Origin of the sequence: Amycolatopsis sp. GA6-003, from assembly GCF_046267895.1 — a bacterium.
Taxonomy (GTDB): domain Bacteria; phylum Actinomycetota; class Actinomycetes; order Mycobacteriales; family Pseudonocardiaceae; genus Amycolatopsis.
The window spans coordinates 7732476-7790146 of record NZ_CP176499.1 but is presented as its reverse complement, the minus strand read 5'-3'; the positions used below and the strand labels follow the sequence as shown (position 1 = coordinate 7790146).

Annotated in this window: 48 protein-coding genes, 2 tRNA genes, 1 pseudogene and 1 riboswitch (2 of these 52 cut by a window edge); of the genes and pseudogenes, 27 read left to right on the top strand and 24 right to left on the bottom strand. The window is 70.6% G+C overall.

Translation table 11 applies throughout. The features are described 5' to 3' along the window. Together F9C12_RS35145 and F9C12_RS35140 are read left to right on the top strand one after the other, a co-directional pair. Positions 1-119: the 3' portion of a hypothetical protein gene (locus F9C12_RS35145; RefSeq protein WP_409186054.1), read on the top strand. 49 nt of this gene lie to the left of the window's left edge; only the last 119 of its 168 coding nucleotides appear in the window; its start codon lies beyond the left edge, outside the window; its stop codon occupies positions 117-119. Positions 120-377: 258 nt separating this feature from the next. After that, a complete protein-coding gene (locus F9C12_RS35140; protein ID WP_409463305.1) occupies positions 378-1538 on the top strand; it encodes a hypothetical protein in 1161 nt (386 codons plus the stop codon). On the opposite strand, the gene F9C12_RS35135 is transcribed toward F9C12_RS35140, so the two are convergent. Next, the gene (locus tag F9C12_RS35135; protein WP_409463304.1) at positions 1522-1986 is read right to left on the bottom strand and encodes a phage tail protein; all 465 of its coding nucleotides are present in this window, start codon (positions 1984-1986) and stop codon (positions 1522-1524) included. The genes F9C12_RS35140 and F9C12_RS35135 overlap by 17 nt on opposite strands. Positions 1987-2064: 78 nt before the next feature. On the opposite strand from F9C12_RS35135, the gene F9C12_RS35130 reads away from it, so the two are divergent. Genes F9C12_RS35130 through F9C12_RS35120 form a run of 3 tightly spaced genes read left to right on the top strand, consistent with a single transcriptional unit; the run spans position 2065 to position 4422 of the window. Further along, the gene (locus F9C12_RS35130; RefSeq protein WP_409463303.1) at positions 2065-2637 is read left to right on the top strand and encodes an alpha/beta hydrolase; all 573 of its coding nucleotides are present in this window, start codon (positions 2065-2067) and stop codon (positions 2635-2637) included. A gap of 55 nt (positions 2638-2692) precedes the next feature. Beyond that, on the top strand, positions 2693-3787 hold the full coding sequence (locus tag F9C12_RS35125) for a sensor histidine kinase (RefSeq protein WP_409463302.1): 1095 nt from the start codon (positions 2693-2695) through the stop codon (positions 3785-3787). Further along, a complete protein-coding gene (locus tag F9C12_RS35120; RefSeq protein ID WP_409463301.1) occupies positions 3781-4422 on the top strand; it encodes a response regulator in 642 nt (213 codons plus the stop codon). The genes F9C12_RS35125 and F9C12_RS35120 overlap by 7 nt, the downstream gene beginning before the upstream one ends. Before the next feature lie 3 nt (positions 4423-4425). On the opposite strand, the gene F9C12_RS35115 is transcribed toward F9C12_RS35120, so the two are convergent. Both F9C12_RS35115 and F9C12_RS35110 read right to left on the bottom strand, forming a co-directional pair. Further along, complete coding sequence (locus tag F9C12_RS35115) at positions 4426-5904, bottom strand: cobyric acid synthase (protein WP_409463300.1); 1479 nt, start codon at positions 5902-5904, stop codon at positions 4426-4428. Further along, entirely contained in the window at positions 5901-6869 is a 969-nt protein-coding gene (locus tag F9C12_RS35110) for a cobalamin biosynthesis protein (RefSeq protein WP_409463299.1), read from the bottom strand. The genes F9C12_RS35115 and F9C12_RS35110 overlap by 4 nt, the downstream gene beginning before the upstream one ends. A gap of 36 nt (positions 6870-6905) precedes the next feature. Here F9C12_RS35110 and F9C12_RS35105 point away from each other — a divergent pair, with 36 nt between their 5' ends. From F9C12_RS35105 to F9C12_RS35095, 3 genes are all read left to right on the top strand, one after another. Continuing rightward, positions 6906-7511 (top strand): bifunctional adenosylcobinamide kinase/adenosylcobinamide-phosphate guanylyltransferase, encoded by a 606-nt coding sequence (locus F9C12_RS35105; protein ID WP_409186046.1) that lies wholly within the window; start codon positions 6906-6908, stop codon positions 7509-7511. Between the two features lie 10 nt (positions 7512-7521). After that, positions 7522-8535 carry a nicotinate-nucleotide--dimethylbenzimidazole phosphoribosyltransferase gene (cobT, locus tag F9C12_RS35100; RefSeq protein ID WP_409463298.1) on the top strand — a complete coding sequence of 338 codons (1014 nt, stop codon included), beginning with the start codon at positions 7522-7524 and terminating at the stop codon, positions 8533-8535. A gap of 874 nt (positions 8536-9409) precedes the next feature. Further along, positions 9410-10165: an adenosylcobinamide-GDP ribazoletransferase gene (locus F9C12_RS35095; protein WP_409463297.1), complete on the top strand. Its 756-nt coding sequence runs from the start codon at positions 9410-9412 to the stop codon at positions 10163-10165. Between the two features lie 22 nt (positions 10166-10187). Here F9C12_RS35095 and F9C12_RS35090 read toward each other — a convergent pair whose 3' ends face one another. From F9C12_RS35090 to F9C12_RS35070, 5 genes are read right to left on the bottom strand one after another with little or no spacing between them, the layout of a single operon-like run. After that, entirely contained in the window at positions 10188-10616 is a 429-nt protein-coding gene (locus F9C12_RS35090) for a hypothetical protein (RefSeq protein ID WP_409463296.1), read from the bottom strand. A 50-nt stretch (positions 10617-10666) separates the two neighbouring features. After that, positions 10667-11689, bottom strand: a complete 1023-nt coding sequence (gene cobC / locus F9C12_RS35085) for an Rv2231c family pyridoxal phosphate-dependent protein CobC (RefSeq protein WP_409463295.1) — start codon at positions 11687-11689, stop codon at positions 10667-10669. Further along, positions 11682-13034: a cobyrinate a,c-diamide synthase gene (locus tag F9C12_RS35080; protein ID WP_409463294.1), complete on the bottom strand. Its 1353-nt coding sequence runs from the start codon at positions 13032-13034 to the stop codon at positions 11682-11684. The genes cobC and F9C12_RS35080 overlap by 8 nt, the downstream gene beginning before the upstream one ends. After that, a complete protein-coding gene (gene cobO / locus F9C12_RS35075) occupies positions 13028-13642 on the bottom strand; it encodes a cob(I)yrinic acid a,c-diamide adenosyltransferase (RefSeq protein WP_409463293.1) in 615 nt (204 codons plus the stop codon). Before cobO ends, F9C12_RS35080 begins: the two co-directional genes overlap by 7 nt. Next, positions 13642-15624: a putative cobaltochelatase gene (locus F9C12_RS35070; RefSeq protein WP_409463292.1), complete on the bottom strand. Its 1983-nt coding sequence runs from the start codon at positions 15622-15624 to the stop codon at positions 13642-13644. Before F9C12_RS35070 ends, cobO begins: the two co-directional genes overlap by 1 nt. A gap of 70 nt (positions 15625-15694) precedes the next feature. On the opposite strand from F9C12_RS35070, the gene cbiE reads away from it, so the two are divergent. The 6 genes from cbiE to F9C12_RS35040 are packed head-to-tail and all read left to right on the top strand — an operon-like array spanning position 15695 to position 23103. Further along, complete coding sequence (gene cbiE / locus F9C12_RS35065; protein WP_409463291.1) at positions 15695-16843, top strand: precorrin-6y C5,15-methyltransferase (decarboxylating) subunit CbiE; 1149 nt, start codon at positions 15695-15697, stop codon at positions 16841-16843. Continuing rightward, positions 16840-17601 carry a precorrin-4 C(11)-methyltransferase gene (cobM, locus tag F9C12_RS35060; protein ID WP_409186037.1) on the top strand — a complete coding sequence of 254 codons (762 nt, stop codon included), beginning with the start codon at positions 16840-16842 and terminating at the stop codon, positions 17599-17601. The genes cbiE and cobM overlap by 4 nt, the downstream gene beginning before the upstream one ends. Continuing rightward, complete coding sequence (locus F9C12_RS35055; RefSeq protein WP_409463290.1) at positions 17598-18608, top strand: Gfo/Idh/MocA family protein; 1011 nt, start codon at positions 17598-17600, stop codon at positions 18606-18608. Before cobM ends, F9C12_RS35055 begins: the two co-directional genes overlap by 4 nt. Further along, a complete protein-coding gene (locus F9C12_RS35050; RefSeq protein ID WP_409463289.1) occupies positions 18605-19333 on the top strand; it encodes a cobalt-precorrin-6A reductase in 729 nt (242 codons plus the stop codon). Before F9C12_RS35055 ends, F9C12_RS35050 begins: the two co-directional genes overlap by 4 nt. Beyond that, positions 19330-19989 (top strand): 5,6-dimethylbenzimidazole synthase, encoded by a 660-nt coding sequence (gene bluB, locus F9C12_RS35045; protein ID WP_409463288.1) that lies wholly within the window; start codon positions 19330-19332, stop codon positions 19987-19989. The genes F9C12_RS35050 and bluB overlap by 4 nt, the downstream gene beginning before the upstream one ends. 18 nt (positions 19990-20007) lie before the next feature. Further along, the gene (locus tag F9C12_RS35040; RefSeq protein WP_409463287.1) at positions 20008-23103 is read left to right on the top strand and encodes an arabinosyltransferase domain-containing protein; all 3096 of its coding nucleotides are present in this window, start codon (positions 20008-20010) and stop codon (positions 23101-23103) included. 63 nt (positions 23104-23166) lie between these two features. Here F9C12_RS35040 and F9C12_RS35035 read toward each other — a convergent pair whose 3' ends face one another. The 3 genes from F9C12_RS35035 to F9C12_RS35025 are packed head-to-tail and all read right to left on the bottom strand — an operon-like array spanning position 23167 to position 26425. After that, positions 23167-24690: a precorrin-2 C(20)-methyltransferase gene (locus tag F9C12_RS35035; protein ID WP_409463286.1), complete on the bottom strand. Its 1524-nt coding sequence runs from the start codon at positions 24688-24690 to the stop codon at positions 23167-23169. Beyond that, positions 24687-25310, bottom strand: a complete 624-nt coding sequence (locus F9C12_RS35030) for a precorrin-8X methylmutase (RefSeq protein WP_409463285.1) — start codon at positions 25308-25310, stop codon at positions 24687-24689. The genes F9C12_RS35035 and F9C12_RS35030 overlap by 4 nt, the downstream gene beginning before the upstream one ends. Further along, positions 25307-26425, bottom strand: coding sequence for a precorrin-3B synthase (locus tag F9C12_RS35025; protein WP_409463284.1), 1119 nt, complete (start codon positions 26423-26425; stop codon positions 25307-25309). Before F9C12_RS35025 ends, F9C12_RS35030 begins: the two co-directional genes overlap by 4 nt. Positions 26426-26521: 96 nt before the next feature. Here F9C12_RS35025 and F9C12_RS35020 point away from each other — a divergent pair, with 96 nt between their 5' ends. From F9C12_RS35020 to F9C12_RS35000, 5 genes are all read left to right on the top strand, one after another. After that, the gene (locus F9C12_RS35020) at positions 26522-27427 is read left to right on the top strand and encodes an ABC transporter ATP-binding protein (protein WP_409463283.1); all 906 of its coding nucleotides are present in this window, start codon (positions 26522-26524) and stop codon (positions 27425-27427) included. After that, entirely contained in the window at positions 27424-28278 is an 855-nt protein-coding gene (locus tag F9C12_RS35015) for an ABC transporter permease (protein WP_409463282.1), read from the top strand. The genes F9C12_RS35020 and F9C12_RS35015 overlap by 4 nt, the downstream gene beginning before the upstream one ends. 6 nt (positions 28279-28284) lie before the next feature. Beyond that, positions 28285-28530 carry a helix-turn-helix transcriptional regulator gene (locus F9C12_RS35010; protein ID WP_409186027.1) on the top strand — a complete coding sequence of 82 codons (246 nt, stop codon included), beginning with the start codon at positions 28285-28287 and terminating at the stop codon, positions 28528-28530. A 105-nt stretch (positions 28531-28635) separates the two neighbouring features. Continuing rightward, positions 28636-28711, top strand: a riboswitch (cobalamin riboswitch). A 52-nt stretch (positions 28712-28763) separates the two neighbouring features. Then, positions 28764-32369, top strand: a complete 3606-nt coding sequence (cobN, locus tag F9C12_RS35005) for a cobaltochelatase subunit CobN (protein WP_409467127.1) — start codon at positions 28764-28766, stop codon at positions 32367-32369. Between the two features lie 1243 nt (positions 32370-33612). Then, a complete protein-coding gene (locus tag F9C12_RS35000; RefSeq protein ID WP_409463281.1) occupies positions 33613-34833 on the top strand; it encodes a chitinase in 1221 nt (406 codons plus the stop codon). 66 nt (positions 34834-34899) lie between these two features. Here F9C12_RS35000 and F9C12_RS34995 read toward each other — a convergent pair whose 3' ends face one another. The 4 genes from F9C12_RS34995 to F9C12_RS34980 form a co-directional block, all read right to left on the bottom strand. Further along, complete coding sequence (locus tag F9C12_RS34995) at positions 34900-36006, bottom strand: dihydrofolate reductase family protein (RefSeq protein WP_409467126.1); 1107 nt, start codon at positions 36004-36006, stop codon at positions 34900-34902. A gap of 32 nt (positions 36007-36038) precedes the next feature. Beyond that, the gene (locus F9C12_RS34990) at positions 36039-37271 is read right to left on the bottom strand and encodes an aldehyde dehydrogenase family protein (protein ID WP_409186025.1); all 1233 of its coding nucleotides are present in this window, start codon (positions 37269-37271) and stop codon (positions 36039-36041) included. 670 nt (positions 37272-37941) lie between these two features. Then, positions 37942-38658: a M50 family metallopeptidase gene (locus tag F9C12_RS34985; RefSeq protein ID WP_409467125.1), complete on the bottom strand. Its 717-nt coding sequence runs from the start codon at positions 38656-38658 to the stop codon at positions 37942-37944. Positions 38659-38866: 208 nt separating this feature from the next. After that, on the bottom strand, positions 38867-39793 hold the full coding sequence (locus F9C12_RS34980; RefSeq protein ID WP_409186024.1) for a DNA-3-methyladenine glycosylase family protein: 927 nt from the start codon (positions 39791-39793) through the stop codon (positions 38867-38869). A gap of 166 nt (positions 39794-39959) precedes the next feature. Here F9C12_RS34980 and F9C12_RS34975 point away from each other — a divergent pair, with 166 nt between their 5' ends. The 4 genes from F9C12_RS34975 (at position 39960) to F9C12_RS34960 (ending at position 44578) form a co-directional block, all read left to right on the top strand. Next, entirely contained in the window at positions 39960-40721 is a 762-nt protein-coding gene (locus F9C12_RS34975) for a class I SAM-dependent methyltransferase (protein WP_409463280.1), read from the top strand. Positions 40722-40758: 37 nt separating this feature from the next. Next, on the top strand, positions 40759-42081 hold the full coding sequence (locus F9C12_RS34970; protein ID WP_409463279.1) for a M20 family metallopeptidase: 1323 nt from the start codon (positions 40759-40761) through the stop codon (positions 42079-42081). 116 nt (positions 42082-42197) lie between these two features. Then, positions 42198-42761, top strand: coding sequence for a histone H1-like repetitive region-containing protein (locus F9C12_RS34965; protein ID WP_409463278.1), 564 nt, complete (start codon positions 42198-42200; stop codon positions 42759-42761). A 947-nt stretch (positions 42762-43708) separates the two neighbouring features. Then, positions 43709-44578: a S1C family serine protease gene (locus F9C12_RS34960; protein WP_409463277.1), complete on the top strand. Its 870-nt coding sequence runs from the start codon at positions 43709-43711 to the stop codon at positions 44576-44578. 118 nt (positions 44579-44696) lie between these two features. On the opposite strand, the gene F9C12_RS34955 is transcribed toward F9C12_RS34960, so the two are convergent. Both F9C12_RS34955 and F9C12_RS34950 read right to left on the bottom strand, forming a co-directional pair. Next, complete coding sequence (locus F9C12_RS34955; protein WP_409186020.1) at positions 44697-45083, bottom strand: DUF3224 domain-containing protein; 387 nt, start codon at positions 45081-45083, stop codon at positions 44697-44699. A 73-nt stretch (positions 45084-45156) separates the two neighbouring features. Continuing rightward, positions 45157-46698 (bottom strand): helicase HerA-like domain-containing protein, encoded by a 1542-nt coding sequence (locus F9C12_RS34950; protein ID WP_409186019.1) that lies wholly within the window; start codon positions 46696-46698, stop codon positions 45157-45159. A 118-nt stretch (positions 46699-46816) separates the two neighbouring features. Here F9C12_RS34950 and orn point away from each other — a divergent pair, with 118 nt between their 5' ends. From orn to F9C12_RS34935, 3 genes are all read left to right on the top strand, one after another. After that, the gene (gene orn, locus F9C12_RS34945) at positions 46817-47425 is read left to right on the top strand and encodes an oligoribonuclease (RefSeq protein ID WP_409186018.1); all 609 of its coding nucleotides are present in this window, start codon (positions 46817-46819) and stop codon (positions 47423-47425) included. Positions 47426-47499: 74 nt separating this feature from the next. Further along, positions 47500-47572, top strand: a tRNA-His gene (locus F9C12_RS34940). 273 nt (positions 47573-47845) lie between these two features. After that, a tRNA-Lys gene (locus F9C12_RS34935) sits at positions 47846-47918 on the top strand. 242 nt (positions 47919-48160) lie between these two features. Here F9C12_RS34935 and F9C12_RS34930 read toward each other — a convergent pair. The 4 genes and pseudogenes from F9C12_RS34930 to F9C12_RS34915 form a co-directional block, all read right to left on the bottom strand. After that, positions 48161-48658: pseudogene (locus tag F9C12_RS34930) on the bottom strand (tyrosine-type recombinase/integrase); the annotation flags it as partial. Positions 48659-49623: 965 nt separating this feature from the next. Continuing rightward, entirely contained in the window at positions 49624-49851 is a 228-nt protein-coding gene (locus F9C12_RS34925) for a DNA-binding protein (protein WP_409463276.1), read from the bottom strand. After that, complete coding sequence (locus F9C12_RS34920) at positions 49848-50675, bottom strand: DNA-methyltransferase (RefSeq protein WP_409463275.1); 828 nt, start codon at positions 50673-50675, stop codon at positions 49848-49850. Before F9C12_RS34920 ends, F9C12_RS34925 begins: the two co-directional genes overlap by 4 nt. Then, positions 50672-51232 carry a DNA-methyltransferase gene (locus F9C12_RS34915; protein WP_409463274.1) on the bottom strand — a complete coding sequence of 187 codons (561 nt, stop codon included), beginning with the start codon at positions 51230-51232 and terminating at the stop codon, positions 50672-50674. Before F9C12_RS34915 ends, F9C12_RS34920 begins: the two co-directional genes overlap by 4 nt. Before the next feature lie 731 nt (positions 51233-51963). On the opposite strand from F9C12_RS34915, the gene F9C12_RS34910 reads away from it, so the two are divergent. Next, entirely contained in the window at positions 51964-52302 is a 339-nt protein-coding gene (locus F9C12_RS34910) for a hypothetical protein (RefSeq protein ID WP_409463273.1), read from the top strand. A gap of 262 nt (positions 52303-52564) precedes the next feature. Here the strand turns inward: F9C12_RS34910 and F9C12_RS34905 are convergent, their stop codons facing one another. The 3 genes from F9C12_RS34905 to F9C12_RS34895 form a co-directional block, all read right to left on the bottom strand. Next, positions 52565-53164 carry an SMI1/KNR4 family protein gene (locus F9C12_RS34905; RefSeq protein ID WP_409186006.1) on the bottom strand — a complete coding sequence of 200 codons (600 nt, stop codon included), beginning with the start codon at positions 53162-53164 and terminating at the stop codon, positions 52565-52567. Between the two features lie 46 nt (positions 53165-53210). Beyond that, entirely contained in the window at positions 53211-57446 is a 4236-nt protein-coding gene (locus F9C12_RS34900) for a DNA/RNA non-specific endonuclease (RefSeq protein ID WP_409463272.1), read from the bottom strand. 153 nt (positions 57447-57599) lie between these two features. Further along, a protein-coding gene (locus F9C12_RS34895) for a hypothetical protein (protein WP_409463271.1) crosses the window boundary here: on the bottom strand, positions 57600-57671 show its 3' portion. It continues 813 nt past the right edge of the window; only the last 72 of its 885 coding nucleotides appear in the window; its start codon lies off the right edge, out of view; its stop codon occupies positions 57600-57602.

The window sequence follows — 57671 nt, the reverse complement described above, 5'->3', positions numbered from 1 at the left end:
CCGACGGACGGCTGACCGTGCCGCTGTACGCGGGCTGGCGGCGGGACCACTACGCCCGGCCGTCGATTCTGGCGTTGATCGAGGGATTGCGGGAGTTTCGCGGCGCGTTGGCCGAATGAGGGGTACTCAGGGAGAAGTTTTCGTTGCGGCGCAACGGGTTTACCCGGATATGCGCTGCCGGTGCGACAACGCAGGCATCACTGATGCTTTACCGCCAGATCGTCGCGCAGCCACCGCCCGATCCCGATCCGGCAAACCCGGTGCCCCGGCACCCCGATCCGTGCTAAAACAGTGCGGCGACGGGAAAACTGACCCGCCGGGCCCGGGCCACGGCCGACTATCTCTTCTTCGTCGGCGCCGGGGAATGGCCGGTCGCCGTGTCCGCGCTCGGGGTGGTGCTCGGCGCCGTCACGATCCTGCCGAGCGCGTTCGGCGTCGTCGTGTCGATCGTCGCGCTGCTGCTGGGCCTGGTCACCCTCGGGCGAGACATCCGGTTGCTGCGGAAACGCTGGTCCGGTTACGAATTCACCGCGATCGCCGCGCCGTTCCCGATCGCCGACACTCCCCCGCCGCACGCCTATCCCGACGCGCAGTACCTGGCGATTCCCGCTCGCGGCACGGCATTGGTCAGCGACGCCATCGACGCGACGCTCGCCGAAACCACCTTCAGCATCACCGTCGCCGAGGATCCCTACCGGCTGCCGGCGAAGCTCAAGGCCACCGCGCCGCACGTGCTGCCGTTGCGGGCTCGTGGGAGGTTGCTGTTCAACGGGCCGATCGTCGGCATGCGCGGCGAACCGCTGCCCGCTGCCGGAGCCCGTCCGGCGCCGATCGTGTTCCATCGCGCCCGGTTCTTCGACGCGGTCTGCAGCAACGAACTCGCGTCGCTGCGCATCACGAACGCCTCCGACGGCCAGGAGTACGACCTGCGCCGCGAGGAGCTGACCGACTCGTCCGGAGCGCTGCGCACCCTCGCCGCGAGCACACTCGCCGATCTCGTCGGCGTGTCCACGATCGCGTTCACCTCGGACGGGCTGCTCGTCGTCGTCCGCCAATCGGCCCGGAACTCGGCCAGCGGCCTGCTGCTCGCCCCGTCCGGAAGCGGCAGCCTGGAACCCCGGGATCTCCTTACGCCGCAAGGCGGAACCCGCCGGAACCTGCACACCGCGGTGTGCGCCGGAATGGAACGGGAACTGTGCGAGGAGGCAGCCGTCCGGCCCGGCGAGATCGCCGAGACGCGGTTGACCGGCTTCGCGCGCTGGCTCGAACGCGGCGCGAAACCGGAGTTCTTCGGCATCACGCGGCTGTCCGTCGACAGCACCGAACTCACCAGCCGCCGGGCGAAGGGCGCGGAACGGCTCTACAGCGCCGGAGTCACCGTCCTGGAACTCGATCTGGCCGCGCTAGGCCGAGAACTGGCCGACGGAGTGCCGCTGATCGAAGCGAACGCATTGCCGCCCCGGCTGCGCGACGACAGTTCCCTCCCGCTGCTGCTGTGCTTGCGCGCCGCCGCGCTGCGGGTCAGTACTCGTTCTTGATGACGAAATAGGAACCGCGGATCGTCCCGGCGAGCTTCGACTTCTGGCGGGCGAACTTGAACTTGTCGGCCAGTTCCTCGGGGACGTCCATCCCGTCGGAGAGCTTGAACCCGACGGCCCGCTTGCCGCCGTCCTCGAGGGTGTACATGACGTTGACCGACAGCCCGCTCTCGTAGAAGACGTAAGCCATCCGGATGCCGTCGACCTCGAATTCGGTCGCTTCCAGCGGCCGCGAGGAAATGACGAGATCGCGTTCTTCCCGGAGGATCCGGTGCACCCAGTCGACAACCTCCGGGACCTCGGCCGCGGGTTCGACGGTGAACACGTGGTCGTACTTGTTCTTGAAGTAGCGCGCCTCGTTCGCCCGGAGCCCGGCGAGCGCGTCCGCGACCGGAGAAGACTCCAGGCCGATGGTCGACACGGTGGTGAAATCGACGGCGTAGGACATAGTCGGCGCTCCTGGGCTGGGCTTTCGCAACGTCCGGCAGAATACCCCGGGCAGGCCCTACGGCAACTGGAGCGCGTTATGCCGAGCACGCTTCTCCTGGTTCACGGCGGACTGGGGGACGACATGAACGCCGACCGGTTCTGGACGCGCCCGGGCGTCACCGGCGGTCTCCGCCGGGACGGCCGCACCGTGCTGGTCCCCGACCGTCTCCGCCGGGCGCCGGACTGGCCCGCCGAAGCCGCGCATCTCGCCGCTTTCCTGCCCGAGCGGCCGGTCGTGGTCGTCGCCGGTTCCAACGGGTGCTCCGCGGCCGTCCGGCTCGCGCTGGACTTCCCGCGGCGGGTCGACCGGCTGCTGCTGGCTTGGCCCGCCACCGCCGGCGCCGGGGTGGCGGGGGTCCCGCGCGCACTGCTTCAGGGCGAGACCCTGCGCGGCGTCGCCGACGCCGAACTGGCCGCGCTCGCCGTGACGGTCGGCGTGCTCCCGTCCGTCCCGGACAATCCGGTCCACCAGCGCCGCACCGTCGACGCCCTGCTGCGGCTCGTGCCCGGCAGCACCGAACTCCCCGGGTGCCCGGAGCCGCCCCAGCCCGGGTTCGAGTCCCATGTGGACGGTCTGCTCGCGTCGATCGCCGCGTTCGCCGACCGCTGATTTTCCCTCCCGGACGCCCATCGGGGGAATTTCGGGCAGGGCTTACGGTGGCCGGGTGCGCAACCACCTGATCGACCTGGCCGCCGCACTCGCCGTGCTCGGCCTGACGCTGGCCGGCGAGCCGCCGGACGCGGGCCGCGCGTGGTTCTGGCCGATCGCGGTCGCGGTGATGGTGCTGGCGGTGCTGCTGCGCCGCCGGTTCCCGTTGTCCGCGATGCTGGTCTCGGTCGGCGTCGCGCTGGTCACGCCGCCGCTGTGGGGCACCTCGGTCACCCTCTACACGGTCGCTTCGCTGCGCGGGCTCCGCTGGCCGACCGCGGTCGCCGTGCTGGCGGAAACCGGGCTGGTGGTGTCGTTCATCCGGCCGTCGAGCCCGCCGGACTGGAAGACGTTCGGGCTCGCCCTCGTGCTCGAGGTCGTGGTCCCGGTGCTGGCCGGGCTGTGGATGCACCAGCGCGCGGACTTGCTCGCGGCCCTGCGCGACCGTGCTGAGCAGGCCGAACGCGAACGCGACCTGCTCGGCGAGCGAGCCGTGGCGGCCGAGCGGCGGCGGATCGCGCGCGAGATGCACGACGTCGTCGCGCACCGGGTCAGCATCGTCGCGCTGCAGGCGGGCGCGCTTTCCGTGCGGGCCAAGGACGACGAGACCGCGCGGCTCGCCGAGGTGATCCGCGAATCGAGTTCCGCCGCGCTCAACGAATTGCGCGACATCCTGCGGGTGCTCCGCGACGACGGCCCGGAGCCCGGCTCGCTGCCGGACCCGACGCTCGGCGGCGTCCGCCGGCTCGCCGACGACCTCGCCGCCGCCGGCGCGCAGGTGCGAGCCAGCCTGCCGGACCCGATGCCGGACGTGCCCGACCCGGTCGGGCGTGCGGCGTACCGGATCGTGCAGGAGGCTCTCACCAACGCCGCGAAACACGCGCCGGGAACGCCCATCGACGTGCGACTGTCCACTTCGGACGACAAGCTCGTCGTCGAAGTGGCCAACCCGCTCGCCGGTTCGGCCGGGCTCCCCGGCGCGGGCTACGGGGTGCTCGGCATGCGCGAACGGGCCACGCTGACCGGCGGAACCCTCAGCGCCGGTCCGGACGGCGCGGGCAGCTACCGGGTGCGGGCCGCCTTCCCCCTGCGAACGGAGGAACCATGCTGAAAATCCTGCTCCTCGACGACGAAGTGCTGGTGCGCAGCGGCATCCGGATGATCCTGGAGTCCGATCCGGGAATCGAGGTGGTCGCGGAGGCCGGGGACGGTCGCGGAGTGCTCGCGCTCGTCCGCGAGCACCGGCCCGACCTCGTGCTCACCGACGTGCAGATGCCCGAGGTCGACGGCCTCGAGGTGACCCGGCTGGTGACCGCCGAACCGGACCCGCCCGCGGTGGTCGTGCTGACGACGTTCGACCTGGACGAGTACGTGCACGAAGCGCTTCGCCGCGGTGCCACGGGGTTCCTGCTGAAGGACACGCCGCCGCGCGAGCTGGTCAAGGCGATGCACGTGGTGGGCCGCGGCGAGGCGATGCTGTCGCCGTCGATCACGCGGCGGCTGCTGGCGCATTTCGCCACCGCCGCCACCCCGACGCCCGCCCGCGCCCGGCTCGAACCGCTGACGCCGCGCGAACGCGAGGTCGCGGTGGCCGTCGGACAGGGGTCGAGCAACGCCGAGATCGCCCGCGAACTCGGGCTCAGCGAGGCGACCGTGAAGGTCCACTTGGGACGGATCATGGCCAAGACCGAAGCGGCGAACCGGACCCAGGTCGCGATCCTGGTGCACGACGCCGGGCTCGCCTGAACCTCAGGGCGCTCCCGGCGGAACAACCGGCAACCCGCCCGGCGCTCCCGCCTCCGCCAGCGCCACCAGCATCCCAGTGTCCACTTCGGACTGAATCGCGTCGGCCAGCCGGTCCAGCATGTCCTCGCGCAATTCCGCGAAGCCCGGCGCACCCTCGGCCGCCCGCCATTCGACCCCGGCCTGCGCCGCCGCTTCGGCGAGCCACGCACGGCGGAACCCGTCGTTCTCCAGCGCGCCATGCCAGGTCGTGCCCCAGACCGAACCGACGCGGTAACCGTCCAAAAACGACTCCGCGTCCGCCGGGGCGGCGCTGCCGTGGTGGATTTCGTACGCCTCCACCCGATGCCCGCGCCATTCGCCGACCGGACGGCCCAGCACCTTCTCCTCGGAGAACTTCACGCGGGTCGGCAAGAGCCCCAAGCCCTCGACGAACCCGGCGCCGGATTCGACCTCGTCTTCAATGGACTCCGCGAGCATCTGGTACCCGCCGCAGATCCCCAGCACCGGACGCCCGGCGGCAGCCCGTGCGGTCACCGCGTCCGCCAACCCCCTGGCACGCAACCACTTCAGATCGTCCACAGTGGCCCGAGAACCCGGCAGCACGACGAGGTCCGCCGCCGCGACGGCATCCGGATCGGCGGTCAGGCTCACCGTCACGCCAGGCTCCGCCGCGAGCGCGTCCACGTCGGTAGCGTTGGAGGCGCGCGGGAACCGGACGACCGCGACCCGCAACCCGCGTTGGGCGGCTTCGTGCCGCCAGCCGGCCGCGGCGAGGGCGTCTTCGGAGTCGATCCACACGCGGTCCAGCCACGGCAGCACGCCGAGCACCGGCCGTCCGGTGACCTTCTCCAGGCTGTTCAGCCCCGGCCGCAGCAACCCGACGTCACCGCGGAATTTGTTCACCAGCCACCCCGCGACCAGCGCCTGGTCCTCGGCCGACAGCAGCGCGAGCGTGCCGAACATCGCCGCCAGCACGCCGCCGCGGTCGATGTCGCCGACGACCAGCACCGGCAGCGAAAACCGCCGGGCCAGGCCCATGTTCACGTAGTCGCCGGAACGCAGGTTGATCTCCGCCGGGCTGCCCGCGCCCTCGCAGACGACGAGGTCGAACCGTTGCCGCAACTCGGCAAACGCGCCGAAAGCGATCTCGGCGAGCCCGGCCCGGCCGGTGGCGTACTCCCCGGCTTCGAGCGTGCCGTACGGCTTGCCGAGCGCGATCACGTGACTGCGCCGGTCGCTGCCCGGCTTGAGCAGCACGGGATTCATCGCCGCTTCCGGTTCGACCCGCGCGGCCCGCGCCTGCAGCCACTGCGCGCGACCGATCTCGGCGCCGTCCGCGCAGACCATGGAGTTGTTCGACATGTTCTGCGCCTTGAACGGGGCGACCCGCACTCCGCGCCGCGCGAACCACCGGCAGATTCCTGCGGTGACCAGGCTTTTCCCCGCGTCCGACGTGGTTCCGGCGATCAACAGCCCGCTCATCGCGCCACCGTAGCCCTTCCCGCGACCGCTCCGGCCGCCGCGATCCCTGCCGCGACCGCCAACGCCGCCGCCCCGACCAGCCGCGACAACCGCACCGCCCGGCGCAGATCGCTCGCCCGCGGCGGCCGTCCGTCGCCCAGCGTGCTCCGGCGCTCGACCTCGCCGTGATAGGTATTCGTGCCGCCGAGCCGAATGTTCAAAGCCCCGGCGAACGCGGCCTCGACCTGGCCTGCGTTCGGACTCGGATGCGCGCTGCCGTCGCGTCGCCAAGCCCGCCAAGCCGACCGCGCGTGCCCTCCGGCGAGCGGTGCGGTCACCGCGGTCAGCACTGCTCCGATGCGCGCCGGCACCAGATTGGCCCAGTCGTCGGTGCGCGCGGCGAACCAGCCGAAGTTGCGGTGCCTTGGCGAGCGGTAGCCGACCATCGCGTCGAGCGTGTTCACCGCGCGGTAGCCGAGCAGCCCCGGCACGCCCGCGACCGCGCCCCACAGCAGCGGTGCGACGACGGCGTCGGAGGTGTTCTCCGCGATCGATTCGGTGGCCGCGCGGGTCAGCTCGGCCGCGTCGAGACCGGTCGCGTCGCGCGCGCAGAGGTGGCTGAGCCGCTGCCGAGCGGCGGGCAATTCACCCGATTCGAGCAATCGCGCCATTTCGCGCCCCTCCGCGGCGAGCCCGCGACCGCCGAGGACGGCCCACGTCGCCGTCGCGATCAGGACAAATCGGGCGACCGGCCGGTTCCCGGCCGCCTTCTCCGCGAGGATCCCGAGCCCGGCGGCAGACCCCGCGCAGACCGCCGCGTAGGCCGCCCCGCGCGGCTTGGAATCGGCCCACCACCAGCGTTCCAGCTGGCCAGCGGCGGTGCCGAAGACCGCGACCGGATGTCCCCGGCGAGGGTCGCCGAACCACGCGTCGGCGGCGTATCCGGCGATCAGCCCGGCCGCGGCGGCGGATTGTCGGAGTGGCACGTGGCGAACCGTAGCGCGCGGGAGAGAATGCCGGGTATGACCAAGCTGACGCACCGGCTCGCCGGGTCTCTCGAAACCCTGGCGCAGGCCCTCCGCCGGTACGGACGCGACGACGGCAAGGTGCTCGTTCTCGGCGGGGTTCGCTCGGGCAAGTCGAGGCACGCGGAGCGGCTCGTCGCGCACCACCCCCACCTCGTCTACGTCGCTCCCGGGCTGCCCCCGTCGGCGGAAGACCCGGAATGGGCCGCCCGCGTCGAGGCGCACCGGGCCCGCCGCCCGCGGCACTGGACGACGGTCGAGACCACCGACCTGGCGACCGTGCTGCGCAACGCGACGAGCCCGCTCCTGATCGACTGTCTCGGCACCTGGCTGTCGCGGGTGCTCGACGAGGTCGGCGCGTGGTCGGGCAGAACGGGCTGGGAGCGCAGGCTGGACGACCGGCTCGAGGATTTCCTCGCCGCGTGGAGCGAGGCGCGGGTGCCGATCGTCGCGGTCAGCAACGAGGTCGGCAGCGGTGTGGTGCCCGCAACGGTGTCCGGGCGGCTGTTCCGTGATGTGCTGGGCGCACTCAACAACCGGGTGTCCGCCGACAGCGACCGGGTGTCGCTCATCGTCGCCGGGCGGGCGCTCGACCTTCCGTGAGGAGCCAGCCGTGCCGAGTTTCGCCATCCCCGCCCCGGACGCCGCCGCCCGCGCCGCCGCCTTGGCGCGCCTGGACGGCCTGGTCAAACCGGTCGGCTCGCTCGGAAGGCTGGAGGAACTGGCGGCCTGGCTGAGCGCGGCGCACGGGACGGTCCCGCCGCGCCCGCTGGACGACGTCCGCGTGGTCGTCTTCGCCGGCGACCACGGGGTGTCGGCGCAGTCGGCCTACCCGCGCGAAGTCACCGCGGCGATGGTGCGCGTGTTCCTGGCCGGACGCAGCGGGGTGACGGTGCTCGCCGCGCAGGTCGGGGCTTCGGTGCGGGTAGCCGACATCGCGGTGGATTGGGACGCCGCGGACGTTCCCGCGGAAGTCACCGCCCACAAAATCCGCCGCGGCTCGGGCGCGATCGATGTCGAGGACGCTTTGGCCCCCGGCGAAGCACGCGCGGCTTTCGAGGCGGGCCGCGCCATCGCCGCTTCGGAGTCCACTGCGGACGTTCTCATCCCCGGCGACATGGGCATCGGCAACACGACCGTGTGCGCCGCAGTGGTGGCCTCGACCCTGGGCCTTCCCGCGGCCGAAGTCGTGGGCACCGGAACCGGGGTGTCCGGAGAGGCACTGGAACGCAAGACGGCCGTCGTCGCCGCTGCCCTGGCGCGCCGCGCGGTGACCGACCCCTTCGACCGCCTGACGGCCCTGGGCAGCGCCTGCCTCGCCGCGACGGCCGGGTTTCTGGTGGAAGCGGCCTCCCGGGGAATCCCGGTGCTGCTGGACGGAATCTTCTCCGCGACGGCCGCGTTGACGGCCCGGGACATCGCACCCGGAGCGGAGCAGTGGTGGCTGGCCGGGCACCGTTCGACGGAGCCGGCGCAAGCGTTTGCTTTGAAGGCGCTGGGGTTGACGCCGATCCTGGACCTGGGCTTGCGACTGGGCGAGGGCAGCGGGGCGGTGCAGGCGGTGCTGACATTGCGGGCGGCGCGCGCGGTGATCGCGGAGATGGGTCTGCTGGCGGACCTCGGGTGATGCGGCTTCGTGGAGGGTGGGCTGTGCCGTGGGGTCGGTCCCGACGGTTGGCTGCGGTTCGTTCCGGGGCGCGGCCGGTGGGGCGGCTCGGAGGGCGGCGCGGGGCTTGGTCGCGACGGTCGGGCGCGACTCGTTCCGGGGCACGACCGGTGGGGCCGCTCGGCGGGCCGTGCGGGGCTCGGACCCGACGGTTGGCTGCGGTTCAGTCCGGGGCGTGCCCGGTGGGGCGGCTCGGAGGGCGGTCGACCTGGCCGCGTGGAAAGCGGGCTTCGCGCCGGGGCTGGATCGGGCCCTGGACCCGCCGGGCGGCTGCAGCTCGACCGGTCGATCGACTCGGAGGGCGGTCGAGCTGGTTCCATGGAAGGCAAGAATCGCCCCGCTGGATCGGGGCTGGGCCCCGACGATTGGCCGCGGCTCAGCCCGAGGCAAGGCCGGTTGATCGACCCGCAAGGCGGTGCGGAGCTTGGTCCCGACAGCCGCCCCAGGCACGGCCGACGGAGCAGCCCGCAAGGCGGTGCGGAGCGTTGAGCAAGGCGGAGTCCGCGGTTCAGCGTCGGGCGCGGTTCGCGGGTCAGTCTTTGGCCACGGCTCAACCCGAGGCACGGCCGGCTGATCAGCCCGCAAGGCGATGCGGGGCTTGGTTCCGACAGCCGCCCGAGGCGCAAGCGGCGGAGCAGCCCGCAATGCGGTGCGGAGCTTTGAGCAAGGTGAAGTCCGCAGTTCAGCGTCGGGCGCGGTTCGCGGCTCAGTCTGCGGATCGGCGCGGTGTGCGTCGCACCGGGGGTCGCCCCAATGCGGCATTGGGTGCATGTCACGCACCCAACGTGACATTCGGCGCGTCCGACACCCCCGCCGTGGCATCGGGGAGCAAGCCGTGATCCCGCTGAGCGACGGCATCCGGCTAGCCGCGGGAACCCTCACCACCGTCCCGGTTCCGGCGCCGCGCGCGATTGATCGGCGGGTCGCGGGTGTGGCGATGACGCTCGGTCCGCTGGCCGCCCTCCCGCTCGCCGCGGTGGCGGGGCTCGTCGTGGCGGGCGGGGGCGCGCTCGGGCTTCCCGCGCTGGCCGTCGCGGCGCTGGCGCTCGGGGCGGTCGCCCTGGGCAGTCGCGGGTTGCACCTCGACGGGCTCGCCGACACCGCCGACGGGCTCGGTGCCTCCTACGACCGCGCGAAAGCCCTCGACGTCATGCGCCGCGGCGACTCCGGGCCCACCGGGGTCGCGACGCTGCTCTTCGTCCTGCTCGTCCAAACCGGCGCGCTGACCGGCGCGATCGCCCACGGGCACGGGATCGCCGCCGCGGTCCTGTCTGTCCTGTGTGGACGGTGTGTGCTCTCGCTGTGCTGCGCGCGAGGGGTCCCCTCGGCCCGGCCGGAGGGGCTGGGCGCGACGGTCGCCGGATCGGTCCCGGCCCTGGTCGCCGCAGCAGTGTTCGTGCTCGCGGCGGGGTGCGCCGCGTTGACGCCGGGATTGCCGTGGTGGCGAGGGGTTCTCGCAGTGGCACTCGGTTACGCGGCGGCGGCGGTGTTGCTGGCCCGATGCGTACAGCGAATCGGCGGAGTGACCGGCGACGTCCTCGGCGGTTGCGTCGAGGTCGCGGTGGCTGCGGCTTTGTTGGCGACGGCCTGAAGGACAGCGGAACCAGGGTGCCTCAGACGAAGAACTCCCCGATCCACGCACCCTCTGTGCGCACGGCTTCCGCACGCACCTGCCGCGCGAAGTCGTCGATCGCGGCATCGATCTCGGCGGCTGGACGCACGGCGCCGGATACCGCGTCGATCGCCTGCCAGCCGCCGGGAGTGCGGCAGATCCGCAGGGACCACCGGGACTCCAGCGAAAGAGACCGGAACTCGAAGTCCGGCCGGTCCGCCTCCGGGCAGGCCTTCCATTTCCGCAGCGCCACGGCGAGTTCCGCGACCGGGAACGACTGCCAGGCGCACAGCACGATACCGTCGTCCACGACTTCCAGATCGGCTTCCACGTTGACGAAGACGTCGCCCTGGCTCCGGCAACGCAGATCCGAGGTGTCGAAACGGGAGTACGCGAACTTCAACCCCGGGTTGCCCGTCAAATCCCCCATGACGCCATTCTAATCATCCCGCGCCGGGCTTTGGTTCCGAACTCGCGAATTCACCGCGCTCCGAAACCATTCAACACCGCAAGAAAAGCGTCCGTAGTCGCGCGGTCTCGGACTGCGATGCGCAGGTGGTCCGGTCCCAGCCCGGGGAAGGTGTCGCCGCGGCGGACGGCGTAGCCTGCTTCGCGCAGCCGCAGCCGGACGGCTGCTCCGCCTGGCACCCGGATCAGCACGAACGGGCCGCGCGGGGCGCCGAGGACGGGGATTCCCATGGCGGCCAAGCCGGATTCCAGGTAGTCGCGGTCGGCTTCCGCGGCGGCGGCCAGCTTTTCCGCTTCTTCCAGTGCGGCGGGGCGGCAGCAGGCGACCGTCGCCACAGCGGCCAAAGTGGACACTGACCAGGGTGGCTGAACGGCGCGCATGCGGGCGGTCAAGGAAGGCTCGCTGAGGACGTACCCGGCTCGCAAACCCGCCAAACCCCACGTCTTGGTGAGGCTTCGCAGCACCACCACGCCCGGGATTCGTTCTCCGGCAAGGCTTTCTACCTCTCCGGGGACGGCGTCGAGGAAAGCTTCGTCCACCACGAGCACCCGGCCGGGGCGCGCCAGCGACCGTAAAACATTGGCTGGGTGCAGGACCGAGGTGGGGTTGGTCGGGTTGCCGACGAAGACCAGATCGGCCGATTCCGGGACCAGCGCCGGATCCAGCCGGTAACCGTCCGCTTCAGACAGGATGACCCGGTCGACCGAGTGCCCGGCGGCGCGCAGGGCGGCTTCCGGTTCGGTGAATTGCGGATGGACCACCACCGCGTGCTTCGCCGGGAGCGAAGCCAGCAGCGTGAACGCTTCCGCGGCGCCGGCGGTCACCAGGACGTCTTCGAAATCCCGGCCGTGCCGGACGGCGACGGCTTCCGCGGCGCGAGTCGGGTCGGGGTAGGCGGCCAGGTCGTCGAGGGCGGCGGCGAGTTCCGCGCGCAGCCATGCTGGCGGAGCGGGGAGCCGGACGTTCACCGCCAGATCTACGAGTCCTTCGCCGACTTCGCGATCGCCGTGGTGGTGGAGGTCGTACTCAGCCATGGACCGCCGCCGGGGAATGGGCGCGCACTCGCGAGGCGAACCGGTCGGCCAGTTCGGGGTGCCCGGCCCAGTGCACGTGCAGGTAGGACGCGTGCAAGGAGTCCGAGGCGAATCCGTCCAGTCCGCGATCCCAGCCCCAGGCAGCGGTTTCCCCGTGCGCCGGGGTGATTTCGGTGCGGTGGAATTCGTGTCCGGTGACCCGTTGCCCGGCCGCGGCGAGCACGTTGTCCGCGACCGAGACCGCCCGGCGGTAACCGAGTTTCCCGCGCGAAGTCATGGTCGCGTCCGCGGCGACGGCGCCGACCATCGGCAGTCCGTCCAGGGAACGGCACAAATACAGCAAACCCGCGCATTCCGCGCTCACCGGCATGCCCGCGTCGATCGCCGCGCCGACGGCGGTCCGCAGTTCCACATTGGACGACAGTTCGGCGGCGTGCACTTCCGGGAATCCGCCGCCGAAGTACAACCCGGCACAATCCGGAGGCAAGGCTTTGTCCCGCAAGGGGTCGATGTCCACGACGTCGATTCCGCGAGCCGCCAGCAGTTCGATGTTCTCGGCGTAGCGGAAGGTGAACGCCGGACCGCCGGCGGCCGCGAGTGTCGCACGTGGACCGTCCCACTCCGGCCCGGCATTCCACAAAGGACCAGTCAGCGCGGGGGCACTCCGAGCGACCCGCACGACGGCCTCGAGATCGACTCCGGCCGCGACCCATTCCGCCAATTCCGGCAGCAGCCGCTGAGATTCCGCAGCTCGTTCAGCGGCCGGAACCAAGCCGAGATGACGGCTCGGCGCGTGCACGTTTTCGTTGCGCCGAAACGCACCCAGCAACGGAACACCAGTCGCTTCCAGCGCGGTGACGATCTCGTCCTCGTGCCGTTGCGAGCCCAGCTTGTTCAGGATCACCCCGGCGAGCCGGACGCGCGTGTCGTACTGCGCGAACCCCAGCACGGTCGCCGCGACGCTGCGGGAAGCCGCCGAAGCGTCGACCACCAGCACCACCGGCGCGTTGAGCAGCCGCGCGACATGGGCGGTCGACGCGTAGCCTTCGGTGCCCAATGCGCCGTCGAAAAGGCCCATCACGCCTTCGATCACGGCGAGGTCCGCGCCCGCGGAACCGTGGCGCAGCAACGGAACCAGCGCGTCCTCGCCCTGCAGGAACGGATCCAGGTTCCGCGCCGGACGGCCGGTGGCGAGCGAATGGTAGCTGGGGTCGATGAAGTCCGGGCCGACCTTGTGCCCGGACACGGTGTGCCCGGCGGTGCGCAACGCGGCCATCAGCCCGGCAGCGATGGTGGTTTTGCCGTGCCCGGAACCAGGCGCGGCAATGACGACCCGGGCTACCACTCGATCCCCCGCTGGCCCTTCTGCCCGGCGTCCATCGGGTGTTTCACCTTCGTCATTTCGGCGACCAGATCCGCGGCCTCGATCAATTCCGGCGGCGCGTACCGGCCGGTGATCACGACGTGCTGGTGCCCGGGCCGGGAGGCCAAAGCGGACACGACGTCATCCACTTCGAGCCAGCCCCATTTGAGCAGGTAGCTGAATTCGTCCAGGACATAGAAATCGTGCGTCTCGGCGGCGAGCCGGCGTTTGATTTCCGCCCAGCCTTCGCGGGCGTTCGCGGCATGGTCCTCTTCGGACCCTGGTTTGCGCGACCAGCTCCAGCCCTCGCCCATTTTGTGCCACTCGACCGGACCGCCCTGGCCCGTGTCGTCGTGCAGCTTCCCGAGCGCCTTGAACGCGGCTTCCTCGCCCACGCGCCATTTCGCCGACTTCACGAACTGGAACACGCCGATCGACCAGCCCTGATTCCACGCGCGCAACGCCATTCCGAACGCCGCGGTGGATTTCCCTTTCATCTCGCCGGTGTGCACGGCGAGCAGCGGCCGGTTGCGGCGCTGCCGCGTGGTGAGCCCGTCCTTCGGCACGACAGCCGGTTTTCCCTGCGGCATCAGGCGGCCCTCCCCGTCCGTTCGCGCACCGCCGAGGCCAGCGATTCAGCGGCCACAGTGGACAGTGGCACGTGCTCGGCTCCCAAGTGCCCGGCCAATTCCGCGGCGAGGCCGAGCCGCATCCGGCCGGTCTCGCAGTCCATCACGATCGTCGTCACGTCGGTCAGCAACCCCGCGGCGGCCTTGGCCCGGGCCACCGCGTCCGCACCGCTCGTGGCGCGGCCGTCGGTGACGAGGACCAGCAACGGACGGCGGCGCGGATCCCGGATCGCCTCGACCCGCAGCACTCGCGCGGCCTCCAGCAAGCCCTCGGCGAGCGGCGTGCGTCCGCCGGTCGGCAAGCCTTCCAACCGGGCCGCAGCGGCTTCGACGCTGATCGTCGGCGGGAGCGGCAGCTCGGCTTCCGCGCCGCGGAACGTGACCAGACCGACCTTGTCCCGCCGTTGGTAGGCGTCCAACAGCAGGGAAAGCACGGCGGTCTTCACTTCCCGCATCCGGGCCCGCGCGCCCATCGAGCCCGAAGCGTCCACACAGAACAGCACCAGATTGCCTTCGCGGCCTTCGCGCAGCGCGAAGCGCAGATCCGCCGACCGCACTTCGAGACCCGTCCCGGACCGGCCGCGCGCCCGCTGATGCGGTGCCGCAGCACGGATCGTCGCGACCAGGTGCGGCCGACCGTCCCGCACGCTGGGCGGCTGCACGCCGATCGTCCGGCCGGTGTCGGTGATCGCCCGCGACCGGCGTCCGCGTTCGCCCTCGCCGGTGCCCTTCACGCGGAACACCCGCGCGCGAAAGGTATCCCCGGCGCCGACCGTCTTCTGCGGCGAAGACCCATTGCCCGAGGGGGCCGGAGTTTCGCCGCGGTCAGCGGGCGGAGCGCCCTCAGCCGGGCCGCCGTCCGGAACCGGGCCGCCGTCGTCCGGACCGGGGCCGCCCTCGCCGGGCCCGTCGTCGTCCGGCCCCTCCGGCGGCGGCTGCGAATCCTCCAGCGCCTGTTCCAGCTGTTCCTCGGAGATCCCCGGCGCGTCGAACGGATTCCGCCGCCGCCGGTGCGGCAGCGCGAGCCGCGCGGCGACCCGGATGTCCTCGGTGGTGACCTCGTCGCGGCCGGCCCACGCCGCGTGCGCGACCGCCGTCCGCGCCGTCACGATGTCCGCGCGCATGCCGTCGACCTCGAACGACGCGCACACCTCGGCGATCTGCCGCAGCGCCTCGTCGGGCAGCTTCACCGAAGGCAAAAGCCGTTGCGCCGCTTCGATCTCCGCCGCCAAAGCCGCGTCCGACGCGGCGTAGCCCTCCGCGAAACCGTCCGGATCCGCCTCGTAGGCCAGCCGCCGCCGGACGACCTCGACGCGCTGCTCCGGATCCCGGCTCGACGCGACCTCGACGGTCAGCCCGAACCGGTCCAGCAGCTGCGGCCGCAGCTCGCCCTCCTCCGGGTTCATCGTGCCGATCAGCACGAACCTCGCCGCGTGCGAGACGGAAACGCCCTCGCGCTCGACCGTCGCCCGGCCCATCGCCGCCGCGTCGAGCAGCGTGTCCACCAGGTGGTCGTGCAGCAGGTTGACCTCGTCGACGTACAGCAGCCCGCGATGCGCGGCGGCCAGCAGCCCGGGCTGGTAGTCGGTGACGCCCTCCGACAGCGCCTTCTCCAGGTTCAGCGAGCCGACGACCCGGTCCTCGGCCGCGCCGACCGGCAGTTCGACCAGCCGCGCCGGCCGCCGGTGCGCGGGAGCGCCCGCCGCGTGCGGACCGTCCGGGCACGCCGGGTCCGGCGAGGCCGGGTCGCAGGAGAACCGGCAGCCGTCCACCACGTCGACGCCCGGCAGCAGCCCGGCGAGCGCGCGCACCATGGTCGACTTCGCGGTGCCCTTCTCGCCCCGCACCAGCACCCCGCCGACCGCGGGCGAGATCGAGGACAGGACGAGCGCCAGACGCAGGTCCGGCATCCCGACGACAGCGGTGAACGGATAGGGCTTCAAGAGCACTCCCTCGTGGGTCGGCGTCCGGCCGATCATCGCACAGCGAAGCTCTCGCTTAGGGTGGGAAATCGTGCGCGAAGAATCACGCCTGACGGTGGTCGGGATCGGGGCCGACGGATGGGCCGGGCTGACCCCCGCGGCCCGTGCCGCCGTGCGGCGGGCGGACGTCGTGCTCGGCTCGGAACGGCAGCTGAAGTCCCTGCCGGAAGACCTCCGCACCCGCCCGTGGCCCAGCCCGCTGCTGCCCGCGCTCGACGCGATCCTGGCCGGGCAGACCGGTCGCGTCTGCGTGCTGGCCAGCGGCGACCCGTACCTGTCCGGCATCGCCACCACCCTGCGCGACCGCGGCTACGCGCTCGACGTCCACCCCGCGGTCTCCTCGGCGACGCTGGCCCGCGCGCGGCTCGGCTGGTCGTTCGAGGAAACCGAGGTCGTGACGGTCGTCGGCCGCGCCGTCCACCGCGTCGCGCGAGCCCTGGCCCCGAACCGGAAACTGCTGGTGCTGGGCGGCTCCGCACCGGAACTGCGCGAGCTGCTCAAAGCCCGCGGATACGGCGATTCCGCCCTTACCGCCTGGGAAAACCTCGGCGCGGACGACGAGCGAAGCACCGACGGCTGGACCCACGACCCCGGCCCGCTCACCGTCTTCGCCGTGCACTGCCAAGGCCCCGGCCTCCCGCTCGTCGGACTCCCCGACGACGCCTACGACCACGACGGCCAGCTCACCAAACGCGACCTCCGCGCGTCCGCCCTCGCCCGGCTCGCCCCCGCTCCGGGCGAACTCCTGTGGGACGTCGGCGCGGGCGCGGGCAGCATCGGCATCGAATGGTCCCGCGCGCACCCGCTGAACCGCGCGATCGCGATCGAACGCGACCCGGCGCGCGCGGAACGCATCCAGCGCAACGCCAACACCCTTGGCGTGCCGGAATTACAGGTGGTCACCGGCCCGGCGCCCGAGGCACTGGCCGGACTCCCCCGCCCGGACGCGATCTTCGTCGGCGGCGGCCTGACCGGGCCCGGCGTCCTCGACCGGTGTGTCGAAACCGACGCCCGGATCGTCGCGCACGGTGTCACCCTCGAAGCCGAGCAGCTCCTCGCCGCCGCCTACGCCCGGCACGGCGGGGAACTGCAGCGAATCTCCGTGGAGCACGCGAAACCGCTCGGCGGGTTCACCGGATGGACGCCGTCCCGGGCAGTCACGCAGTGGAGCTGGAAATGACCGTTTACTTCATCGGCGCCGGTCCGGGCGCGGCCGACCTGATCACCGTGCGCGGCCGCGACCTGCTCGCGCGCTGCCCGGTGTGCCTGTACCCGGGCAGCATGACGCCGACCGACCTGCTCGCCTACTGCGCGCCGGACGCCGAGCGCGTCGACACCGCGAACCTCAGCCTCGACCAGATCACCGCGAAACTGCTCGAAGCGCATCGAGCCGGGCGTGACGTGGCAAGGCTGTGTTCGGGAGATCCGTCGCTGTACAGCGCGGTCGCCGAGCAGGTGCGGCGGCTCGAACCGGAAGGCGTGCCGTACGAGATGGTGCCCGGGGTTCCGGCGTTCGCCGCGTCCGCCGCCGTGCTCGGCCGCGAACTGACCGTGCCGGGCATCGGGCAAAGCCTGGTGATCACGCGCGCGCAGGCGAGGTCCACCGCGATGCCGGACGGCGAAACGCTGGAGAATTTCGCCCGCACCGGCACGACTCTCGCACTGCACTTGGCGATCAACCACATCGAGCGCGTCACCGAAGAACTCGCCGGGCACTACGGCGCGGACTGTCCCGCCGCCGTCGTCGCGCTGGCCAGCCAACCCGGCGAAACCGTCGTGCGCGGCACGCTCGCCGACATCGCCGGTCAAGCGCGGGCCGCCGGAATGACCCGCGCGGCCACGATTTTCGTCGGCCGGGTCCTCGCCGCGGGCGGATTCCCGGACAGTTTCCTGTATTCGAGCACCCGGGACCGGGCGAGCCAACCGGAGTCGTTGTGACCGATCTGCGCTGGGGCCTGCTGGCCACCGGGACCATCGCCGCCGAATTCGCCGCGGGCGTCGAGCAAAGCCGCCACGGCGTGCTCGCCGCGGCGGCCTCGCGCACGGCCGAGCGGGCGCGCGAGTTCGCGACCAGGTACGAAATCCCGAAGGCGTACGGCAGCTACGAAGAACTCCTCGCCGACCCGGACGTCGACGCGGTCTACGTCGCCACTCCGCACGCGCAGCACGAGGAATGGGCGATCCGGGCCGCCGAAGCCGGCAAGCACGTGCTGTGCGAGAAACCGCTCACGCTCACCGCGGCCGACGCGGAGAAAGTGATCGACGCCGCGCGGCGCAACGACGTTTTCCTCATGGAAGCCTTCATGTATCGGCTGCATCCGCAGACCCGACGGCTGGTCGAGCTGATCGAATCCGGCGCGATCGGCGAGGTCCGCGCGGTGGACGTGACGTTCAGCTTCGATTCCGACGAGAACGACGCGGCCCGCCTCGGCGATCCCGCGCTCGGCGGCGGCGGAATCCTCGACGTCGGCTGCTACTGCACCTCCCTGGCCCGGCTGGTTTCCCAGGCCGCGACCGGAATTCCGGCGGTGGAGCCGACCCGCGTCACGGGCATGGCGCGGCTCACCGAAAGCGGCGTGGACGAGTTCGCGATGGGCCTGCTGCGGCTGCCCGGCGACATCATCGCCCAGCTGTCCTGCGGCTACCTGCTCGCCCAGGACGACCACATCCGGATCTACGGCACCACCGGCCAGCTGTACGTGCCGAAACCGGCGTGGATCCACGAAATGCGCACGCCGGGCGTGTCGGCGATCGTGCTGACTCCGTCGGACGACGAACCGGAGGTCATCGAAATCGAAGCCACCCAAGGGGTTTACGCGCGGGAAGCCGATTACGTCGCCGCGCACGTCGCGGACCGGCAGGGCCCGGAGCTGACCTGGGCCGAAACGCTCGCCAACATGCGCACCCTCGACCGGTGGCGCGCGGCCGTCGGGTACGGGCGATGACCGTCCTGATCCTGGGCGGCACCGCGGAGGCCCGCGACCTGGCCGCCGAACTGCACGAACGCGGCGTCGCGGTGGTCTCGTCGCTGGCCGGGCGCGTCACGCGACCGCGCCTGCCGGTCGGCGAAGTGCGGATCGGCGGGTTCGGCGGCGTCGAAGGCCTCACGACCTGGCTGCGCGAACACGGCGTGCGGGCGGTGGTCGACGCCACGCATCCGTTCGCGGAACGCATCGGCGCCAACGCTTTCCACGCCGCCCAAGCCGCGGGCATCCCCCTCCTGCGGCTCGCCCGCCCCGGCTGGCAACCGGGCGACGCCGACCGCTGGCACTGGGCCGACGACCTCGAAGAAGCCGCCGCGCTCCTGCCCGGGCTCGGCACCCGCGTGTTCCTCACCAGCGGCCGCCAGGGCCTGGCCGCGTTCGCCGACCTCGACCCGCTGTGGTTCCTGATCCGCTGCGTCGACCCGCCCGGTCAGCCGCTGCCCCGCGCGCACGAGGTGGTGCTCGACCGCGGCCCGTACCGCCTCGACGGCGAACGCGCGCTGATGACCGAGCACGACATCGACGTGCTGGTCACCAAGGACAGCGGCGGCACGATGACCGCCGCGAAGCTGACCGCCGCGCGCGAACTCGGCCTGCCGGTCGTCGTCGTGCGCCGCCCGCCCCGGCCGTCCGCCGCGGAAGCCGCGGACGTCGCCGCCGCTGTCGAATGGGTGCTCGACCGATGAATCAACTGTTCTACGACGTCCTGCACCGCCGCCGCGACGTCCGCGCCGAGTTCACCGGCGAGCCGATCGACGACGCCGTCCTCACCCGGGTGCTCGAGGCCGCGCACGCCGCGCCGAGCGTCGGGATGAGCCAGCCGTGGGACTTCGTGCTGGTCCGCGACCCCGGCACGCGCGAGAAGTTCGCCCGCCACGTGCACGAGGAGCGCGAAGTGTTCGCCGCGTCCCTGGACGGCGAGCGCGCCGAGACCTTCGCCAAGATCAAGGTCGAGGGCATCCGCGAAGCGACCCTCGGCATCGTCGTCACCTACGACGAGCAGCGCGGCGCCCCGGCCGTGCTCGGGCGGCACGCCATCGCCGACGCCGGGCTGTACTCGGTGTGCCTGGCCATCCAGAACCTGTGGCTCGCCGCGACCGCGGAGGGCCTCGGCGTCGGGTGGGTGAGTTTTTACCGCGAACCCGTGCTCGCGGACCTGCTCGGCATCCCCGCCGGGATCCGGCCGGTGGCCTGGCTTTGTGTAGGACCGGTAACGAATCTGGCCGAGGTCCCCGACCTGGAGAGGCACGGCTGGCGCAGCCGCGCGCCGCTGGCCAGCGCGTTACACCACGAGCGCTTCACACCTCGGGACGAGGGGTCCGCGCAACACCGTCAACCCTGACCCAATAGATTTCCTCTAATGCGTCCGATTGCCGTAGTGCTGGGGTTGCTTTCGGCGCTGTGCGCCCTGGCCTATCCCTTCCTGCCGGTAGTGCAGGACACCGCGGAAGTCGTCTGGCCCGTCGCCTCCGACACGCGTTCCGTCAACGCGCCCTTGACCGGGTACTGGGCCCAGGACCTGAAGGCCGAGCTGCCGTGCGAGACGATCCGCTCGCTCGACGCGCGCACGAACGGTCCCGCGCTGCTGTTCTCCACCGTCCCGGACGGGCGGACCGGCAAGCGCGCGGCCAACGGCGTCGGCCTGCAGCTGCGCGTCGACAACGGCGTGCTCCTCGCGTCGAGCCAGGGCCAGCAGATCGCGCAGCAGCCGCTCCCGCAGGAGGGCTGCTCGGTCACGCTGGACTCGGACGCGACCCAGATGACGCTCTCGGTCGGCAAGACCCCGATCTTCCACACCACCGGCGACGTCCGGCCGCGCGTGCTCGGCATCTACTCCTCGATCACCTCCGCGCGCGACCCGATCGCCGGGCTGCACGTGTCGGTCGTCCCGGACACCCGCTACCAGACCTCGCCGACCACGCTGAAGCTCGTCGTCGGCATCCTCGCCGCGCTGTCGTTCCTCGGCTGCCTGATCGCGGTGTGGCGGATGGACTCCGGGTTCGCCCGCCGCGCGCCGCGCTGGGCCCCGGTCGGCTGGTGGCGGCTCACCGGCCGCGACGCGACGGTGTTCGGCGTGCTCGGCGCGTGGGTCTTCATCGGGCCGGTGACCTCGGACGACGGCTACATCCTCACCATGGCCCGGGTCACCGAGGCCACCGGCTACCTCACGAACTACCACCGCTGGTTCGGCGTCGCGGAGGCCCCGTTCGGCTGGTTCTACCACCTGTACGAGCTGATGACGCACGTCAGCACGGCGCCGCCGTGGATCCGGCTGCCCTCGTACCTGCTCGGCGTGATCAGCTGGCTGCTGATCAGCCGCGAGGTGATGCCGCGGCTGGGCACCCAGGTCCGGCGCAGCCGCGCGGCCGGCTGGGCGGCCGCGGCGGTGTTCCTGGTCTGGTGGATGCCCTACAACAACGGCGTCCGGCCGGAACCGGTCGCCGCGCTCGGGTCGCTGCTGGCCATCTGCGCGGTCGAACGCGCGCTGGTCACCCGCCGGCTGCTGCCGCTGTGCCTCGGCCTGACCGCGGCCGCGTTCACCCTCGCCGCGACGCCGACCGGGCTGATCGCCGTCGCCCCGTTCCTGGTCGCCGGGAAACCGCTGTTCAAGCTGGTCCGGCAGCGCTCGGCGAGCGGCTGGCTGCCGATGCTCGCGCCGATCCTCGCGTCCGGCTTCCTGGTGCTCGTGGTGATGTTCGCCGACCAGACGTTCGCGACCGTCCAGGAGGCCACCCGCATCCGCACCGCGGTCGGCCCGAACCTGTCGTGGTTCCAGGAACTCGCGCGCTACCAGCTGCTGTTCGAAAACCTGCCGGACGGCTCCGCGCCGCGCCGGTTCCCGGTCCTGCTCGTGCTGCTCTGCACGGTCACCTGCCTGGTCGTGCTGCTGCGCCGCGGCCGGATCCCCGGGGCCGCGCTCGGGCCGAGCCGGCGGCTGATCGGCACCACCGCGCTGTTCTTCCTGCTGCTCGCGCTGACCCCGACGAAATGGACGCACCACTTCGGCGCGTTCGCCGCGGTCGGCGCGTCGATGGCGGCGCTCACCGCGTTGGCGACCAGTTCGACCGTGCTGCGTTCCAACCGCAATCGCGCGGCGTTCCTCGCCGTGCTGCTGGTGGTCGGCGCGCTCGCCGCGACCGGGCCGAACACCTACTGGTTCGTCTCGCGGATCGGCGTGCCGTGGACGAACGTGGCGCCGTCGATCGGCGGCATCCCGCTGTCGACGATCCTGCTCGGGGCCGCGGCGATCGCCGGGATCTACGCCTTCGTGGAGAACGTCCGGGCGCACCGGCCGGGTCCGGCGCTGACCCAGCAGGAAGGCCGGAGCCGGTCGCTGCGGCTCGGCTCGCTGTCGCTGGTCGTGGTGTGCGGCCTGGTCGCGGCGGGCGAGATCTACACGATGGGCGCGGCGATCTACTTCCAGCGCGACAGCTACAGCCTGGGCGCGGCCAACATCGGGCACCTGTTCGGCAAGAGCTGCAACCTGTCCGACCACGTGATGGTCGAACGCGACGCGGCGAAGAGCATCCTGCACCCGCAGCCCGAGCAGCGGACGGTGCCGGAGAAGCCGGTCACGCAGAACCCGCCGAACCCGCTGCCGAACCCGGATCAGGACAACGGCCGGGTCCAGACCGGCTTCCACACCAGCCCGGTCGACGACAAGGACCCGCTGGCCGAACCTCCGCACGGGTTCAAGCAGGACCAGGTGCCGATGTGGAGCAGCTACCTCGACACCCAGACCCGCGCCGGACGGCTGCGCAGCGACTGGTACGCGCTCACCGACCGGACCGAGAACGGCCAGATCGTGGTCGCCACCGCGAGCCAGCCCCGCCGTCCGACGTCGGTGAGCCTGGAGTACGGCGTCACTACGCCCGAGGGCGTGCGCGTGCTGCGCGGCCAGTTCGCGCTCCCGCCCGGCGCGGGCACCGGCGGCTGGAACGACACCCGGATCAACCTGCGCGACCTGCCGCCGGAAACCACGTCGGTGCGGATCGTGATGGTGGACAACGACCTCACCGAGGACGGCTGGATCGCCGCGTCCGCGCCGCGCGTGCCGACGTTCACCACGCTCACCGACAAGCTCGCGGGCAAATCGGTGTACATCGACTGGCCCGCGTCGTTCGTGTACCCGTGCGCGAACCCGGTCACCTCGCACGACGGCATCTCCGCGATGCCGGACTACCGGATCACCCCCGGCCAGCTCGCCGACGAGGCGAAGTGGGCGTCCAGCACCAACGGCGGCCCGAACGGCTGGCTCGAGGAGATCGCGGAAGAGCCCGAGGTGCCGAGCTACCTGAACGGGCAGCCGTACCAGTCGTGGGGCCAGCTGCTGCAGATCGAGCCCTACACGACCGGAGTCGCGCCGACCGTGCGACACGGCGAGAAGACGGTGTGGGGCTGGTGGTCGCCCGGACCTGGACCTTCGCAGCCGAACGGCAAGGACCCGACGCGCTAGCGGCCTCGTGAGCGGCAATCGCGGTTCTAACCGGGATCGCCGCTCACGACGTCTCGCGCAACGTCAGGAATAACTCCGCGGCGTCCACACAACCGACCGCCCGTCCGGCCCTTCCTCCACCACCGTGCGCGACGAGCCCACGATCAGCAGGCACCGCATGTCCACTGTGGACGGATCAAGCCCGCCCAGCGTGGTGACGCGGATGTCCTCCTCCGGCCCGCCGACGTCCCGCGCCACCACCACCGGCGTCGCCGGATCCCGGTGCCGCAAAAGGACTTCCCGCGCGTTCGCCAGCTGCGTCACCCGCGTCCGCGAAGCCGGGTTGTACAGCGCCAGCACCAAATCCGCCGCGCCGGCCGCGTCCAAGCGGCGCTCGATGATCTCCCACGGCTTCAACCGGTCCGAAAGGGACAGCACGCAATAGTCGTGTCCCAGCGGCGCGCCGACCCGCGACGCGGCCGCCTGCGCCGCCGTCACCCCGGGCACGATCCGCACCCGCGCGCCGGCCCCGTTCCCGGCCGAAACCTGTTCCAGCACCGCCGAAGCCATCGCGAACACGCCCGGATCCCCGGACGACACCACGGCCACCCGCGCCCCCGAAGCGGCCAGCTGCAGCGCCTCGACCGCCCGGTCCGCCTCGACCCGGTTCCCCGACGCGTGCCGTTGCTGACCCGCCCGCTGCGGAACCCGCGCGACATACGGTCCATAGCCGACGATGTGGTCCGCCGCCGCCAGTTCCGCCGCCGCTTCCGGCGTCAGCCACTCCGGCCCGGCCGGACCGAGCCCGACGACGACCACCTCGCCGCCTTCCGCCGGAGCCGGAGCCGGAGCCGGAGCCGGCGAAGCGGCTGCGGGTTCCACCCGGGACCGGTAAGCCGGACTGGGCAGCAAAGCCAGGGAAAAGTACGGCACCGACTCCGGATCGACGTCCGCGAACGGCTCCACCCGCTGCTGTCCCCAGGTCGCGCGCTCGACGTACCAAGCATCGTCCAGCTTGCCCGACTCCGCGAGCGCTTCCCGCACCGAACCGAAGGTACGGCCCAGTTTCAGCACCGCCGCCGCTTCGGTGTCCGCCAGCCGCCGCGCCAATTCGGGCGCCGGCAACGTGCCCGGCAGCACGGTGAGCACTTCGTCGCGCTGCACCAACGGACGGCCGAGCACCGACGCCGCCGCGCTCACCGACGTCACCCCGGGCACGACCTCGGCCTCGAACCGTCCGGCGAGCCGCTCGTGCATGTACATGTAGGAGCCGTAGAAGAACGGATCGCCTTCGCACAACAGCACCACGTCACGCCCGGCGTCGAGGTGCTCGGCGAGCTTTTTCGCGCTCAGCTCGTAGAAATCGGCGATCGCGCCTTCGTAGCCGCCGGGATGGTCGGTGGTCTCGGTGGTGACCGGGTAGACCAGCCGCTCTTCCAGCTGTCCCTCGCGCAGGTACGGTTCAGCCACCGACCGCGCGATGCTCCGCCCGTGCCGAGCGCTGTGGTAGGCGATGACGTCCGCCTCGCCGATCAGCCGCGCCGCTTTGACCGTCATCAGTTCCGGATCGCCGGGACCCAGCCCGACGCCGTACAGCCGCCCCGTCATTCGGCCGCGCTCGCGATCGCGTTCACGGCGCCGACTGCCATCGCGCTGCCGCCGCGCCGCCCGTGCACGACCAGGTACGGCGCGGGCGCCCGCTTCGCCAGCTCCACTTTGGACTCCGCCGCGCCGACAAACCCCACCGGCACCCCGATGATCGCGGCCGGCGCGCCGACGCCCTCGTCCAGCAGCTCCAGCAACCGGAACAACGCGGTCGGCGCGTTGCCGATCGCCACCACCGAACCGGGCAGCCGGTCGCGCCACAGTTCCAGCGCGGCGGCCGACCGCGTGGTGCCGAGCCGTTCGGCCAGCCCGGGCACGCTCGGGTCGTCCAAAGTGCACACGACGTCGTTCGCCGCGGGCAAGCGTTTGCGCGTGATGCCGCTGGCGATCATCTTCGCGTCGCACAGGATCGGCGCGCCCGCCTCCAGCGCGGCACGGCCCGCTTCGACCACGTCGAGCGAGTAGCGCAGGTCGTCGACCAGGTCGACCATGCCGCAGGAGTGGATCATCCGGACCGCGACGCCCGCGACGTCGTCGGGCAGGATCGCCAGGTCCGCCTCTTCGCGGATCGTGGCGAACGAGTGCCGGTAGATCTCGGCCCCGTCCCGCAGGTAGTCGATCACGAAGGTCCCTTTCTCGCCAACGCATCCGCCAAGTCGGACGTCCAGCGTCCGTCGACACGGTAGCCGCCGGGTTCGGCGACGACGTCGCGGTGGGGGCCGGACGGTCGTCCGCACCGCCGTGCACAACCCGAGACGTGCACCCGCTGCCCGTCCGCGACCAGTGTCGCCGCGTCCGCGCGGACGTCGGCGAGAGACTTCGCACACCCCGGCGCGCCGATGCAGGCGCTAAGCTCCGCCGTCGCCGGATCGGTCGAGAGCCCCGCCGCGCGCAGGCGTTCGACGTCCGCGCCGCCGGGCAGCAGGACCGAACGCCACGGCGTGACCACGACGTCGCCGAAGTCGGCCAGCGTGCGCAACTGAGCGGCGGTCAACTGCCCGAATCGCGGCGCGACGCCCACCGCCTCGCCGCCGTCGTCGCGCTGGATCCTCCCGACCGTCGGGTCGATTCGGCTCGGCCGGGTTCGCGGTGCCTCTCGCGGACCGTCCGGCAGCAGCGTCGAAGGCTCGGCCAGCTCCCCGATCCGCCAAGCCGAACCACGCGTGCGCGCAAACGCTTCCGCCACTGCGAGCAGCGCGGACCCCGCTTCGTCCCGGGAGACCACCCAGCCGGAATCAGCGCCGGCCAGCAGCACCACCCCGGTCTCCGGACCGATCGCGCGCCAGCAGACATCCGTGCCCACGACGTCGCCGCGCCCGTCGTCGAAGCCGAACAGGAACCGCCCCGGCAGGTCGGCGAGTTCCGGCCGGGCGCACAACGCGCGGTCCAGCGCCGCGGAAAGCCCCCGGACGTCCGCGAGCCCGCCGCGCACCCCGCTCAACGGCGAGGCCAGCACGTTCCGCACGCGTTCGTGACTGGGCGACGGGAGCAGCCCGGCTTCCGCCAGCCGTCCCGCCAAGCCCGGCCGGCGCACGCCGCGCAGCTGGACGTTCGCCCGCGAGGTCAGGTGGACGTTGCCGTCCCCGAGGTCTTCCGCGCAAGAAGCCAAGGCCCGCAACCGATCCGCGGACACCGCGCCGCCGGGAAGCCGGACCCGGGCGAGCGGCCCGTCCGCCGCGTCATGCGTCGCGAAAACTCCGGGACACGCGTCGGCACGCACGCGGGCAGGGGTGGACATGGCGCTCACTGTAACCCGCGAGGCTTTTAACAGGGTTGCGATCAGATGTAGTACATCTGCTACATTCCATCGCAGAGGTAGGAGGGGGTTCATCCCATGAGAGATCAAGCGGACACCGTGCTCCGCGTCGAGGGCTTGCGCATGCGCTACGGCGCGAACGACGTGCTGCACGGCACGTCGTTCACCGCGCACCGCGGCGAGGTGCTGTGCCTGCTCGGCCCGAACGGGGCGGGCAAGACCACGACGATCGAAATCCTCGAGGGGTTCCGCATGCGGTCCGCGGGCGAGGTGTCCGTGCTGGGCACCGACCCGGCGCGCGGCGGCGAGGACTGGCGGGCACGGCTGGGGGTCGTCCTGCAATCCTGGCGCGACCACGGCAAATGGCGCGTGCGCGAGCTGCTCGACCTGCTCGGGTCGTTCTACGCGCCGTACTCCACCGGCCGGATCCGCCGCCCGTGGGACACCGACGAGCTGATCGAGGCGGTCGGGCTTTCCGAGCACGCGGGCAAGAAGATCCGGATGCTGTCCGGCGGGCAGCGGCGCAGGCTGGACGTGGCGATCGGCATCGTCGGCCGTCCCGAACTGCTGTTCCTCGACGAGCCGACCGCTGGGTTCGATCCGCAGGCGCGACGCGATTTCCACGAGCTCGTGCACCGGCTCGCCGACGACGACACCACGATCCTGCTCACCACGCACGACCTCGACGAGGCCGAGAAGCTCGCCGACCGGATCCTGATCCTGAGCGGCGGCCACATCGTCGCCGACGGGTCGCCGGACCAGCTGAGCAGGCAGATCGCCGGCGAGGCCGAGGTGCGCTGGAGCATCGACGGGCAACGGTTCGTGCACTCGACCACGGAGGCGACGAAGTACGTGTACGACTTGTTCAAGCAGCACGGCGAAGCGGTCGCCGACCTGGAGGTCCGGCGCGCGTCGCTGGAGGAGACCTACCTGACGCTCGTGCGGCGCGCGGAGTCCGGGCTGGCTGAGGCAGGTGCGCGATGACGGCGTCGGCGAAGCGGGCCGCGGCGCGGATCGGGCTCCGCCGCGGGCTCGTCGAATTCCGCCACCAGTGGACGAACCGGGACGACCTGCTCGGCCAGATCGTGTGGCTGGCGATGATCTTCGGCACGCTGTTCTTCATGCGCGGCGCACAGCTGCCGGGCACGTCGCTCTCGCTGGGCGCGGCGACGGTGCCGAGCGTGATCGGCGCGGGCGTCGTGTTCAACGGCCTGTCCGCCGTGGCCGGGGCGCTGATCGTCGACCGCGAGGACGGCACGCTGCTGCGCGCCAAGGCGACGCCGAACGGGATGCTCGGCTACCTCATCGGCAAGGTCACGACCTTCTCGCTGGTGCAGGTCGCGGGCATCGTCGTGATGCTGGTGCCCTCGCTGTTCCTGTTCCCCGGGCTGGCCCCGGACGGGTTCCTCTCGTTCCTGAACCTGGTGTGGGTGCTCGTCGCCGGCCTGGTCGCGACCATGCCGATCGGGGCCGCTATCGGCTCGCTGATCCAGGATTCGCGGATGATGGCCCTGGTCATGCTGCCGATGCTCGGACTCGGCGCGATCTCCGGGATCTTCTACCCGATCGCCACGCTGCCGGTCTGGCTGCAGGACGTCGCGCAGGCGTTCCCGATGTACTGGCTCGGCCTCGGCATGCGCTCGGCACTGCTGCCCGGCCAGGCGGTCGTCGTCGAAATCGGGCAGTCCTGGCGGCCCTGGGAGACCCTGGGAGTGCTGCTCGCGTGGGCCGTGATCGGATTGGTGCTGGCCCCGATCCTGCTGAAGCGGATGGCCCGGCGCGAATCGGGGTCGTCGGTGGCGGCGCGACGGGAAAGGGCACTTCAGCGTGTGTGAGGCGCGGTGAGCGAGAACGTCTACAACCGCATCGCGGTGCTGCGCGCCGAACGCGGCATCTCGCGGCGGCAGCTCGCGGACGCGCTCGGCGTGCACTACCAGACCATCGGGTACCTGGAGCGCGGCGAGTACAGCCCGAGCCTGTACCTGGCGTTGCGGATCGCGGAGTTCTTCGAGGTCGCGGTGGAGGTGCTCTTCTCCACCGCGCCCTTCCCGCGGATCGGGGACGACAGCAAGCCGCAGGTGTCGTGAGCGGCGATCCCGGTTCTAACCGGCATCGCCACTCACGAGTCCCTGCTCACCTTGACGGCGCCCGCGCGCCCGGCGAGAGTAGGAGCGCACACGCGTCGGCACGCGGAGGAACCCGGTGGAAATCCGGGGCGGTCCCGCCACTGTGACCGGCGGCCCCGCGGCCGCCGGCAGCCAGGAACTCCCGCCGGCGTGCCCGACGACCCGGGGCGCGGACACCCCGAGTGAGGAACGCCGTGATCCTGCTGCTGTCCACTTCGGACACCGACCTGCTCAGCGCCCGGGCCAGCGGCGCGGACTACCGCCTCGGCAACCCGTCCCGGCTTCCTCTCGGCGATCTGCCGGGGCTGCTGGACGGCGTGTCGATCGTCGTCGTCCGGATCCTCGGCACGCCGCGGACCTGGCAGGAAGGCCTGGACACGCTGCGCGCGTCGGGTGCGCACGTGGTCGTGCTGGGCGGCGAGCAGACGCCGGACGCGGAGCTGATGAAGCTCTCCACGACGCCCGCCGGGATCGCCGCGCAAGCGCATCTGTACCTCGCGCAGGGCGGTCCGGAAAACCTCACGCAGCTGCACCGCTTCCTGTCCGACACCCTGCTGCTCACCGGCGAAGGCTTCGAACCGCCCGCCGAACTGCCGTCGTGGGGCGTGCTTTCGCGGCCGGCTTCTTCGAACGACGGCCCGGTCATCGGGATCCTCTACTACCGCGCGCACCACCTGTCCGGGAACACCGGTTTCGTGCACGCTTTGGCCGACGCGGTCGAGTCCGCGGGCGGCCGGGCGTTGCCGATCCACACCGCGTCCCTGCGCACGCGCGCGCCGGAGATGATGGCTGAGCTGGGCAAGGTCGACGCTTTGCTGGTCACCGTGCTGGCGGCGGGTGGCACCCGTCCGTCGGAAGCCGGAGCCGGCGGGGACGACGAATCGTGGGACGTCGCGGAAATGGCCGCGCTGGACGTGCCGGTGCTGCAGGCGTTGTGCCTGACCAGCGACCGCGAAACCTGGTCCGCCAGCGACGACGGCCTGTCCCCGCTCGACGCGGGCAACCAGATGGCGGTCCCGGAATTCGACGGCCGGATCATCACGGTCCCGTTCTCCTTCAAGGAATTCGACGACGACGGTCTCCCCCGCTACGTCGCCGACCACGAACGCGCCTCCCGCGTCGCCCGCATCGCCCTCGCGCACGCGCGACTCCGCCACACCCCACCGGCTTCGCGGCGGATCGCGTTGATGCTGTCCGCGTACCCGACGAAGCACTCGCGCGTCGGCAACGCGGTCGGCCTCGACACCCCCGCGTCAGCGATCAAACTCCTGCGCCTCATGCGCGAACGCGGCTACGACCTCGGTCTCGACGCCTTCCCCGGCGTCGACCCGACCGGCACCGACCAGCCGGACGGCGACGCGCTGATCCACGCCCTGATCGCCGCGGGCGGCCAGGATCCCGAATGGCTGACCGAAGAACAGCTCTCCGGCAACCCGATCCGCGTCCCCGCCGCCCGCTACCGCGAGTGGTTCGCCGCGCTGCCGGCCGAGTTGCGGGAAGCGATGGAAGAACACTGGGGCCCCGCACCGGGTTCGCTGTACGTCGACACGTCGGCGAACCCCGAGGGCGACATCGTCCTGGCGTCGCTGCAGTCCGGCAACGTCGTGCTGATGATCCAGCCGCCGCGCGGATTCGGCGAAAACCCGGTCGCGATCTACCACAACCCGGACCTGCCGCCGAGCCACCACTACCTCGCCGCGTACCGCTGGCTGGAAGAGGAATTCGGCGCGCACGCGGTCGTCCACCTCGGCAAACACGGTTCGCTGGAATGGCTGCCCGGCAAGACCGCCGGTCTCTCCGCCGCCTGCGCCCCCGACGCCGTGCTGGGCAATCTGCCGCTGGTGTACCCGTTCCTGATCAACGACCCCGGCGAAGGCGCGCAAGCGAAACGCCGCGCGCACGCGACCATCGTGGACCACCTGGTCCCGCCCATGGCGCGCGCCGAGTCCTACGGCGACCTGGCGCGGCTCGAGCAGCTGCTGGACGAGCACGCCAACATCGCCGCGATGGACCCGGCGAAACTCCCGGCGATCCGCGCCCAGATCTGGACCCTCATCCAGGCCGCGAAACTCGACCACGACCTGGGCGTCGAAGAACGCCCGCACGACGCCGAGTTCGACGACTTCCTGCTGCACATCGACGGCTGGCTGTGCGAGGTCAAGGACGCCCAGATCCGCGACGGCCTGCACATCCTCGGCGAAGCCCCGACCGGCGAGGCCCGCGTCAACCTGGTACTGGCGATGCTCCGAGCCCAGCAAATGTGGGGCGGCAAGCAAGGCGCTGTGCCGGGTCTGCGCTCCGCCCTCGGCCTGAAGGAAAACTCGGACGCCCCGCTGTCCGAAGTAGACGCCATCGAGGCGACCGCGCACCAGCTGGTTTCCCTGATGGAGACGCACGAGTGGGCCCCGTCTTCAGTTTCTCCAGTGGTCACCGAGGTCCTGGGCGCTTTCGACGCCGAAGTCGCCCGCGTCCTGACCTTCGCCGCCACCGAAATCGTCCCCCGCCTGGCCGGCACGTCGTCCGAAGCAGACGCGGTCCTGCACGCCCTGGACGGCGGCTACATTCCGGCGGGCCCCAGCGGTTCTCCCTTGCGCGGCCTGGTCAACGTCCTGCCGACCGGCCGCAACTTCTACACCGTGGACCCGAAAGCCATCCCCAGCCGCCTGGCGTGGGAAACCGGCCAGGCCCTCGCGGACTCCCTGCTCCGCCGCTACCGCGAAGACACCGGCGACTGGCCGCGGTCGGTCGGCCTCTCGGTGTGGGGCACGTCGGCCATGCGCACCTCCGGCGACGACGCCGCGGAAGTACTGGCGCTGCTGGGAATCCAGCCGGTCTGGGACGAGGCTTCCCGCCGCGTGACCGGCCTCGAACCGATCCCGCTGCCCGAACTGGGCCGCCCGAGGATCGACGTGACAGTCCGCATCAGCGGCTTCTTCCGCGATGCCTTCCCGCACGTCATCACCCTGCTGGACGACGCCGTCCGCCTGGCCGCGTCCCTGGACGAACCGGAATCGGCCAACTACGTCCGCGCCCACGTCAACGCGGACCTGGCTCTGCATGGTGACAACCGCCGAGCCACCACCCGCATCTTCGGCTCGAAACCCGGTGCCTACGGAGCGGGCCTGCTCCCGCTGATGGACTCCGGAAACTGGCGCGACGACAAGGACCTGGCCGAAGTCTACGCAGTCTGGGGCGGCTACGCCTACGGCCGAGACCTGGACGGCCGCCCCGCGCGCGAGGACATGGAATCGTCGTACAAGCGCATCGTCGTCGCCGCGAAGAACACCGACACCCGCGAACACGACATCGCCGACTCCGACGACTATTTCCAGTACCACGGCGGAATGATCGCCACAGTCCGCGCCCTGACCGGCTCCGCCCCCGCGTCCTACGTCGGCGACTCCACCACCCCCGACGCAGTCCGAACCCGCACCCTTGGCGAAGAAACGGCCCGCGTCTTCCGAGCCCGGGTAGTCAACCCGAGGTGGCTGTCGGCCATGCGCCGCCACGGCTACAAGGGCGCCTTCGAACTCGCGGCAACCGTGGACTACCTCTTCGGCTTCGACGCCACCGCGGGCGTGGTGGGCGACTGGATGTACGAGAAGCTGTCGCAGTCGTATGTGCTGGACGAGGAAAACCAGCAGTTCCTGCGAGACGCGAACCCGTGGGCCCTGCGGGGGATTATCGAACGCCTGACGGAAGCCGCCGACCGGGGGTTGTGGGAGGAACCGGATCCGGAGTTGATGGCCCAGATGCGCGAGGTGTACCTGACTTTGGAAGGCGATCTGGAGAACGACTGACCTGGTTTCGGGTTGCCTCGGATGGCCTGGACCGACTGAGGCAACCTCGAGCCGCCACCCGGGCTGACAACGCGACTGAGCCGGTTAGCGACTTCGCTCGGCAGCGCCCTGCCCCGCTGCTGGCGATCGACGAACGTGACTTCCCTGTCTTCGGATCACTGCCCTGTTGACGAGTTCCCTTGTCAGCGCTGCTCCGGCGACCCCCGCAGGACTTCTGCCGTCCCAACCCCCTCCGCCTGGACGCCTGCTCCCGCCCCCGACCAGCCCTCGACGCGGACCGCCGCAGCCACCGCGCAATACGTCCCCGCTAACCCCGCTCAACGTCTTGCCGCGGTTCCCGCTCCGCCATCGCCGCCTGCGCCCCTCTCGGCCGCCCTCACTAGGCCAACCGCGCGCCGCACCTTCCCCGGCGAACATCCGCTTGGAGCGGCACCCAACCCCCTCCACCAAGCCCGCCACGCAATCGCCGCTGGGGCCCATCGCCGGACCGACTACATCGCCCCATATTCCGCGAGCGCCCGCCCTACCTCTTCGCCGCTGGCACCCCTCACTGGACCAACGGCATCACCACCCCGGCGAATGCCCGCCGGAGCACCCTGCCCCTGCGAACGCCCGCCCGAACACCCGCCCCCGCGAATACCCACCCGAACACCCCGCCCCTGCGAACGCCCGCCCGAACACTCGCCCTCGCGAACGCCCGCCCGAACACTCGCCCTCGCGAACGCCCGCCCGAACACCCCGCCCCTGCGAACGCCCGCCCGAACACCCGTCCCTGCGAACGCCCGCCCGAACACTCGCCCTCGCGAACGCCCGCCTGAACACCCCACCCCTGCGAACGCCAACCGGAACCACCCCAGCCGCCCCGCTCTACCGCCAAGCCCGCCCGGCCCATCCCCGCCACCACCACTGCTCCCGCCACCACTCCCCGAACCGCCCGAGCCTCCCCCGCCGCCCGGCCGCGGTGTTCGCCCGGCGGCTCCGTCCCGCACTGGTCCAGTCCAACCGCACCGTTACCGTCTCCCCCTTCTCCCCAGCGAACCGCTCTCCAGCGGACCACTCGCCCCCGCGGTCCGCGTCCTTTCGCGCGGAACCGTTGCGCCGCAAGGGTGAACCCGCCGCACCGAATTCCGGCATACCTCCCGAACCAGCCCCCCGCCGGACAAGAGCAGCCGACCGCACCTTGACTTCATAATGGTCTAGTCCAATGCTTACCGCAGTCATTTTCCGAAATGCCGGAGGACAGATGCAGCGAAGCAGACTGGCCGCCACCCTCGTCGCCGCCGCTGCCGTGGCCGGAGCAGCTGCCGTCGTGGCCGCGACCGCCCATGCGCAGACCGGGACGCCGACCGGCCTCGACAACAACTGGTACGCCGCCGCGCCGTACCTCATGCCGCAGAGCAACAACCCGCCCGACCCGGTGACCGTCATGAACGCGACCGGGCAGAAGGCGTTCCAGCTGGCGTTCATCCTCGCGCCGAAGAGCGGCGGATGCAGCCCCACCTGGGACGGCACCTCGCCGGTTTCCTCGGACACGACCGTCGGCGACGCGATCAACCGCATCCGCGGCAACGGCGGCGACGTGTCGGTTTCGGTCGGCGGCTACGGCGGCACGAAACTGGGCCAGACCTGCGGCACCGTCGACGCGACCGCCGCCGCCTACCAGCAGGTCGTGACGAAGTACAACCTGAAAGCCATCGACTTCGACCTCGAAGAACCCGAATACGAAAACACCGCGGCCATCGCGAACGAACTCGGCGCCGCGAAGAAGCTGCAGGCGGACAACCCCGGGCTGTTCGTCTCGGTGACCATGCCGGGCACCGCGGCGGGCACCGGCTGGTTCGGCACCCAGCTGCTGGACCAGGCGAAGTCGATCGGCTTCTCCCCCAACAACTTCTCGATCATGCCGTTCGACGGCGGCTTCAACGGCGGCGGCGCGTCGCAGGTCTCGGCGCTCGAAGCGTTCCACGGCCTGCTCCAAAGCCATCTCGGCTGGGACAGCGAAACCGCGTATTCGCACGAGGGTTTCTCGGGCATGAACGGGAAATCCGACACGTCGGAATACTTCAACGTTTCCGATTTCCAGACCGTGTACGACTACGCGACCAGCCACCACCTCGGCCGGTTCACTTTCTGGGCGGTGAACCGCGACCGGCAATGCACGACGACGACCGACAACAGCGTGTGCTCGAACGTCCAGCAAAACGACTGGGACTTCACGAAATTCACCACCCGCTTCGCCGGCGCGACCCCGCCGCAGACCACTCCGCCGACGAGCCCGACCAGTCCGACCAGCAATCCTCCGGGCACCTGTTCGGCACCGGAATGGCAGAAAACGCAGGTCTACACCGGCGGCGGGGTGGTCGCGCACAATGGCCACAAATGGACCGCGAAATGGTGGACCCAGGGCGAGGAACCGGGTACGACCGGGCAGTGGGGCGTCTGGACCGACAACGGAGGCTGCTGACCGATTGATTTTCCGGATCGGGCGCTGCGGATTCCGTGCGGCAGCGCCCGATCCGTCAGTCGCGGATCAGGGCCGGACGCCCGGAAGATGCGTATTGGCCCGGCGGACTTCCGAAGCCAGCGCCGGGACTTCGATCACCCGCCGCCCGGCCGCGACAAGCCGCTCGACCCCTTCGGCCTCGACGAACAGCGACGGTTCCCGCCAAGCCATCACCACTCGCGGAATGGCCGTCTCGAGGATCAGCTGCGTGCAGCTTTTGGGGTGGGACGCGCGGTCGCTGCACGGTTCGAGCGAGCTGTACATGGTCGCGCCGGCGAGCCGCGGATCGTGCGGATCGAGCTTCGCCAGCGCGGCTTCTTCCGCGTGGTTGCGCGGATCGCCCTCGCCCGAATGCCCGGTGGCGAGCACCGTGCCGTCCGGCAAACCGACGACCGCGCCGACCCGGAACGTCGAACTCGGCGGGCATTCGTCGGCGAGTTCGATGGCCTGGCGCAACCGCAGCAGATCGAGCGACGACGGTTCAGCCGCGGCGCGATACCGCAGCACCGCGACGTCCCCGAGCCGCCGCACTTCCGTCAGTTCCAGCGGCCGGGGGAACGCACCCGGCCCGAGAAACCGCGGCGCCCGCGGGTCGCCGACCATGACCGGCGCGATCGCGAGCCGGATCTCGTCGGCGAGCCCGGCGTCGAGGAACTGCGTGTGCACCGCGCCGCCGCCCTCGACGAGCAGCGTCCGGATCCCCCGCTCGCCGAGGTCGTCCAGGACGTGCTCGAGCCGCGGCGGACTGCCGACCTCCACCACGGTCGCGACCGCGCTCAGGCTGTCCGCGCTTCCTCGCGGCGCGTAGACGAGCTTTTCGGTGTCGCCGACGGTGAAGAACCGCGACGCCGGATCCAGCTTGCCGCTGTTCGTGACCGTCACCTTGACCGGCTGCTCCGGCCGCCCCGCCGCGACCCGCTCGCGACGCAGTGCGGCAGAGCGCACGAGAAGCCGCGGGTTGTCGGCCCGCACCGTGCCCGCGCCGACGAGGATCGCGTCGGCCTCGGCGCGCAGCCGGTCGACCTCCGCGAAGTCGTCCTCGTTGGACAGGAGCAGACGGGTGCTGCCGGCGTCGTCGAGGTAGCCGTCCAGCGATTGCGCCGCGGACAGCAGGACGTGCGGCCGCCCGGTCATCGTGCCCATCCGCTCATCGTGCTCCGGCCAGGTCAGGCAGGCATTACGGCGTACTGGCGGACGTACAGGTCGGTGTAGGTCACCGGCCCGCGCGGCCCCGGCACCCGGTCGAGGTTGATGCCGGTTTCGGGCACCGCGAGCAGCTTGAAGCCGTCCAGCAGCCGGGTCGGCGCGTTCCAGAACACGCCCGTGCCGGTGTACCCGTCGAAGAACTGCTCCGCGGCCGCCGGGTTCTCGGTCGCGATCCCCGCGGCGAGCCCGGACGTGCGCTCGTTCGCGATCTCGACCGCGTCGACGAGCCCGCCGACCTTCTCCACGGTGACCGTCGCCTCCCGCTCGGAGTCCAGCGCCCACTCGTAGCCGATCGGGTGCTCGTGCGGCGCGAGCGAGGGCGTGACGCCGCGCTCGGCCAGCGCCGACTCGATCTGCGGCCACACCGTGTCGTGCACGTCCTCGTGGATCAGCAGCAGGTTCAGCCGGTTGCAGACGCCGAGCCGGTCAAGGCTCGAGTACACCAGGTCGCGGACCTTGTCCGCGTCCGCCGCGACGTCGACGTACAGCACTCCGCCACCGTCGGCATGCGCCAACGTGCGCACCCCGTGCACCGCGGCCTCGGTCGCCAGCGCGCGCGTGCTGTCGCCGCTGCCGCGCAGGATGACGAGCGGCACGAGCCCCGGCAACCGAACCAGCGCCGACGCCGCCTCCCGCTCCACGCGCGGCACCAGCTGCACGACGTCCGGGTTGATCCCGGCCGCCTCGAGCGCGGGTGCGATCACGACGTCCCGCAACCGCTGCGCCGACCCCAGCGCCGCCGACCCGGTCCGCAGCACGCCGCCGTTGCGCGACTTGACCAGCTGCGACGCCACGTCGACCGTCACGTTCGGCCGCGCCTCGTAGTTCGCGCCGATGACGCCCACCGGCCGCCGCCGCTCGACCAGCCGCAGCCCACCGTCCAAGGCGGACACGTCGACGGACCGCTCCTGGTGCGGAGCGCCGGCCAGCAGCCGCAGCTGCGAGGCCATCCCGTCGAGCCGCTCGGGAGTGATGGTGAGCCGGTCGAGCAGACCGGCGCTCATCCCGTCGGCCGTAGCCTTGGCCACGTCGGCCCGGTTGGCCTCGAGCACCTCGTCCCGGTGCGCGACGAGCCGCTCCGCCATCCCGACGAGCGCCGCGTCCACCGCGTCGTCCCCGGCGGCAGCCAACGACGGCGCAGCCGCCTTCGCCGCCCGCGCACACTCCTCGACGGCCTTCGCGACCTCGTCCATCGCCTGTCTCCCTCCGCGGCTCAACAGACGTCCAGTCTGCCGTACCGCCCACCTGGAGAGACGACGGGCTCAGCCCTCGGGACACTCGCGACCCCAGCCTCCTGGTCGGTGCCATGGTCGACAACGCCGTCGCTCACGACCGGGGTGCCCGTGCCTGCGGTCTGCCACCACTGCCTCAGCCGCGGGTCAGGTCGGTCCCTCGCTCTACCAGGACACAGGCCCGCGAACACCGTCACGCCGCCCGTTGTCGCTGGATCCACCGAGCTTGCGGCCAGCAGAGGCTCCGCGCAGCACTCGAGACCACAGCTCATGCCGCCCGATGGACCCCGCAGGTCAGCACCACGTCAGCCCGCAGGGCCAACCGCCGACCGCAGCGCCCAATCATCTCGACCGCACCGCCGAGCCATCTCGGCCGCTTCGCCGAGCATCTCGGCTGCACCGCCCAGCCATCTCGACCGCTCCGCCCGGCCGCCGACCGCATCACCAGCTACCAGCCGCTCCGCCCAGCTCACGAGCGCGCCGCCCGGCCATCGGTCACACCGCCGTCCTCAGCGGACCCCGCGGACCCCCGACCGGCTCAGCTGCGACTCCGCGACCAGCACAACCCGACCACGCGACCGAGCCACCGCCCCGGGTCAGCTCACCGAAAGCCGGACCCTCAGCGCCCGCGTCACAACGCCAGCGGCTGCAGCAACCACAACCCACCCGCGATGACGCAGCTCACCGTGAGCACACCGAACACCAGCACCCACAACACCGCGGGCACAGCGGTCAACCGGCTCAGCTGATCGGCGTCGGAGTCCCGCGCCTGGCCACGCCGCCGTTTGAGCTGAAGCTCCACCACCGGCCGGACTCCGCCGAACAGCAGGAACCAGGTCAGCAGGTACACGAACGGCGCCTGCACCACCTTCGGCGCGACCAGAGCCACCAGCCCGAGCACCACCGCGCTCGCCACCACCGTGAACACGCCATAGGCATTGCGCACCATGATCAGCACACCCAGGAGCAGCAACGCGACGAGCACGAGCACCGCGGTGATCAGGTCAGCCCCGACCAGGCTCGCGAACAGCAGTCCCAAGACCGACGGCGCGACGTACCCGGCCAAGGCCGTGAACGCCATGCCCGGCCCCTCAGGCTTCCCGCGCGACACGGTGACCCCGGAGGTGTCCGAGTGCAGCCGGATCGAACGCAGCCGCCGTCCGACCGTCACCGCGGCCAGCGCGTGGCCTGCCTCGTGCACGATCGTGATGACATTGCGGGCGAACCGCCAGGGCGTCCCGCCGGCCAGCACCACCAGCAACGCGATACCGCCGGTGACCAACGTGATGACGCTCGGCGTGTTCGCCTGTTCCAGCGCCGCGCCGACTGTCCCAGTGTCCGCGGCCATGGCCGCACCAGAGATTTCCCCGGTGCCCGGTCGAGCACTGAGCACAGTCGAGACGGCGAGTGCAGGCGTAGTCACGCGGACACCTCACCACAGGCCTTATTTGGCCGCGGTGAGTGCCCGGGCGTCACCCGTCGACCGCGATTCGGTATGGGGCGCGGCCTCATTCCATGGCGTCTCCCTCCTGTCGATCCGCGACTTCAACCACCACTCAGTCCGCCACCTCCGCAGACGCCGACGCCCGCAACCGATCGAGCCGGAAAAGGTGGGCGACCCACGACCGGTACGGACGCCAGTCCTCAGCCAGCGGTTCAAGCTCGTCCGGCGGTGTTCCGGGCGGCAACGCGTACTCCGCGCACAGAATCTGGTGGAGCTGGGTGTCGAGCCGGGGGAACAGATCGGGGTGTCCCGCGCCGTGCAGCAGGATCTGCTCGGCGGAGAACGCTCCGATGCCCGGGATCGCGCACAGCCGGGTCATCGCGTCGGGAACCGGCAACGCCAGCAGCTCCTCGGCGTCCAGCCGGCCGTCGGCAGCAGCCCGCGCGACCGCTCGAAGGCGAGCGAGGCGGAACGGCCCCAGCGACGGTTCGTCACCCAGCTCGGCCAGAATCTGTGGCGAGGGAAAGGAAAATGGCCCGTCCTCGCCGATCTGACGGCCATGCCGCACAGCGAGCTGCTCGCGCAACCGCATCGCCTGCCGGACTCGCATTCCTTGCGTGAGCACGGCCCAGCAGGCCGCTTCGTACGGCGACGAATGCAGCACCGGGCGCGCACCGCTGTGGCGAGCGTGCAGCCGCCGGACCACCGAGTCGCGGCTCGCGACCTCGGCGAACCCGGACTCGTCGACATCGAGCGAAAGCATCCGGCTCACCTGCGCGACCACGCGCGCGGCGATCTCCACCGGCGCCGCCACGCCGACTTCGACCGTGCCCGGGGATCTCTGCCGGATCGCGGCACCGGCGTGGGTCCAGGTCCCCTCGACCGGGAACGCCACCCGCAGCACGCCCGGTTCGGCGGCGAAGGATCCCGCCGGGCCGGCCCCGGCGAGCCACTGCGACGCGGCGCTCAGGTCGAAGGCCCCGTGCACGGCGATTTCGCCGGTGGGCAGGTCGATCGGACGCAGGATCGGTGCGGTCATCAGTCAGTCCTCCTCGCTGGCCTCCGCGGGTCGGAGACCGTGCGGACGACGTTAGGAACAGGCACCGACAATGCCGAGCCTCGAACGCTTGATCGGACAGATCTTCACTCGAACGAGTGAGCCGTCGATGCCGCATACTGCCGGTATCCCCACCGAGAGGACCCCCGTGCCGCACCACAGCACCCAGCAACGGCTCGCCGATCTGCTCAGCGAGCCGGCCACGACAGCCGACGGATTCCTCGACACGCTCGGCGACGCCGCCCAGGCCGGCCCGCCCACCGGGCTCACTCAGCGGCTCATGCGCACCACGCTGCTGCCGCAGGTCTACGAACGCTATTGGAGGCCCGTGCTCGGCCGCGTCCTCAAAGGCCTCGGCGGCCCGAGCATGGCCGGCGAAGTCGCTCTGGCCGCCGAGCGGCTCGCGCTGCAACCGGGTCAGGTCGTGCTCGACGTCGCGTGCGGAACCGGCCGGTTCACACGCGCGTTCGGGGCGGCCGTAGGGCCGGACGGACTCGCGATCGGCCTCGACGGCGCGCGCAGCATGCTTTCGCGCGCGGTCGAAGAAACTGATTCGCCGAACGTCGCTTACCTTCGCGCCGACGCCGTCGAACCGCCACTGCGTTCGTCCACTGTAGACGCTATTTGCTGTTTCGCCGCCCTGCACATGTTCGCCGAGCCGGAACGGGCACTCGATTCGTTCGCCCGCATTCTGCGTCCCGGCGGCCGGATCGTCCTGCTCACGAGCGCCCGCCGAGACTGCCAGCCGGCCCGGATCGCCGACACCGCAGGAGGAATCGTCAGCGGGCAACGCATGTTCGACCGCGGGGAGATCGCGGCCGGCCTGCGCGCACGCGGCTTCGACGAGGTCCGCGAACAGTACTTCGGCGTGGCCCAACTCGTCTCCGGCCGGCTGCCTGACGTGCGATGATCCATTTTTGTCGGGGTTCGGCGATAGCATTCCCCGCATGACCCACGCCGCTCCTGTCCCGCCCGACGACAGCCACCTCCGTTCCCTCATCGAAGCCACCGCCGACGCCGTGGCCGCCGCCGAACCGCTCGGCTCCGAATACGCCGGAGCCGACGCGGAAACCCGTGCTGCGGTTGAAGAAGAAGTGCGCGCCCGAGCGAACGAACTCGTCGCGCTCAGCCAGGATCTGCACGCGCATCCGGAGGAAGGGTTCGCCGAACACCGGTCAGTCGGCGCGCTCGCCGAATTGCTGCGAGCCCATGGACACGAGGTCACCGTCGGGCTCGGCGGGCTGGACACCGCGCTGCGCACCGGAACCCCGGACAACGACGGCCCGCACATCGCGGTCCTGTCCGAGTACGACGCCTTGCCCGGATTGGGGCATGGCTGCGGACACAACGTCATCTGCACTGCCGGAGCCGGCGGGTTCCTCGGCGCGGCAGCAGTGGCCGAACAGCTCGGCGGCCGGGTGTCACTGGTGGGCACTCCCGCGGAGGAAGGCGGTGGCGGCAAGGAAACGCTCGCGCGGGCCGGGGTCTTCGACGATGTCGACGCGGTGATCATGCTGCACCCGTTCAGCCACGACATCGCGCTGCACCCGTTCCTCGGCAGGCGGCAACTCGAGATGGTGTTCCACGGCGTCGGCGCGCATGCTTCGGCGCAGCCGTTCATGGGGCGCAACGCGCTCGACGCGGCGGTGGCGGCTTATCAAGGAGTATCCGCGCTGCGGCAACAACTGCCGTCGAGCGACCGAGTGCACGGCATCTTCACCGATGGCGGCGCACGGCCGAACGTGATCCCCGAGCGGGCGGCTCTGCTGTTCTATCTCCGGTCGGCGAATCCGGAGACGCTGCGCGACTTGGCCAGCCGGATGACCGCGATCGCTCACGGTGCCGCGGAAATGACTGGCTGCGGGGTGGAATTGCACTGGGACGAGCAGCCGGCGTACCTGCCGATCCGGTTCAACACCACGCTGGCCGGCCGGTGGTCGGTCAATCAACAGGGCACTGGGCGGAAGCCGCTGCCGCCGGGCATCGTGCCGGAGTTCCTGACCGGGAGCACGGATCTCGGCAATCTGTCCTACCGGATGCCCGCGTTGCACCCGATGATCGCGGTGTCCGGGCCGACGGTCGCGTTGCACACCAAGGAATTCGCCGAGGCCGCCGGGTCGCCGACGGGTGACCAGGCGGTCGTCGACGGTGCGCTCGGCCTGGCTCTGACCGCCGCCGACTACCTCGCCGACGCGGAGTTGCGCAAAGCCGTGCACGACGAGTTCGAGGCATCGGGAGGGGCGCTGGACGTGCCGAGGTTCTTTGACTGACAGTTCGTTGGGAGAGACGGGGGGCGCGTGGACGACGGGCTGAGAGGCTCGAAAGGAGGTGCGCCCTGGCCGGTTTGACGGCGCGGGCTGAAGCCTGAGGAGGGTTGGCTGCCGCTGTGACGACGGCGGTTGCGAAGCCTGCGGGTTACGGCACGGCACGGCACGGCACGGCACGGCACGGCACGGCACGGCACGGCACGGCACGGCACGGCACGGCACGGCACGGCACGGCACGGCACGGCACGGCACGGCACGGCACGGCACGGCACGGCACGGCACGGCACGGCACGGCACGGCACGGCACGGCACGGCACGGCACGGCACGGCACGGCACGGCACGGCACGGCACGGCACGGCACGGCACGGCACGGCACGGCACGGCACGGCACGGCACGGCACGGCACGGCACGGCACGGCACGGCACGGCACGGCACGGCACGGCACGGCACGGCACGGCACGGCACGGCACGGCACGGCACGGCACGGCACGGCACGGCACGGCACGGCACGGCACGGCACGGCACGGCACGGCACGGCACGGCACGGCACGGCACGGCACGGCACGGCACGGCACGGCACGGCACGGCACGGCACGGCACGGCACGGCACGGCACGGCACGGCACGGCACGGCACGGCACGGCACGGCACGGACGATGATGCACTGGCTGAGAACGGCTGAGAATTCTCAGCTGATTCTTCTCAGGAAAGCCTGAGGGGTTTCCACAGGCTGCTCATAAGCGCGGGCGCGAATCTTGGTTCATGACCGAGAACGAGAGCCGGCCCGGCCCCGCTACACCCGGTGGGCGCCAGCCGCACCAGAGCAATGAGCAGTACGGCCAGTACCGGGCCGGGTCGAGTCCGTTCGCCGCTGGGCAGGGACATCCTCGCGATGCCGGAGGCAGTCCCGCCGGCCAAGCCGGAGCGCGTGGCGGCGAGCAGGCGGCCGCGAGCGCTCAGCAGGCCGGGCCGGGTGACGCGCGGCCGTCCGGCGGTGCCCAGGCATCCGGACCGGGCGACGCGCGGCCGTCCGGCGGTGCCGAGGCATCCGGACCGGGTGTTGCTCAGCCGCCGCGGCCGGATGCGGCCGCGCAGCTTGGGCCGAACCCCGCGCCCCTGCCAAATCCGCACGCCGCACACCGCCAACCCGGCGCTCCGCACCACCAGGCTGCAGCCATGCGCCAAGAATCTGGCACCCCGCACGACCAGCCTGCAGCCACGCGCCGAGAACCTGGCACCCGGCACCACCAGCCTGGGGCCTCGGCTTACCAGCCCGGCACGCCGCACAACCAGCCCGGGGTACCGGGTTACCAACCGGGCACCCTGCACGACCAACCCGGGACACCGGATAACCAACCAGGCACCCTGCACGACCAACCCGGGACACCGGATAACCAACCAGGCACCCTGCACAACCAACCCAGGACACCGGGTTATCAACCGGGCACCCCACACGATCAACCCGGAAAACCTGGCTACCAGCCAGGCATCCGGCACAGCCAACCCGACGTCCAGCACAACCAGCCTGAGGCCCCGCAACAACCTGGCACACCGGCCAACCGGCCCGGAACCCAGCACAACCAATCCGGACCGCCACACCAGCAACCCGCCACTCCGCACTACGGACCCATGCCACAGCCTGCCGAACCACCGGCAGTCTTGGCTGGCCCGCGGAAGCGGTCCGGTCGTCTGGCCGCGCTCGTCGGAGCCACTGCGCTCGCCGCGGCTCTTCTCGGCGGCGGTGCCGGGGCGGCGATCGTCGGGCTGAGCGGCGGTTCCGGCACGTCCTCGACCACCGCGGCGTCCTCCGCCACCGCGCAGACCGTCGGCAACACCACGGCTTCCGGGGACGTCAGCACTGTCGCCGCGAAGGTGGTGCCCAGTGTCGTTCAGGTGAACGTCGCGACCGGGCGGGGCACGGCGATCGGATCGGGCGTCATCCTGACCTCCGACGGTCGGATCCTCACCAACGCGCACGTCGTGCAGGGCGCGCAAACCGTCACGGTCACCACGTCGGACGGCAAGAAGTACCAGGCGAAGGTCGTCGGCTCGGACACCAAGAGCGACATCGCGGTGCTCCAGGCGCAGGGCGCGAGCGGGCTCACGGCCGCGACGCTCGGGGACTCGAGCAAGCTCGCCGTCGGGCAGCAGGTGATCGCGATCGGGTCGCCGGGCGGGCTGCAGAACACCGTCACCACCGGCATCGTCAGCGCGCTCAACCGGCCGCTTTCCGACGTCGGAGGCGGCGACGAGCAGAACTCGCCGTTCGGCAGGCAGGCCTCGAACGTCACGTCCGGTCCCAGCTACACCGCGATCCAGACCGACGCCTCGATCAACCAGGGCAACTCCGGCGGCGCGCTCGTCGACAGCAAGGGCCAGGTGATCGGCATCAACTCCGCGCTCTACAGCCCGAACTCGTCGGCGGGCAGCGTCGGGATCGGGTTCGCCATCCCGATCAACGACGCCAAGAAGATCGTCGACCAGATCGTCAACGGCTGACCGGAACCCCGGAGGCGGACCGTGGTCGGGGCGGCCCGCCTCCGCTCCTCGCTCTCGGGACAGTGAGGAAACCTGGCCGCTCTCTCCGGGAATTCGGGGCCTGGAGAGAGCGGCTGCTTCACGCGTCCGGCAGCTCGTAGACCAGCGTGAACGTGTGCTTGCCCGCGTCGTCCACGGCGATGTCGGCCGACCCGGAAATCCCCGCCAGCTCGTCCGTGCCCGAGCCGGGAAGCAGGACCAGCGACAGCCCCTCGTCACCGGCCGTGTGCCGGAGCACGAAGCTGCCCTTCCGCCCGTCGACAGAACCGGTGAAGCGCTCGAAGGCGACGTACGCGCGCGACGTCTCGTTCGACGCCGTCAGCATCTCGACCCGGCTGGTCCCCTCGACCGCCCCGGTGAACGACTTCTCGATCACCACCTGCGCGAACGTCGTGCCACCTGCCTCGTCCTGCGCCTGCGGCTCCCATTTGTCCAGCTCGAACGCGGCGACGGCGGTCCTGGTCATGCTCTTGCTCCTCTGCCGGAAACTCGGTCCCGGACAGTCAACCGCCGATACCTGCCATCTCCTGTCAGGTATCTCAGCGCCGCCGGTTGCCGAACAGCCCGCGCGTGAACTCCCGCCCGAGCGAACTCGCCGCCGAGCGCATGAACGACTTCACCGCCGGGTTGCTCAATGCCTGTGCCAGGAACCCCGGTTCTTCCTTCTCCGGCTTGGGCGCGGCCGGCGCCTCGGGTTCCGCGGCCGGCCCGGCGGGCTCAGCGGCGGGCACGGCCTTCGCCGCCAGCTTCTCGTACGCCGACTCGCGGTCGATCGTCTCCCCGTACTTCGCGTTCAGCTCCGACGACGCGACCGCCGCACGGATCGCGTCCGCCCCGATCGACCCCATCTTCGATCGCGGCGCACGCAGCCGCGTCCACGCGACCGGCGTCGGCGCGCCGCGTTCGGACAGCACGGTGACGATCGCCTCGCCGATCCCCAGCGACGTCAGCGCCGTCTCGAGGTCGTAGTGCGGCGACTTCGGATACGTTTTTACCGTGCGCGCCAACGCTTTCTGGTCGTCCGGCGTGAACGCGCGCAACGCGTGCTGCACCCGCGCGCCGAGCTGGGACAGCACGTTGTTCGGGATGTCGGTCGGCAGCTGCGTGCAGAAGAACACGCCGACGCCCTTCGACCGGATGAGCTTTACCGTCTGCTCGATCCGCTCCAGGAACGCCTTCGACGCGTCGGAGAACAGCAGGTGCGCCTCGTCGAAGAAGAACACCAGCTTCGGCTGGTCGAGGTCGCCCTCCTCGGGCAGCTCCTCGAACAGCTCGGCCAGCAGCCACATCAAAAACGTCGAGAACAGCGCCGGTTTGGACTGCAGATTGTCCAGTTCGAGCAGCGTGATGACGCCCTTGCCGTCCTGCTGGCGCATCAGGTCGTGGACGTCCAGCTCGGGCTCGCCGAAGAACTCCTCGCCGCCCTGGGCCTCCAGATTGGACAGTGCGCGCAGGATGACGCCCGCCGTCGCCGCGGACACCCCGCCGATGCCTTTGAGGTCTTCTTTGCCCTCGTCGCTCGTCAGATGCGTGATGACCGACCGCAGGTCCTTGGTGTCCAGCAAGGCGAGACCGCGCTGGTCGGCCCAGTGGAAAATGAGGCCGAGCGTCGATTCCTGCGTCTCGTTGAGCCCGAGCACCTTCGACAGCAGCACCGGCCCGAAGCTGGTGATCGTCGCGCGCACCGGAATCCCGGTCCCGCTGGTGCCGAGCGACAAGAACTGCACCGGACCCGCCGCCGGCGCCCAGTCGTCGCCCAGCTCAGCGGACCGTTTCGCGGTGCGCTCGCTCGCCTCGCCGGGCGCGGACAGCCCGGACAGGTCGCCCTTGACATCGGCCAGCACCACCGGGACCCCGGCCGCGGACAGCTGCTCCGAGATCAGCTGCAGCGTCTTGGTCTTGCCGGTGCCGGTCGCGCCCGCGACCAGGCCGTGCCGGTTCAGCGTCGCGAGCGGCAGCCGGACCGCGGCCGACGCTTCGGTCTTCCCGTCGATCACCACCGCGCCCAGCTCGACGGCCGCCCCGTCGCTCACGTATCCCCGCGCGATCTCCGCCGCTGGTCCCGACGCCTGCTCGGCCACTGGCCGCACCCCGTTCCGAGTCCGAAATCACACCTCGCTTCACTGGCTGACCGAGCGTAACGCGCCGGAAGCCCAGGTGACGCCGCTGATATCCCCGTGTCGGGTTAGGGTGGTGCGGGTGAACGACCATCTTGTCTGGATCGACTGCGAGATGACGGGGCTCGACCTCGGCAAGGACGCGTTGATCGAAATAGCCGCGCTGGTGACCGACGCCGATTTGAACATCCTGGGCGAGGGCGTCGACATCGTCATCCACGCCGACGACGCCAAGCTCGACGGCATGCCGCAGGTCGTCCACGACATGCACGCCAAGTCCGGCCTCACCGACGAGGTCCGCGCCTCGACGACCACGCTCGCCGAGGCCGAGCAGCGCGTGCTCGAGTACATCCGCGAATGGGTGCCGGACCCGGCCAGCGCCCCGCTCGCGGGCAACTCGATCGCCACCGACCGCGGCTTCATCGCCCGCGACATGCCGGAACTCGACAACCACCTGCACTACCGGATGGTCGACGTGTCGTCGGTCAAGGAGCTCGTGCGCCGCTGGTACCCGCGGATCTACTACGCCAAGCCGGAGAAAGGCCTGGCCCACCGCGCGCTCGCGGACATCAAGGAGTCCGTCGGCGAACTCGAGTACTACCGCGCGATCGCCTTCGTCCCCCAGCCCGGCCCGACGAGCGAAGAGGCCAAGGCCGCCGCCGCCGAAGTGCTGGAACGCCACCGAGGGTGACCCCCTGAAAAGCGCTCGCGGGCACCCGCTAGGATTGCTTCCAGCAAGGTGATCGCGAGATCTTTTGCCAGATGGTGGCTATAGCTCAGCTGGTAGAGCACCTGGTTGTGGTCCAGGAGGTCGCGGGTTCGAGCCCCGTTAGCCACCCGTACGCCCCGGCTTCTTTTCGGAGAGGCCGGGGTTTTGTCATTTCCGGGGTATGGTGGCCGGTGCCGGTGTCGCGCAGGTCACGACGACCCCTCGCCCTCCCCCGCCGCGGCCGCGAGGGTCGACGCTGGCCGGGTTCACCCTGGGTCACCACCGCTGACCTGGGCAGTTGCCCCGGCGGACCGAAAAGGGGACCCCCCTGAAACGGGGCCTGAACGCCCTGCTAATCTTTTCCACGTCGCCGAGGGAAACCACAGCGGCGGGAAGCACCAAGCGCCATTAGCTCAATTGGCAGAGCAGCTGGCTCTTAACCAGCGGGTTCGGGGTTCGAGTCCCTGATGGCGCACCCTCACTCCCCAGGTTCGAGAAGTTTTCGACCTGGGGATTTTGGCTTTCTGGAAGCTTTTCTTCCGGTTCCGCACTGTCCATTGTGGTCGTTGGCGAGCCCGAGGCGAGCCCGAGACTTCGCGCCGACTGCCGCGGGATGATCGCCGCCGTCGCCTCCGCCGCCGCGAACGCCACCTGAGGCAGGACCGTGGTGTAGGTGTCGGAAGTGACGGTGATCGAGGAGTGCCGCAGCATCCGCTGCACCACCTTCATCTCCACCCCCGCCGCCAACGCCAGCGTCGCCGCACCGTGGCGCAAATCGTGCAGCCGGATCGGCGGCAACCCCGCTTGGCGGGACAACTCGTAGAACACGTCCGTGACATGCGCCGGGTGCAGGGGACTGCCGTCCCACTGAGTGAAGGCCAGGTCGTGGTCTTTCCACCGTGATCCGAGACGTGCCCGGTCCGCGTCCTGGACAGCCAGATGCTGCGCCAGCACCAGGGCGGTGTCCTGATCGATCGCCACCGCGTTCACCGACTCGTCCGTCTTCGGCGACGACTCCCCCGTCTCCCAACCCCACTGCACGATCTGATTCGACACCCGGACCTCACCAGTAGCGAACCCGATCTCCGAGCGCCGCAGCCCGCAGGCCTCACCCCGCCGCAGGCCGATGTGCGCGATCAGATGGAAGAACGGATACAAGGGATGATGGACCGCGACGTCGAGGAACCGGCCGGTCTGCTCGGGAGTCCACACCATCACCGGGCACGGGATCGCCCCCGTCCGCTGCCACAACTGCACCCGCTCGGCCGTCCACACCAACGGCGTCCACCGCACCGCCGGGGGCAACTCCACCAGCGACGCCACGTTCACCACGAGCAGGCCCTGCTTCACCGGGCGGTTCAGGCACGTCTTCAACGTCCCGTTCATCCGGTGGATCGAGGTCGGACCGACCGGCCGCTGCCACTTCACAGCCGCCACCTTCCGCGGATCCCCGCTCTCCCGATACACCGCAATCAGCTCGTTGTGCTCCTCGATCGCGTCGTACATCGCATCCAAGTGCCGCACCTGCAGCTTCCGCCGCCGCACCTGTCCCAGATGCGGACCCAGATACAACCGCACATGCGACTCATACGACCGGTAGGTGTTGCGCGAGACCTTCCGCTTCTTCGCAGCCAGAAACCCGGCGAACTCCTCCGCCATCAACGGATCGTCGGTCACATCCGCGCCCGCCCGCACCAGCCGACGCATCTCCTCCATGTCCGGGAACCGTTCCCGTTTCGCGAAAGCGAGGGCGATCACGTCGCCGATGTCGCGCCGCAACTCGACGTCGTCCTCGTCCGCGATCGCCAGCAACCCGCGCACCTGCTCCAGCTGGCTCTCCGCTGCAGTGGCCGAGTCGAACCCGCGCCGCCGCCGCGGACGCCGCTGCCCGGCCGCGTCCGGCGGGAGCTCGACGCGGAAACCCCATTGGCCGTGCTTGTAGTTCTTCAGCTTCGGACACGCACTGCCCAACGGTTTCCTGTTCTCGTCCCGGCAATTGCACGTCCGGTACACCGACCCCTCGGTCACCGCACATCATCCCCTCGTCGCAAGGTCTCCTGTGGAACCAGCGGATCTGATCGCTGGGGAGAACATGCTCGCGCTGCGACTGCAGCTCGGGGAAGCCCGAGCTGCAGTCGGATCACCCGATCCGGCGAACCGACCGCCACCGCCCGAACCTGTTACGTCGTCGGCGGTTCCAGGCCGAGCACCCGCAACAACCCCACGGTCGGGACCCTCCATCCGGTTCCCGCTCGCAGGACGGGGCACGGGAATGCCCCGGTGCGCGCGAGCGCGTACGCGGTCGCGCGCCCGATCCGCAACGCCCGCGCGGCCGTCATCAAATCCACCACCGCCGGCAACGCCGCCACCTCCGCCACCGTCATCGGCACCGATTCCTCGACGGTCATGACGCCGCCGCCTCCGCGAGCCGCCGCCGCGCCAGATCACCGCACGCAGGATCCAGATCCACGCCGACGAACGAGCACCCGTGCTCCAACGCCGCGATCCCCGTCGTTCCGCTGCCGCAGAACGGATCCAGCACCACTCCCCCGCGCGGACACCCCAGACGCACGCAACGCCGAGCGATCTCCAACGTCCCCACCGCCGGATGACCTGTGCCCGAACGACCCGCCGGCACCCGCCACACATCCGACCCAGCCTGGTCGAGCACCGAATCCGACGCGAACCAATGCTCCGGCGACCGGGTCAGCAGGAACACCGTCTCGTACCGCTGCGCCAGCCGGTCCCGCACACTCTCCGGACGCGCGTTCGGCTTCTCCCACACCACCGCATTCCGCACCAGCCAACCGTGGTCCTGCAACGACAGCGCTACCCGCCACGGCACGCCCACCAAATCCTTGCGGCGAAACAACGACTGCGGCGGCCGATGCACCCCGTACCCCGTCGCCGCCCGCACCAGAGCAGTGCGCGCGACCGAACCCGGCGCCACGTAATTCCCCCACGAACCGCCGAAGCAATCACCCAGATTCAGCCACACCGTCCCGCCCGGAGCCAGCACCCGCGACAGCTCCCCGAAAACCTCGGCCAGTCGCTCGACATATCCGTCTACCGTGGGCTCGACACCGTATTGCCCGGCGACGCGGTAGTCCCGCAAACCCCAATACGGCGGCGACGTCACGACGCGATCCACCGACCCGGCTGCCATCCCTGCCACCACCTCACGCGCATCGCCGACGCACAACCGCACCGCCGCCCCAGTTCTGGCCGTCATCGGTCACCTCCATGCCTGCCGACGTCCAGCCGCCGCCGTGCGAGGTCGTGGTAGGCGGGGTTGGTGTCTATGCCGGTGAAGCGCCGCCCCAACTCACGCGCCGCGATGCCGGTGGTGCCGCTGCCGCTGAACGGGTCCAGGACGTGACCGCCCGGCGGGCATCCGGCCGCGATGCACCGGCGCGGGATCTCCACCGGCGACGGTGCCGGATGGCCGCCGCGGGTGCGGTCGGGTGGGATGGTCCACACGTTGCCGGGATTGCGCCCCCGCTGCCCGTCGGCGGGTGCGCGGGTCCAGGTTCCGCGGGCCGCATTCGGCTTGGTGCCGCCGCTGTAATGGGCGCGGCGAGACAGGGCACGGTCACCGGTGTAGGGCTGCCGGATCGCTTCGAGGTCGAAGTAGTAGTCCGGTTGCGTGAGGAACAGGAAGAGCATCTCGTGGCGGGTCGCGAGCCGATCGGAGACCGGGGTGGGCGTGGCGTGGGGCTTGTGCCAAACGATCGCCGACCGCAGGATCCACCCGTCGTCCTGCAATGCGAAGGCCAGCCGCCACGGCACCGCTCTGGAAAGGCGGACGTGCTGCCAAGGAAACCGGCGAGTCGCATATCGGAGCGAAATGCGAGGGGTGATGCCGCCAGTTCAGGCAGCGCTGCTATCTGCGGCTGACGGCGCGATTGTGCGATTGACCGGAGCGGACGGGAGTGCGCGCGGACTATGTGCAGCCCGCTTGTCGCGAGCGCAAGAGCCGGCAGTGTCGAATCTGACCTACGACCGCGCTGGGCAGTTCTGGATGGATAGGCGCAGCCAGAGCCTGACGAGGTCGTCTCGGCCCGAGCTCTTACCGAGGGGGCGGTGAAGCTCTCACGAGGTGGCATACGAAGATGTACGTTCCATCAGGCCCTCCGTCTCCATACGACCAGGCTTCCGGCTGACAAGCCCCGTCAGGTTCGGCTGCGCGCTCGAGACCGGTGAGGAAATGCCGCATTTCGAGCAGCCAGTATTGACCGCTCAGGATCACATTTGGTCGCACGGACACCAGGCGGTCTCGGATGCCTTGACTCCGACCTGTGCATTGCCTGGGATTGTCGTGATTGTCGCGCAAACAATGGACGAAAGCGGCCGCTTCGTTGGCACCTAACCCGCCTGCCGACGCGAACACGAACAAATCCGCGCCCGATAATGGGCCAGCCCGGCAAGATGTTCGGCGCGTGAGGGTCCACCCCACAGGGCACGGGACGCACAAGATCAAACCAACCCAGACCAGGTAGCGACAGAAGAAGTGAGCCACCATGCCTGACGTTCCCGTACGCGCCTTGCCAGACATGCAGGCCGGAGCAGGAGCCCCGGTCCCGCGCAACGATGCGGAAGCCGCCCCCACGTCCAGCAGGACGCCGCCGAGCGTTCCGAAGGAGCGGCCGTCCGTCGGCATGCCTGCTTTGCCCTGGGCACCGTGGTGGTTCTGGCCGCTGGGATTCCTAGTCATCTTCGGAATCGACGCTGCCCTGGTGCTCGCGCTGGTCGGCCAGCACCAGAACCTCGCGGTCGCCGTCGGCGTCCCCGGCGCGCTGACCGTCGTCGCGCTCAGCGTGCTGCGTGCGCTCGCCCGCTACATAGACCGACGGGGCTGATGAGGTCGGGATGAAACGCGAGAACAAACCCGATCGAGGACACTGGCCCGATCGGGCAGTTCGCGCAGCGGCGACGGGACGATCGGGATGCGGCACAGGCCCGGCCGACCTTTCGCAAGATGGCTAGATGCGGTTTCTTCTCGCATTAGGTGTTAGCCGAAGGCTGCGCAGGAAAGTGCTGCTCACCGGCAAGGTGGCATCACTGCATGCACGGTTGGATCGCGTTTCCTCGTCAGCCAGGATTCCAAATAGTCTGTCGACGTCACCGATACTCAGCGTGAGGCAGCCATCGGCCGTCGCCCAGATACGTCGACGGTACTCGGAAAATCTTCGGCAGGTCTTCGAGCGACCAGCCGAAGATGTTTTCATCGTCGGCCGAGGTGAGGACTTCCCAGATGACCTGCGTCATGGGGCCGTCGTGTTCACGCCACTCGTCCATGCTTTGGCCATAGCGGGCGACGCGCCACTGGTTCGGGTCCTCGGAGTCAGTTAACCAGAAAAACATCCCGCCCTCGCCGTCGCCTCCCCACGGCAGCAGCCCTCCTTTCTCCGGAAAGAGTCGATAGTCCACGTCACTGAGATAGACATTCCTGTACTCATCCAGCATTTTGATGATTTCGAAGGTTTCTTTTTCTATGAAATTATCATAGTTCGTCCGAGAATCTATCGGATTGATAACCGTTATTACATCACGAAAGGATCCCGACGGGAATCGGGAGAACAACTCCTTGTAGTCATCAGGAAGCTTTGTGCCAATGTCGTCTTCAACAGTTTGCCAGGTTCGCGCCGGTTGCACCCGGCCATGCCATTGAACGGCTTCAACAATCATGTCGAGCAGCCGAGAACTCCCGGTCGCGACCATCTACTCCTCCCTGCCCTGCCAAGAAACGCAGCCCGTCAACACCCTGTCAGTAGCAGCCTACGGGCCTGCCGACGTTGCCGCCACCCTCTTTGTTCTCGATCGTGACACGGCAGTAGTAGCCGTTGTTGCCCATTGCGTCGATAAATATCCACTGCGGCGCGCGCGCTGTTTTGTCAGGATATTGAACTCGGACCCGGTAAATAATCTCCGTATTCGTGGTCGGGGACAGTGCGTTAGCGGCAGCTGTTTCGAAATTCTTCACCTCAGGATTGTTCACTCGCTTGTACTGGTTGACGATATTGATCAGCTTATGGGAACCATGGAATCGAGCAGGGACAAGGTGCCCGGCCTGGAAAATCGCACTGTCGTAACCAGCGGGCTTTTCTCTGTTCCCCGGATTTCGGATGCTTTCGGTGGCACACACTTCTCCGCTGGTCGCACGCAGTTTCGGTTCCCCGAGGTACGTGAAAGGCTCCAGGTCTCCGTTGCGCGGAACGTTTTTCTCCATTGTTCCATTAGCGCATTCGTCGAACTTGAACCTGTCCTTGATCGGGTCGAGCCATGGTCCCGGGTCGGGTTTGACATCGGGCACGGGCTTCTTGAGTTCTTCTTCTTTGTCGACGACGGTGCAGGGCTCTCCCCCGCCGCCGGCTAGTGCGGGTGCGCGGCATTTGATGAGGCCCCGGACGTAGTTGCGGAGGTTGGTGGTGATGCGCCGGGCGGCGACGACGGCGTCTTTGAACGACCGGATTCCCTTGACGATGCGGACGGTGGCGGAGACGGCGTCGGGGATTTTGGAGAGGACGGAGATGAATTTGAACAGGGGCAGGGCGTTGACGACGGTCATGATGCAGGCGATGAAGTCGCCTTCGGTGAAGCATTTCTTCGCGTCGGTGTAGCCGATGAGGTCGAGCAGGACCTGGCCGCCTTGTTCGGTGATGAACCCCATGAGCCCGGCATTGGCCTTGGCGCGGTTGTTGTTGTAGTCGTCGACTCCCTGCTGGCCCTTCTCCTTGCGGAGGACGGTTTCCTCGTCCGCGGTGAGCGCGGGGACCTCGCTGTCGTCGTTGATCGCCTCTTCCGCGGCCTTGCGCTGCTCCTCCTCGTCGGCCTTGCGCAGCTCCTCTTGGAGTTTGGCGAGTTCGGCTTGGATATCCTTCGCGTCGTTGGCCGCGTTCTTCGCGCGGGTTTCGGCGTCTCGGGCGTAGTTTTCGGCGTTGGTGGCCGCGTCGTTGGCGTCCTTGGCGTGCTGCTCCGCCCGGTCCGCTGCCGCGCGCGCGGCCTCGGCGTCCCTGGCTGCTTGCGCTGCCGCCTGTTGCGCCGCGGCGGCGTCCGCAGCGGCGCGGGTGGCCGCGGCGGAGGCTTCGTTGGCGGCCCGGGTGGCGTTGTCCGCGGCGGTGCGGGCGGCGCGTGCGTCGGCTTCGGCCTGGTCAGCGGACAGCCCGGCCAGGGCGGCGTCGGCGGCTGCCTGGTTCGCGGCAGCGCGCGCGGCTTGGGCGTCGGCCTGGGCTTGGGTGTCGACGACGTTCGCGTCGGCGGCAGCTTGGCGGGCGCCGGCGGCTTCCTTGGCGGCCTCGGCTGCGGAAGCCTGGGCGTCGGCGGCGGATCGGGCGGCAGCGGAGGCCGAGTTGGCGGCGTTGGCTGCTGCTTGGTAGGCGGGAGCGACTTCCCCAGCGGCGTTTTTCGCGGCTTCGGCGGCGATGCGGGCGCGTTCGGCGGCATCGTTGGCGGCGGCCTGGGCGGCGTCGACCTGGCTGGTGCCGGTGTCGCGGGCCCGGTTGGCGACGTTCTGCGCGAAGTCGGCGTCGACATCGGTGCCGGCGAACGGCGCGGCCATCCCGATCGCGGAGTCGGCCGGGTTGGCGATGCCGGAGGCGGACTGCACCGCCGCGCTCGCCGCGCGGGTGGCGATGCCGGCTTGCAGCGCCGCGGTCGAGGCTTCCACGGCCGAGGCGTTGGCCTCGTCTTGGGTGCGCTGCGCGGCCTCTAGCGCCTGCGCGGACTTGACCGCGGTCTGCTGGGCCAGATCGGCGGCGTTGCGGGCGTTCTGAGCCGCGCGCGCTTCGGCCGCGGTGGCATCGGCAGCGGCAGCGTTGGCGCGCATCGCGGCCTGGTGAACCAGAGCGGCCTCAGACTCCGCACGGGTGGCGTCCTGGTCCGCGCGAGCAGCGGCAGCCTGGGCTTCGGTGGCGGCGACACGGGCCCGCTCCGCTGCGGCTTCGGCGTCGTCGGCAGCGGCTCGGGCCTGGGAGGCTGCTGCCTGTGCGCGGTCGGCGGCGGCGCGGGAGTTGCTGGCCGCGGAGTTCGCCTGGATCGCCGCGCTGCGGGCGTTGGCCGCGGCGGTGCCGGCGGCGTCGGCGTCCGACCGTGCTTGCCTCGCGGCCGCTGCGGCCTGGTCGGCATCGGCGCGGGCCTGGTGCGCGGCGTTCCAGGCACGGTCTTTGTCGGCCTGAGCCACCTCGACCATGCCCTGCGCCTTTTGCGCAAGGGCCTCGAGGATCTCGGCCTTGCGGTTGAGGGTCTCCGCGGACTTCGCTACTTCGGCGGCGTAGTCGCGGGCCTGGTTCGCGTTGGCTTCCTGGGTGCGGGCGTCGGTGTCGGCGTCGCGAGCAACCACTTCCTGGCGGCGGGCGTCTTTGCTCCGGTCTGCAGCGATCTGTTCCTGCTGCTGGGCGGCACCGCGTTTCTGCGCGGCAATGTCAGCCTGTCCTTCGGCCTCGCGGCGTTTCTGGGCGGCGACGTTCGCTTCGCGCACCGCGACGTCGCGTTGCTGGGCTGCTTCGCGCTGCTTGGCCTCGGCCTCGGCACGTTTGGCCGCGGCCTGCTGCCGGTTGGATTCGGCTTCGGCGCGTTTGGCCGCGGCGGTGTCGCGTTCGCGTTCGGCGGCAGCGCGGGAGTCCTTGACGTTCTGCGCGTGCTGCTGCGCCTGATGCAGGGCGGCGAGGGCGTCGGCGTGGGACTGCTTGGCCCGGGCAGCGGCGGTGGCCGCCGCGGCGGCCTGGTCGGCGGCGGCCTGGGCCAACTGCTTCGCTGCGACCGCGTTCACCTCGGCGTTGGCACGCCACTGACGGGCGTTTTCCTCGTGCGCCTTGGCTTTCTCCGAAGCGTCCGTGGCCGCGGCGTCCGCGGCGATCGCGTCGACGGCGTGTGAGGCGGTGTCGGCGGCTTGTTTCGCTGCGGTCGCGGACGCGCCCATCGCCTGCACGACCTTCGCCCATTCCGAGCCGTGCGGCATCCCGTTCTGCACCAGGATGTTCGCCTGCGCCACCGCCGCGCCGGCCGCGTTCTGAGCGTTCTGGGCGTCGGTGGCCGCGTTGGCGACGTGACGGGCGACTTCCTCCTTGGCCCGCTGGTACAGCTCCGCGTGGTAGCTGTGGCCTGCCTGATCGGCGGCGAGGGTTTTCGCGATGTCGCGGGAGGTGTTGGCGGCGGCGGTCATGTCGTTCGCGGCCCGTTCCAGGGCGCGGACTCCATCAGCGTGAGCGGACAGCAGGTACCGGCGCGCGGTCATCGCCCGCGCCGTGCGCTGCGCGAGATCGGACGCGGCCTCGGCCTCCTTGCGCTGACGCTCCAAATCCGCCAAGTGCTTCTCGCGGGCAGCGGCGTCGCGTTTGGCAGCCTCGAGATACCCCGTGGCGAAGAACTGCTCGATCGCGGCGTCCCCTTGCGCAAGCGCGGCTTTCGCCGCAGCCGACACTTCCGGTCCACCGCGGTCGGCGACGATCTGCACAAAAGCGCGTCGCCGGTCCCTGTACGCCTTGTTGAAGGCGTCGTTCTTGCGGTCCTGCTCGGCCGCGATGTCGCGTTCGTAGGCGAGGAAGTTCTCCCGATCGCGGGCGTCGCCTTTCAACGCCCGTTCCACGGCCGCGTTGAACACCGGCCCTCCCTGCCCGGCCAGCGGCTCGATCAGCGCGCGGTTGGCCGCGTCCGCGTCGGCTTTTCGTTTCCGTGCCTTGGCCCTGGCGTCCATGTTGCCGTGCGCGAAGAACTCGTCGATCGCGCCCGCGTCGCCGGCATCCGTGCGGCGCAGCGTCTCCCGCGCGGCGTCCCGGACCTCCTGGTCTTCGTCATGATCGGCGATGTCGGTGACCAAGTCCCGCTGCATCTGCTTTATCAACGCGGCGTCCTCGGGATCCAGCTCCCCCGCCGCAGCCGCATGCGCCGCGACAGCAGGCGGCTTCTTCTCCGGCGGCTGCCACTGCCCGTGAATTGCCGTTGCCGCCGACGCGGCGACGGCGTTCGCGCCCTCCCCCGCGGTCACCGCCAGCAGGGCGGCCGTCATCGCGACGACGAGACCCCGATGCCATCCGGATACCACCGCGGCGTGTCTTCTCGGTCTTCTGGACAGTCTGCGCACAGCAACGCACCCCTCGTCAACAGAACAGAGCGCACGGCACCGCCCGGCGGAGCCGCGGAAGATCAGCGGAGAACGGGTTCAGGCGGGTTTCGACATCCGGTCGTAGCCCGCCTGGGCCTGGCCCGAGACGTCGGTCCAGTGCAGGGTCTG

Excerpts from the sequence above, each read along its gene's own strand:
- F9C12_RS34955 (WP_409186020.1), bottom strand. The coding sequence starts at position 45,083 with ATGACCAGGACCGCCGTCGCCGCGTTCGAGCTGGACAAATGGGAGCCG.
- cobC (WP_409463295.1), bottom strand. The coding sequence starts at position 11,689 with ATGGCTGAGTACGACCTCCACCACCACGGCGATCGCGAAGTCGGCGAA.
- F9C12_RS35020 (WP_409463283.1), top strand. The coding sequence starts at position 26,522 with ATGAGAGATCAAGCGGACACCGTGCTCCGCGTCGAGGGCTTGCGCATG.
- F9C12_RS34925 (WP_409463276.1), bottom strand. The coding sequence starts at position 49,851 with ATGACCGTCGAGGAATCGGTGCCGATGACGGTGGCGGAGGTGGCGGCG.
- cobM (WP_409186037.1), top strand. The coding sequence starts at position 16,840 with ATGACCGTTTACTTCATCGGCGCCGGTCCGGGCGCGGCCGACCTGATC.
- F9C12_RS35130 (WP_409463303.1), top strand. The coding sequence starts at position 2,065 with ATGCCGAGCACGCTTCTCCTGGTTCACGGCGGACTGGGGGACGACATG.
- F9C12_RS34970 (WP_409463279.1), top strand. The coding sequence starts at position 40,759 with ATGACCCACGCCGCTCCTGTCCCGCCCGACGACAGCCACCTCCGTTCC.
- cobO (WP_409463293.1), bottom strand. The coding sequence starts at position 13,642 with ATGCCGCAGGGAAAACCGGCTGTCGTGCCGAAGGACGGGCTCACCACG.
- F9C12_RS35050 (WP_409463289.1), top strand. The coding sequence starts at position 18,605 with ATGACCGTCCTGATCCTGGGCGGCACCGCGGAGGCCCGCGACCTGGCC.
- F9C12_RS34900 (WP_409463272.1), bottom strand. The coding sequence starts at position 57,446 with ATGACGGCCGCCCTGCTGGCGGTGACCGCGGGGGAGGGCGCGAACGCC.
- F9C12_RS35120 (WP_409463301.1), top strand. The coding sequence starts at position 3,781 with ATGCTGAAAATCCTGCTCCTCGACGACGAAGTGCTGGTGCGCAGCGGC.
- F9C12_RS34995 (WP_409467126.1), bottom strand. The coding sequence starts at position 36,006 with ATGACCGGGCGGCCGCACGTCCTGCTGTCCGCGGCGCAATCGCTGGAC.
- bluB (WP_409463288.1), top strand. The coding sequence starts at position 19,330 with ATGAATCAACTGTTCTACGACGTCCTGCACCGCCGCCGCGACGTCCGC.
- F9C12_RS35025 (WP_409463284.1), bottom strand. The coding sequence starts at position 26,425 with ATGTCCACCCCTGCCCGCGTGCGTGCCGACGCGTGTCCCGGAGTTTTC.
- F9C12_RS34960 (WP_409463277.1), top strand. The coding sequence starts at position 43,709 with ATGCCACAGCCTGCCGAACCACCGGCAGTCTTGGCTGGCCCGCGGAAG.
- F9C12_RS34910 (WP_409463273.1), top strand. The coding sequence starts at position 51,964 with ATGCCTGACGTTCCCGTACGCGCCTTGCCAGACATGCAGGCCGGAGCA.
- F9C12_RS35090 (WP_409463296.1), bottom strand. The coding sequence starts at position 10,616 with ATGGGGGATTTGACGGGCAACCCGGGGTTGAAGTTCGCGTACTCCCGT.
- F9C12_RS34985 (WP_409467125.1), bottom strand. The coding sequence starts at position 38,658 with ATGGCCGCGGACACTGGGACAGTCGGCGCGGCGCTGGAACAGGCGAAC.
- F9C12_RS35035 (WP_409463286.1), bottom strand. The coding sequence starts at position 24,690 with ATGACGGGGCGGCTGTACGGCGTCGGGCTGGGTCCCGGCGATCCGGAA.
- F9C12_RS34980 (WP_409186024.1), bottom strand. The coding sequence starts at position 39,793 with ATGACCGCACCGATCCTGCGTCCGATCGACCTGCCCACCGGCGAAATC.
- F9C12_RS34905 (WP_409186006.1), bottom strand. The coding sequence starts at position 53,164 with ATGGTCGCGACCGGGAGTTCTCGGCTGCTCGACATGATTGTTGAAGCC.
- F9C12_RS35015 (WP_409463282.1), top strand. The coding sequence starts at position 27,424 with ATGACGGCGTCGGCGAAGCGGGCCGCGGCGCGGATCGGGCTCCGCCGC.
- F9C12_RS35105 (WP_409186046.1), top strand. The coding sequence starts at position 6,906 with ATGACCAAGCTGACGCACCGGCTCGCCGGGTCTCTCGAAACCCTGGCG.
- F9C12_RS34990 (WP_409186025.1), bottom strand. The coding sequence starts at position 37,271 with ATGGACGAGGTCGCGAAGGCCGTCGAGGAGTGTGCGCGGGCGGCGAAG.
- F9C12_RS35135 (WP_409463304.1), bottom strand. The coding sequence starts at position 1,986 with ATGTCCTACGCCGTCGATTTCACCACCGTGTCGACCATCGGCCTGGAG.
- F9C12_RS34920 (WP_409463275.1), bottom strand. The coding sequence starts at position 50,675 with ATGACGGCCAGAACTGGGGCGGCGGTGCGGTTGTGCGTCGGCGATGCG.
- F9C12_RS35115 (WP_409463300.1), bottom strand. The coding sequence starts at position 5,904 with ATGAGCGGGCTGTTGATCGCCGGAACCACGTCGGACGCGGGGAAAAGC.
- F9C12_RS35040 (WP_409463287.1), top strand. The coding sequence starts at position 20,008 with ATGCGTCCGATTGCCGTAGTGCTGGGGTTGCTTTCGGCGCTGTGCGCC.
- F9C12_RS35000 (WP_409463281.1), top strand. The coding sequence starts at position 33,613 with ATGCAGCGAAGCAGACTGGCCGCCACCCTCGTCGCCGCCGCTGCCGTG.